The 57671-nt window shown below is 65.2% G+C and carries 52 protein-coding genes (2 of these 52 cut by a window edge); 33 read left to right on the forward strand and 19 right to left on the reverse strand.

The window, feature by feature from the left end:
* The 3 genes from AC1D3B_RS22935 to ppc form a co-directional block, all read right to left on the reverse strand.
* Positions 1–4041, reverse strand: partial view of a glycoside hydrolase family 94 protein gene (locus AC1D3B_RS22935; RefSeq protein ID WP_478192978.1) — the 5' portion only. Its footprint begins 4125 nt before the window's first position; the window shows 4041 of its 8166 coding nt (coding positions 1–4041); the start codon lies at positions 4039–4041; the stop codon falls past the left edge of the window.
* On the reverse strand, positions 4038–4256 hold the full coding sequence (locus tag AC1D3B_RS22940) for a hypothetical protein (RefSeq protein WP_478192979.1): 219 nt from the start codon (positions 4254–4256) through the stop codon (positions 4038–4040). Before AC1D3B_RS22940 ends, AC1D3B_RS22935 begins: the two co-directional genes overlap by 4 nt.
* Positions 4257–4410: 154 nt before the next feature.
* Positions 4411–7257, reverse strand: a complete 2847-nt coding sequence (gene ppc / locus AC1D3B_RS22945; RefSeq protein ID WP_478192980.1) for a phosphoenolpyruvate carboxylase — start codon at positions 7255–7257, stop codon at positions 4411–4413.
* Positions 7258–7352: 95 nt separating this feature from the next.
* Here ppc and hemC point away from each other — a divergent pair, with 95 nt between their 5' ends.
* The 7 genes from hemC (at position 7353) to AC1D3B_RS22980 (ending at position 15495) form a co-directional block, all read left to right on the forward strand.
* Complete coding sequence (gene hemC / locus AC1D3B_RS22950; RefSeq protein ID WP_478192981.1) at positions 7353–8258, forward strand: hydroxymethylbilane synthase; 906 nt, start codon at positions 7353–7355, stop codon at positions 8256–8258.
* Position 8259: 1 nt separating this feature from the next.
* A complete protein-coding gene (locus tag AC1D3B_RS22955) occupies positions 8260–9030 on the forward strand; it encodes a uroporphyrinogen-III synthase (RefSeq protein ID WP_478192982.1) in 771 nt (256 codons plus the stop codon).
* Positions 9027–10106: a uroporphyrinogen-III C-methyltransferase gene (locus tag AC1D3B_RS22960; protein ID WP_478192983.1), complete on the forward strand. Its 1080-nt coding sequence runs from the start codon at positions 9027–9029 to the stop codon at positions 10104–10106. The genes AC1D3B_RS22955 and AC1D3B_RS22960 overlap by 4 nt, the downstream gene beginning before the upstream one ends.
* A 7-nt stretch (positions 10107–10113) precedes the next feature.
* A complete protein-coding gene (locus AC1D3B_RS22965; protein WP_478192984.1) occupies positions 10114–11397 on the forward strand; it encodes a heme biosynthesis HemY N-terminal domain-containing protein in 1284 nt (427 codons plus the stop codon).
* A 237-nt stretch (positions 11398–11634) separates the two neighbouring features.
* Positions 11635–12789 carry a polysaccharide biosynthesis/export family protein gene (locus tag AC1D3B_RS22970; protein WP_478192985.1) on the forward strand — a complete coding sequence of 385 codons (1155 nt, stop codon included), beginning with the start codon at positions 11635–11637 and terminating at the stop codon, positions 12787–12789.
* A 16-nt stretch (positions 12790–12805) separates the two neighbouring features.
* Positions 12806–13246 (forward strand): low molecular weight protein-tyrosine-phosphatase, encoded by a 441-nt coding sequence (locus AC1D3B_RS22975; RefSeq protein WP_478193036.1) that lies wholly within the window; start codon positions 12806–12808, stop codon positions 13244–13246.
* Positions 13243–15495, forward strand: a complete 2253-nt coding sequence (locus AC1D3B_RS22980) for a polysaccharide biosynthesis tyrosine autokinase (RefSeq protein WP_478192986.1) — start codon at positions 13243–13245, stop codon at positions 15493–15495. Before AC1D3B_RS22975 ends, AC1D3B_RS22980 begins: the two co-directional genes overlap by 4 nt.
* A 142-nt stretch (positions 15496–15637) precedes the next feature.
* Here the strand turns inward: AC1D3B_RS22980 and AC1D3B_RS22985 are convergent, their stop codons facing one another.
* From AC1D3B_RS22985 to AC1D3B_RS23030, 10 genes are all read right to left on the reverse strand, one after another.
* The gene (locus tag AC1D3B_RS22985; RefSeq protein ID WP_478192987.1) at positions 15638–16894 is read right to left on the reverse strand and encodes a WcaI family glycosyltransferase; all 1257 of its coding nucleotides are present in this window, start codon (positions 16892–16894) and stop codon (positions 15638–15640) included.
* A gap of 7 nt (positions 16895–16901) precedes the next feature.
* Positions 16902–18122 carry a glycosyltransferase gene (locus AC1D3B_RS22990; protein ID WP_478192988.1) on the reverse strand — a complete coding sequence of 407 codons (1221 nt, stop codon included), beginning with the start codon at positions 18120–18122 and terminating at the stop codon, positions 16902–16904.
* Complete coding sequence (locus AC1D3B_RS22995) at positions 18119–19468, reverse strand: hypothetical protein (RefSeq protein ID WP_478192989.1); 1350 nt, start codon at positions 19466–19468, stop codon at positions 18119–18121. The genes AC1D3B_RS22990 and AC1D3B_RS22995 overlap by 4 nt, the downstream gene beginning before the upstream one ends.
* A complete protein-coding gene (locus tag AC1D3B_RS23000) occupies positions 19465–20133 on the reverse strand; it encodes a glycosyltransferase family 4 protein (protein ID WP_478193037.1) in 669 nt (222 codons plus the stop codon). Before AC1D3B_RS23000 ends, AC1D3B_RS22995 begins: the two co-directional genes overlap by 4 nt.
* Before the next feature lie 509 nt (positions 20134–20642).
* Positions 20643–21308 carry an acyltransferase gene (locus tag AC1D3B_RS23005; protein ID WP_478192990.1) on the reverse strand — a complete coding sequence of 222 codons (666 nt, stop codon included), beginning with the start codon at positions 21306–21308 and terminating at the stop codon, positions 20643–20645.
* A complete protein-coding gene (locus AC1D3B_RS23010) occupies positions 21305–22285 on the reverse strand; it encodes a hypothetical protein (RefSeq protein ID WP_478192991.1) in 981 nt (326 codons plus the stop codon). Before AC1D3B_RS23010 ends, AC1D3B_RS23005 begins: the two co-directional genes overlap by 4 nt.
* Positions 22286–22310: 25 nt before the next feature.
* Positions 22311–23276: a GDP-L-fucose synthase gene (fcl, locus tag AC1D3B_RS23015; RefSeq protein WP_478192992.1), complete on the reverse strand. Its 966-nt coding sequence runs from the start codon at positions 23274–23276 to the stop codon at positions 22311–22313.
* 44 nt (positions 23277–23320) lie between these two features.
* A complete protein-coding gene (locus tag AC1D3B_RS23020; protein ID WP_478192993.1) occupies positions 23321–24760 on the reverse strand; it encodes a mannose-1-phosphate guanylyltransferase/mannose-6-phosphate isomerase in 1440 nt (479 codons plus the stop codon).
* The gene (locus tag AC1D3B_RS23025; protein WP_478192994.1) at positions 24757–25479 is read right to left on the reverse strand and encodes a sugar transferase; all 723 of its coding nucleotides are present in this window, start codon (positions 25477–25479) and stop codon (positions 24757–24759) included. Before AC1D3B_RS23025 ends, AC1D3B_RS23020 begins: the two co-directional genes overlap by 4 nt.
* A gap of 506 nt (positions 25480–25985) precedes the next feature.
* On the reverse strand, positions 25986–28994 hold the full coding sequence (locus tag AC1D3B_RS23030) for an Rne/Rng family ribonuclease (protein WP_478192995.1): 3009 nt from the start codon (positions 28992–28994) through the stop codon (positions 25986–25988).
* A 538-nt stretch (positions 28995–29532) separates the two neighbouring features.
* Here AC1D3B_RS23030 and AC1D3B_RS23035 point away from each other — a divergent pair.
* Genes AC1D3B_RS23035 through AC1D3B_RS23050 form a run of 4 tightly spaced genes read left to right on the forward strand, consistent with a single transcriptional unit; the run spans position 29533 to position 32661 of the window.
* Positions 29533–30582 carry an RluA family pseudouridine synthase gene (locus AC1D3B_RS23035; protein WP_478192996.1) on the forward strand — a complete coding sequence of 350 codons (1050 nt, stop codon included), beginning with the start codon at positions 29533–29535 and terminating at the stop codon, positions 30580–30582.
* Positions 30575–31243 (forward strand): HAD-IIIA family hydrolase, encoded by a 669-nt coding sequence (locus AC1D3B_RS23040; RefSeq protein ID WP_478193038.1) that lies wholly within the window; start codon positions 30575–30577, stop codon positions 31241–31243. The genes AC1D3B_RS23035 and AC1D3B_RS23040 overlap by 8 nt, the downstream gene beginning before the upstream one ends.
* 10 nt (positions 31244–31253) lie before the next feature.
* Positions 31254–31619 (forward strand): Rieske (2Fe-2S) protein, encoded by a 366-nt coding sequence (locus tag AC1D3B_RS23045; RefSeq protein WP_478192997.1) that lies wholly within the window; start codon positions 31254–31256, stop codon positions 31617–31619.
* 1 nt (position 31620) lies between these two features.
* Positions 31621–32661: a S49 family peptidase gene (locus AC1D3B_RS23050; protein ID WP_478192998.1), complete on the forward strand. Its 1041-nt coding sequence runs from the start codon at positions 31621–31623 to the stop codon at positions 32659–32661.
* A 1-nt stretch (position 32662) separates the two neighbouring features.
* Here AC1D3B_RS23050 and AC1D3B_RS23055 read toward each other — a convergent pair whose 3' ends face one another.
* The 3 genes from AC1D3B_RS23055 to AC1D3B_RS23065 are packed head-to-tail and all read right to left on the reverse strand — an operon-like array spanning position 32663 to position 35163.
* A complete protein-coding gene (locus tag AC1D3B_RS23055; protein ID WP_478192999.1) occupies positions 32663–33802 on the reverse strand; it encodes an MFS transporter in 1140 nt (379 codons plus the stop codon).
* A gap of 15 nt (positions 33803–33817) precedes the next feature.
* Positions 33818–34585 carry an SAM-dependent methyltransferase gene (locus AC1D3B_RS23060; protein ID WP_478193000.1) on the reverse strand — a complete coding sequence of 256 codons (768 nt, stop codon included), beginning with the start codon at positions 34583–34585 and terminating at the stop codon, positions 33818–33820.
* Positions 34582–35163, reverse strand: a complete 582-nt coding sequence (locus AC1D3B_RS23065) for a Maf family nucleotide pyrophosphatase (protein ID WP_478193001.1) — start codon at positions 35161–35163, stop codon at positions 34582–34584. The genes AC1D3B_RS23060 and AC1D3B_RS23065 overlap by 4 nt, the downstream gene beginning before the upstream one ends.
* A gap of 37 nt (positions 35164–35200) precedes the next feature.
* On the opposite strand from AC1D3B_RS23065, the gene AC1D3B_RS23070 reads away from it, so the two are divergent.
* From AC1D3B_RS23070 to nagZ, 22 genes are all read left to right on the forward strand, one after another.
* The gene (locus AC1D3B_RS23070; protein WP_478193039.1) at positions 35201–35749 is read left to right on the forward strand and encodes a YceD family protein; all 549 of its coding nucleotides are present in this window, start codon (positions 35201–35203) and stop codon (positions 35747–35749) included.
* A gap of 139 nt (positions 35750–35888) precedes the next feature.
* The gene (gene rpmF, locus AC1D3B_RS23075) at positions 35889–36071 is read left to right on the forward strand and encodes a 50S ribosomal protein L32 (RefSeq protein WP_028248601.1); all 183 of its coding nucleotides are present in this window, start codon (positions 35889–35891) and stop codon (positions 36069–36071) included.
* A 97-nt stretch (positions 36072–36168) separates the two neighbouring features.
* Positions 36169–37221 carry a phosphate acyltransferase PlsX gene (gene plsX, locus AC1D3B_RS23080; RefSeq protein ID WP_478193002.1) on the forward strand — a complete coding sequence of 351 codons (1053 nt, stop codon included), beginning with the start codon at positions 36169–36171 and terminating at the stop codon, positions 37219–37221.
* Positions 37221–38198, forward strand: a complete 978-nt coding sequence (locus AC1D3B_RS23085; RefSeq protein WP_478193003.1) for a beta-ketoacyl-ACP synthase III — start codon at positions 37221–37223, stop codon at positions 38196–38198. The genes plsX and AC1D3B_RS23085 overlap by 1 nt, the downstream gene beginning before the upstream one ends.
* Positions 38199–38244: 46 nt before the next feature.
* A complete protein-coding gene (gene fabD, locus AC1D3B_RS23090) occupies positions 38245–39198 on the forward strand; it encodes an ACP S-malonyltransferase (RefSeq protein WP_478193004.1) in 954 nt (317 codons plus the stop codon).
* A gap of 23 nt (positions 39199–39221) precedes the next feature.
* A complete protein-coding gene (fabG, locus tag AC1D3B_RS23095) occupies positions 39222–39965 on the forward strand; it encodes a 3-oxoacyl-ACP reductase FabG (RefSeq protein WP_478193005.1) in 744 nt (247 codons plus the stop codon).
* Between the two features lie 99 nt (positions 39966–40064).
* On the forward strand, positions 40065–40304 hold the full coding sequence (acpP, locus tag AC1D3B_RS23100; protein WP_007830471.1) for an acyl carrier protein: 240 nt from the start codon (positions 40065–40067) through the stop codon (positions 40302–40304).
* Between the two features lie 93 nt (positions 40305–40397).
* Positions 40398–41642: a beta-ketoacyl-ACP synthase II gene (gene fabF / locus AC1D3B_RS23105; RefSeq protein WP_478193006.1), complete on the forward strand. Its 1245-nt coding sequence runs from the start codon at positions 40398–40400 to the stop codon at positions 41640–41642.
* A gap of 13 nt (positions 41643–41655) precedes the next feature.
* Positions 41656–42141, forward strand: coding sequence for a hypothetical protein (locus tag AC1D3B_RS23110; protein WP_478193007.1), 486 nt, complete (start codon positions 41656–41658; stop codon positions 42139–42141).
* On the forward strand, positions 42138–42812 hold the full coding sequence (gene rpoE, locus AC1D3B_RS23115) for an RNA polymerase sigma factor RpoE (RefSeq protein WP_478193008.1): 675 nt from the start codon (positions 42138–42140) through the stop codon (positions 42810–42812). Before AC1D3B_RS23110 ends, rpoE begins: the two co-directional genes overlap by 4 nt.
* Before the next feature lie 13 nt (positions 42813–42825).
* Positions 42826–43467, forward strand: a complete 642-nt coding sequence (locus AC1D3B_RS23120; RefSeq protein ID WP_478193009.1) for a sigma-E factor negative regulatory protein — start codon at positions 42826–42828, stop codon at positions 43465–43467.
* Between the two features lie 22 nt (positions 43468–43489).
* Positions 43490–44554: a MucB/RseB C-terminal domain-containing protein gene (locus AC1D3B_RS23125; RefSeq protein ID WP_478193010.1), complete on the forward strand. Its 1065-nt coding sequence runs from the start codon at positions 43490–43492 to the stop codon at positions 44552–44554.
* Positions 44555–44645: 91 nt separating this feature from the next.
* A complete protein-coding gene (locus AC1D3B_RS23130; protein ID WP_478193011.1) occupies positions 44646–46124 on the forward strand; it encodes a DegQ family serine endoprotease in 1479 nt (492 codons plus the stop codon).
* A gap of 523 nt (positions 46125–46647) precedes the next feature.
* Complete coding sequence (gene lepA, locus AC1D3B_RS23135; protein WP_478193012.1) at positions 46648–48459, forward strand: translation elongation factor 4; 1812 nt, start codon at positions 46648–46650, stop codon at positions 48457–48459.
* Positions 48460–48462: 3 nt separating this feature from the next.
* Entirely contained in the window at positions 48463–49434 is a 972-nt protein-coding gene (gene lepB, locus AC1D3B_RS23140; RefSeq protein ID WP_478193013.1) for a signal peptidase I, read from the forward strand.
* A 33-nt stretch (positions 49435–49467) separates the two neighbouring features.
* Entirely contained in the window at positions 49468–49824 is a 357-nt protein-coding gene (locus AC1D3B_RS23145; protein ID WP_478193014.1) for a DUF4845 domain-containing protein, read from the forward strand.
* 128 nt (positions 49825–49952) lie between these two features.
* Positions 49953–50651, forward strand: coding sequence for a ribonuclease III (gene rnc / locus AC1D3B_RS23150; RefSeq protein ID WP_478193015.1), 699 nt, complete (start codon positions 49953–49955; stop codon positions 50649–50651).
* Complete coding sequence (gene era, locus AC1D3B_RS23155; protein ID WP_478193016.1) at positions 50648–51616, forward strand: GTPase Era; 969 nt, start codon at positions 50648–50650, stop codon at positions 51614–51616. Before rnc ends, era begins: the two co-directional genes overlap by 4 nt.
* 15 nt (positions 51617–51631) lie before the next feature.
* A complete protein-coding gene (gene recO / locus AC1D3B_RS23160; RefSeq protein ID WP_478193017.1) occupies positions 51632–52390 on the forward strand; it encodes a DNA repair protein RecO in 759 nt (252 codons plus the stop codon).
* Positions 52387–53142, forward strand: a complete 756-nt coding sequence (locus AC1D3B_RS23165) for a pyridoxine 5'-phosphate synthase (protein WP_478193018.1) — start codon at positions 52387–52389, stop codon at positions 53140–53142. The genes recO and AC1D3B_RS23165 overlap by 4 nt, the downstream gene beginning before the upstream one ends.
* Positions 53139–53537 carry a holo-ACP synthase gene (acpS, locus tag AC1D3B_RS23170; protein WP_478193019.1) on the forward strand — a complete coding sequence of 133 codons (399 nt, stop codon included), beginning with the start codon at positions 53139–53141 and terminating at the stop codon, positions 53535–53537. Before AC1D3B_RS23165 ends, acpS begins: the two co-directional genes overlap by 4 nt.
* Positions 53534–54607, forward strand: coding sequence for a beta-N-acetylhexosaminidase (gene nagZ, locus AC1D3B_RS23175; protein WP_478193020.1), 1074 nt, complete (start codon positions 53534–53536; stop codon positions 54605–54607). The genes acpS and nagZ overlap by 4 nt, the downstream gene beginning before the upstream one ends.
* 7 nt (positions 54608–54614) lie before the next feature.
* On the opposite strand, the gene AC1D3B_RS23180 is transcribed toward nagZ, so the two are convergent.
* The 3 genes in view from AC1D3B_RS23180 to lysS are tightly spaced (each overlapping or abutting the next) and all read right to left on the reverse strand, a layout consistent with a single transcriptional unit that may run on beyond the window.
* Positions 54615–55124: a M48 metallopeptidase family protein gene (locus tag AC1D3B_RS23180; protein ID WP_478193021.1), complete on the reverse strand. Its 510-nt coding sequence runs from the start codon at positions 55122–55124 to the stop codon at positions 54615–54617.
* Complete coding sequence (locus AC1D3B_RS23185) at positions 55121–56398, reverse strand: Hsp70 family protein (RefSeq protein ID WP_478193040.1); 1278 nt, start codon at positions 56396–56398, stop codon at positions 55121–55123. The genes AC1D3B_RS23180 and AC1D3B_RS23185 overlap by 4 nt, the downstream gene beginning before the upstream one ends.
* On the reverse strand, positions 56392–57671 hold the 3' portion of the coding sequence (lysS, locus tag AC1D3B_RS23190) for a lysine--tRNA ligase (RefSeq protein WP_478193022.1). 277 nt of this gene lie beyond the right edge of the window; 1280 of the gene's 1557 nt are visible here — the last part of the coding sequence; the start codon falls outside the window, past its right edge — the gene reads right to left on this strand; the stop codon is at positions 56392–56394. The genes AC1D3B_RS23185 and lysS overlap by 7 nt, the downstream gene beginning before the upstream one ends.

A 57671-nucleotide genomic window follows, 5' to 3' on the forward strand; every position in this document is an offset into this window, starting at 1 on the left:
CGATTCGAGCAGCTGCAGGTTGATGACCGCATCGGCCGGCCTGAGCAGCGCCGCCATGGCGGTCGCGTAGGGCGCAACCACGCGATCGGTCGGCGGTGTGCGGCGCAATGCGAGCCGCGGCACGCCGAAGGGCGAGTACTGGTAGGCGAGCGAGTGGTCCCGCGCGAAGTAGGCGGATTCGGAAACGCCCCACGGCAGGTTCTGCGCCGAGCCGAAGCTCTGCTGTTCCCCGATCGCGGCCAGGTTCGCCACTTGCAGCAGGCCGCCGACCGGCTCGGCCATGACGAGCGTCGGCATCAGGTACTCGAACATCGAGCCCGACCAGGACTTGAGCCCGGGCTTGACGCCCACGGAGAGAAAAGGCCGGCCGAGCGCCATCCAGTGCCGGCGCGGCACGTCGCCCTTGGCAATGGCGAGGAAGCTCAGCAGCCGCGACTCGGACGCCAGCAAATCGTAGTAGCTCGCATCGAGCATGTTCTCTTCCACGCGCAGGCCGATGTGGAAGAGGTGGCGCTTGGTGTCGTAGAGGCCGCGGAAGTCCATGCCGGCGCACAGGGTCTCGCAGCGCTGCGCGAGCACTTCCATTTCAGCGGCTTCGGCGCTCGACGCGACGAAGGCTCGGCAGGCCTGTGCCACCGCCATCAGATGCCCCGCGAGATTGCCGCTGTCGACGCTGGACACATACGCCGGCGGCAGCATCCGCAGCGACTGCGTGTCGTACCAGTTGTAGAGATGGCCCTGGTGCTTGTCGAGCCGGTCGACGGTGTCGAGGGTGGCGGTGAGGCGCGCGGCCAGCGCCTTCGTCTCGATCCAGCCGAACTCGCGCGCACAGCAGCAGGCGAGCAGGTACATGCCAATGTTCGTGGGCGAGGTGCGGTGCGCGATGGTGAGCTCGGGTTCGAGCTGGAGGTTGTCCGGCGGGAGGTGGTTGTCCCCGGGCCCGACGACATGCTCGAAGAAGTGCCACGTGTCGCGCGCCACCTGCTCGAGATAGGTACGCCGCTCGATGCTGAGCTCGCCTCCGGTTTCGGCCGGGGTTCGGCTGCACCACCACGCGGCAACCGGGGCGAGCGCCCACAGCACGAAGAGAACAGGACCCATCCATGGATGAGGACTCCACAGCGCCGCCGCGGCGATTGCGATGCAGATGCCGCTGGTGAGCGCAGCTCCGCGCACGAACGCCGACAGCTCGTAGCGTGCCTGCGCCTGCGCCTGCGCAGCGGTCGTCCATTCGAGCAGGTGCCGACGGCTCACCACCAGGCGCCATCCGACGCGCAGGGAGGCGTCGATCAGCAGCCGCGTCTGCGCCGCCAGTTGCACGAACTGCCACGCGGCGCTTGCCATCGCACGCAGCAGCTCGGTCGCGCCCACGTCGAAGAAATGGGGCAGCTCGATCGAGCGCCGCGTCGGCACCAACCCGGCGAGTGCGCCCAGCAAGGGGCCGAGCACGAGGGCGGAGGCCACGGCAGCCAGCGCCCAGGTCAACGGAAACGAATCCGTGAATACCACCCAGCCCAACAGCGCCGTCGACGCCGGCACCACCATCGCCCGGCGCAGGTTGTCGCTCATCTTCCAGAGTCCCAGCGCATCGATGCCGAAGCGCCGCGCGCGCAACATGAGCGGCAGCAGCTGCCAATCGCCTCGGGCCCATCGATGCCAGCGGGAGGCGGCGACGCCTACGTGATGGGGATGGTCCTCGATCAGGACCAGGTCGCTCACCACGGCGCAGCGCGCGACTGTGCCTTCGAGCAGGTCATGGCTGAGCACGGCCCCTTCGGGAACGCGCCGGTCCAGCGTTGCATGGACGGCGTGCACGTTGAGCAGGCCTTTTCCCGTGAAAGAGCCGGTGCCGAAGACATCCTGGTAGAGGTCGGACGCGCTGTTGCTGTAGGGGTCGAGCCCGCACTGGCCCGCGAACATCCAGTGAAAGAGCGAGCGTTCGTCGCGCTCGGGAAAAGGCGTGACGATGCGCGGCTGGAGGATGCCGAAGCCTGCCACCACGCGCGCTTCGGCTTCCGCGATCTGCGGTGTGTTCAACGGATGCGCCGCCACCGCGACCAGCTCGCGCAGCGTGCCGGGCGGCAGGCCCGTATCGCTGTCGAGTGTCATCACATAGGGGATGCGTGCGGCGAGTTGCGATCCCGCTGCCGTCGGCACGAAGCCGCTCGCATCGCCGGCGGCCAGCAGGCGCAGCAGCATCTCGAGCTTGCCGCGCTTGCGCTCCCAACCCATCCAGCGCTGCTCGGTGTCGGACCAGGTCCGCGGGCGATGCAGCAGCGTGAAGCGTGCCGGCGCACCTGCCGGCGCGGGGTAGGTTTCGTTGAGCGCCACGATGCGCCGCATCGCATCGTCGAGCAGGCCCGCGTCGTCCGGCATCGAGGCTTGCGGGGCATCCACCCAGTCGGTCAGCAGCGCGAACTGGGCGTGGTCCTCTCGATTCGCGAGCCAATGCAGCTCCAGGCGATGAGCGAGCTGGGCGTTGGCCGCCGGCGAACTCAACATAGACGGGATGACCACCAGCACACGATGGGCCTCGGGGATGCCGGTCGGGAAATCCAGGCGAGGCAACGCGCGCACGCGGGTCGACTCGGCCACGATGCGGTGCACCAGCGCGATCACGGATTCGGACAGCGGCCATGCCAGCAGCACCAGCGCCACCACCGAGGTCCAGGCTGCATCGGCCCAGCCGAAACGGCTCAGCCCATGGACCGATGCGGCCAGCAGCAGCGCCGTGCCGATGACCACCGTCAGTGCGTAGAGAGGCAGGCGCCAGCTGCGATGGGAAATCCGGCGCAGCGAAAACGGGACTGCCCCGGCGCCATCCGCGTGCGCAAGCGCTGCGATCAACGCCGGGCGGCCTTCGCCGAAGAGGTAGTAGCCAGCGGTCCGCTCGGCCAGGGACCAGCGCGTCTCTTCGTCCTCCTGCGCGTGCAGGTCGCCGGCGGCTTCCAGGGCCAGGCCCACCACCGCTTCCGCGACTTCGCGCTCGGGCCTGCGCAGGGCGCGCGCGACCTGTTCCATCGCGTGCGTGATCTGCTGGCGCGTGAGTTCGCTTTCGCGGCCGTAGCTGGGCAGCTCCCGCAGCACGCGCAGTGACCGGCTGACGGGTTCGATCAGGTCGGCCCATTCGACCTGCCCGATCATCCGCAGCGTGGTGATGATGTTGCCGACCGTCAAATTGGCGGCGGCTTGCGCGGACTGTGCGCCGGCGATCAGCGCGGGGCCGTTCGGGCAATGATGCTCGGTCCATTTGACGAGCGCGGGCGCATCGTCGCCATGCTCGACGGGCAGGCGTTGCCAAAGCTGGGTGAGATAGCTTTCCTGCATGCCACGGCTTTGCAGCGCGCGGTAGAGCACGTCCAGGTCCTGCATGGAAAGGCGCGAGGCCGAATCCCACGCCGCATGCGCGACCTCGCGGGCCACCTTGCTTTCGGCAATGCTCTCCGCGACGCGGCGCAGGTTCTCCAGGAGCACCACGCGAAGCGTGGTGGGCAGGGCCCACAGCTCGCCAAGTGTCAGTTCGTCGATGTCCTGGTAGGCGTTGAGAAAGGCGGTGAAGAGGTCCTTGTTCAACACGCTGTCGGTGTGTGCGACATAGGCCCAGGCGATGCCGTAGACGCGTGGCAGGCCGGCCAGCGGCGCCGCCGCGAGCTTGGGCAGGCGTGCGTAATAGCTGCGCGGGACGCCTTCGCGGATCTGCTGGAGCTGCGCCTCGACAAGGTGGAAGTTGTCGAGCAGCCACTCGGCGGCCGGCGTGACGTAGCGGCCGCTTTGCGAGATCAGCGCGATGTAGTCGAAGGCGCTGCGTAGCGATTCGAGGTTCTTGTCGACGCGCGGAAAGAAGGGCGTCGCGTTGCCGCGAGAGCGCTCGCCCTGCACGACCTGTGCGCGCGCCAGGCTGTGGCCGTGCTGCTCGAAGCGTTGGGCGCCGAACAGCTCGGCCCGGATCGGCGGTTCGACCGGTTCGTGCGGACCCAGGAGGAGGTTGCGGGCGTACTGGCTCAGCGCATCGAGCCGGTCGACGACCGCCGCGGCGCTCAAGCGACCGCGAACAGGCCGATGGCGAGCACCACGGCCACGCAGGCCATCGTCACGATGCGGCCAGCGGCGACTGAACGCACCCGCTGCAAATGGCTCCGTACTGCAAACCATCGCCCTTGTGCCAACGCGCAATGTCGCATGTGCGATGCCAGCGCATCGAAGTCGCCGCTGACGAAGTCGATCTGGGAACGGGCAAGCGATTGCGGGGTAGACATGACGAAGACTTCCTGTGAACGGCCCTTGAGCCGCCGCGCGATTGCGAGAGCTGTGAACTTGGGTACAGGGTACTCGTCATTGAATACCCTTCCTTTTCGCCTTCGCCGGAAGCTCGCGTAGGAGACGGAGCACAAGCCGCGTTCGCGCGCTTCCCTAGCCGGTGTTTCGCAGGCCTGCCGCCACGCCGTTGATGGACATGTGGATGCCCCGCTGCAGGCGCTCGTCGTCCTGCCCGGCGCGGTAGCGTCGCATCAGTTCCACCTGCAGGTGATGCAGCGGATCGATGTACGGAAAGCGATGGCGAATAGAGCGCTGCATGTCGGCGTTGCCTGCCAGCCGTTGCTTCGCGCCCGTGATCAGCGTCAGCGCATCCGAGGTGCGATGCCACTCGGCGTCGATCATCGAGAACACCTTTTGCCGCAGCTTCTTCTCGGCCACCAGTTCCGAGTAGCGCGAAGCCAGCGCGAGGTCACTCTTGGCGAGGACCATGTCCATGTTCGACAGCAGCGTGCGGAAGAAGGGCCATTGCGCATACATGCGTTGCAGCAATGCCTGCCGTTCCTTGTGCGCCGACGGGTTGGCCGCCTGCGCAAGGAAGCGCTCGATGGCCGAGCCGAAGCCGTACCAGCCGGGCAGCGTGAGCCGGCATTGCCCCCAGCTGAAGCTCCAGGGGACGGCACGCAAGTCCTCGATGCTGCGGCTCGGATTGCGCGAGGCGGGCCGCGAGCCGATGTTGAGTTCGGCGATCTCGCGGATCGGCGTGGCGCTGAAGAAGTAGTCGCCGAAGCCCGGGGTTTCGTACACCAGCGCACGGTAGGCGGCCATGCTGGCGGCCGACAGTTCGGCCGCCGCGTCGACGAAAGCCGCGGGCGCGGGCTTGGCGGTCGGCAGCAGCGTGGCTTCGAGCGTCGCGGCCACGAGGGTCTCGAGGTTGCGCCGGCCGATCTCGTGGTTGGCGTACTTCGAGCCGATGACCTCCCCCTGCTCGGTCAGCCGGATCTGCCCGCGCACCGTGCCCGGTGGCTGGGCGAGGATGGCCTGGTAGCTCGGGCCGCCGCCTCGACCCACCGTGCCACCGCGGCCGTGGAACATGCGCAGCCGGATCGGCACGCTGCTCCCCGCGTTCAGTTCGTCAAAGAGCGCCACCAGCGCGAGTCCGGCGCGGTAGAGCTCCCAGTTGCTGGTGAAGATGCCTCCGTCCTTGTTGCTGTCGCTGTAGCCCAGCATCACGTCCTGCTCGGCGCCCGAGCGCTGGATCAGCGCGTGGATGCCGGGGAGGGCGTAGAAGGCCCGCACGATCGGCGCGGCGTTTCGCAGGTCCTCGATTGTCTCGAACAGCGGGACGACGATGAGGTCGCAGGTCGCGTTCTCGGCGAGGGTTCCGCGCAGCAGGCCGACTTCCTTCTGGAGCAGGAAGGCTTCTAGCAGGTCGCTCACCGTCTCGGTATGGCTGATGATGTAGTGGCGAATGGCTGCGACGCCGAAGCGCGCACGCGCCGTGCGGGCAGCCGCAAAGATCGCGATCTCGCTCTTTGCCAGGGGCGAATAGTCGGCGTCGGGCACGCGCAGTGGCCGGGCGTCGTCGAGCAGCCGCAGCAGCAGCGTCTGCTTGTCCTCTTCGGCCAGGGCGGCGTAGTCAGGCTCGATGCGCGCGGTGGCAAGCAACTCGGCGACCACTGCCTCGTGCTTGTCCGAGCTTTGCCGCAGGTCGACCGTCGCGAGATGAAAGCCGAACACTTCCACCGCACGGATCAGCGGATGCAGGCGCTGAGCGGCCAACACCGCGCCGTGCTTGTCGCCGAGCGACTCCTCGATGATGCGCAGGTCGGCGAGAAACTCTTCGGCGTTGGAGTAGGGGTTCTGCGGCGGCACGGCGTGTCGCGCCGCCTGGCCGCCGGTGAGGTCGCGCAGCGTGGCCGCGAGGCGCGAATAGATGCCGGTCAACGCGCGACGATAGGGTTCATCGACGCGGTGTTCGTTCTTGTCGGGCGAGCGCTCCGCCAGGGCGTTCATCTCCACCGACACATCCACCAGCGTGGCCGACAGCGACAGCTCGCCGCCCAGGAAGTGCACCTCCGTCAGGTAGTGGCGCAGGGCGAGTTCGGCCTGGCGACGCAGTGCGTATTCGAGCGTTTCGGCGGTCACGTTGGGATTGCCGTCGCGATCCCCGCCGATCCACTGGCCCATGCGCAGGAAGGGGGCCACCGAGGGCACGTTGCCGCCGTGGGCGAGCGCCTTTTCCAGATCGGCGTACACGCGCGGGATCTCGCGCAGGAAGGTCGCTTCGTAGTAGCTCAGCGCGTTCTCTATCTCGTCGGCGACCGTGAGCTTGGAGAAACGCAGGAGCCGCGTCTGCCACAACTGCGTGACGCGGGTGCGCATCTGGCTTTCGTTGTCGGCGTACTCGATGGGCGTCAGCGCATCCTTCTTTCCGGCGAAGGCTTGCTGCCGCAGGGCGATCTCGTCGCGCGCGGTGAGCAACTGCGCGATGGCGCGCTCGGCGTCCAGGATGCTCTTGCGCTGCACCTCCGTCGGGTGCGCGGTGAGCACCGGCGACACATAGCTGTGCGCAAGCGATTCCACCACCGCCTCGGGCTTGATGCCGGCCTTGCGGATGCGCGTGAGCGCGATCTCCAGGCTGCCTTCGGCGCTTTCGCCGGCCCGGTCGGCTTCCGTGCGACGTCGGATCTGGTGGCGGTCCTCCGCCAGGTTCGCGAGATGGCTGAAGTAGGTGAAGGCGCGGATGACCCGCACCGTCTCGGCCGCGCTCAGGGCCTTGAGCAAGTTCTTGAGCGCGCGGTCCGCCGCATGGTCCGCGTCGCGCCGGAATGCGACCGACAGGGTGCGGATCTTCTCCACCAGTGCATAGCTCTCCGCACCCTCCTGTTCGCGGATCACATCGCCGAGGATGCGGCCCAGGAGCCGGATGTCGTTGATGAGGGGCAGGTCTTCGTCACTGTGCCGGCGCTTGGCGGCAGCCGGGGCGGGGCTCTTCTTCATTCGGATCATCTCCTCGTCGGATGGGCCTGCGGCGACGTTGCTGCGGCGCAACATGCTAGCATCTCGCGGGTCTCTTTCTCATTGGAAAAACGGTCTTGACCAACATCGTCATCGCCACGCGCGAAAGCCGGCTGGCCATGTGGCAAGCCGAGCACGTCCAGGCACTCCTGCAAGAACAAGGCCATACCGTCGCGCTGCTCGGCATGACCACCCGTGGCGACCAGATCCTCGACCGCTCCCTCAGCAAGGTCGGCGGCAAGGGCCTCTTCGTCAAGGAACTGGAACTCGCACTCGAAGAAGGGCGTGCCGACATCGCGGTGCATTCGCTCAAGGATGTGCCGATGGACCTGCCCGACGGCTTCGCGCTGGCCTGCGTGCTGGAGCGCGAGGACCCGCGTGACGCGCTGGTGTCGCCGCGCCATGCCTCGCTCGACGAACTTCCGCGGGGGGCCGTGGTCGGCACTTCCAGTCTCCGGCGCGTGGTGCTGTTGCGCGCGCTGCGGCCCGATCTGCGCATCGAACCCCTGCGCGGCAACCTCGACACGCGGTTGCGCAAGCTGGATGAAGGCCAGTACGACGCGATCGTGCTCGCCGCAGCCGGCCTCAAGCGGCTCGGCCTGGAAAGCCGCATCCGGCAGACCTTCGAGCCCGACGCCATGCTGCCCGCAGCGGGGCAGGGCGCCCTCGGCATCGAGGTGCGCGCGGATCGACAGGACCTGATCGACCTGCTCGCGCCGCTGTCAAGCCGCAACGACTGGCTCGCGACGGCCGCGGAGCGCGCGGTCAGCCGGGCGATGGGCGGCAGTTGCTCGATGCCGCTGGCGGCCCATGCGCGATGGCAGGCCGACGGCGGTCTACGCATCGATGCCGCCTGGGGCGATCCCGAAGGCAGCGAGCCGCTGGTGCGCGTGCACACGGTGGCCGAAGCGACGGATTTCGCGCAGGCCGGCGCGCTCGGAGACGACGCCGCGAGGATGCTCCGCGCGGCCGGCGCGCATTGAGATGGCGCCGGCAAGAGTGATCGTCACGCGGCCCGCCCGCGAGGCCGCGCGCTGGGTCGACGACTTGCGTGCGGCAGGACTCGATGCGGTCGCGTTGCCCCTGATCGCCATCGAGCCGCTGCAAGATTCAACGGCGCTGGATGCCGCGCGACAGCGGCTGTCCGACTATGACGCGCTGATGTTCGTGAGCGCCGCCGCCGCCGAGCATTTTTTTCGCGGCACCGGCATTGCCGCGCCGCTGCGGCCCCGTTTCTGGGGCACAGGACCCGGCACCACGCGTGCCATCAGGGAGGCCGGCGTGCCCGAATCCTCGATCGACGCGCCGACCCCGGATGCGCCGCAGTTCGATTCCGAAGCGCTGTGGGCGGTGGTGCGGCCGCAGGTCGGGCCGGGTGCGCGTGTCCTGATCGTCCGCGGCGGCGATGCCTCCGGCCAGGCTGCCGGACGCGACTGGCTCGCGCGCGAGATCGCGGCCGCTGGGGGCACTTGCGACGAGGTGGTCGCCTACCGTCGTCTGCTGCCGTCCTTCGGCGACGTCGAACGCCATCTCGCGGCCGAAGGCGCGTCGGGTGCCGCGGTGTGGCTGTTCAGCAGTTCCGAGGCCATCGCCAATCTCTGCCGGTCGATGCCCGACACGCCCTGGCATGCGGCGCGCGCGATCGCCACGCACGAGCGCATCGTCGATGCCGCGCGTACCGCGGGTTTCGGTCGTGTGCAAGTGTCTCGGCCTGATCTGCCGGTGCTGGTCGCGTCGATAGAATCGCTCGCATGAGCGACGCTTCCGTCTTGAATGAGCCCCTGCAGGAACCCATGGCGCGCGCTCCGGTGCCGGCCACCCTGCAGGCCAGCCATGCGGCGGCCGTGGCGCTGCTCTCGCGCATCCTGTTCGGATTGCTGGCCATCGTCGCCGTGGCGGCGCTGGTGACTTCGCTGGCACTTTGGCAAAAGGTCAGCGGCATGCAGGAACAGCTTGCGCGCCAGAGCGCCGACGCGCTGGCCCAATCGCTGGAGGCCCGCACCCTGGCGCGCCAGGCCCATGAAGTCGTGCGCGACACGGCGGCCCGGCTCGCCCTTGCCGAGACGCGTGTCGGCGAAGTGGCCTTGCAACGCACCCAACTCGAGGAGCTGATGCAGAGCCTGTCGCGATCGCGTGACGAGAACCTCGTCGTCGATATCGAGGCGGCCGTCCGCCTGGCGCTGCAACAGGCGCAGGTCACGGGCAACGTCCAGCCTCTGCTCGCGGCCCTCAAGGCCGGCGACCTGCGCATCTCGCGCGCATCGCAGCCGCGCCTGGCGCCGCTGCAGCGTGCGATGCAGCACGACGCCGACCGTCTGCGCGCCAGCGCGAGCGCCGACAACGGCGAGGCGCTCCAGAAGCTCGACGACCTCATCCGCAGCGTGGACGACCTGCCGGTGCTCAACGCCGTGGGCATGCGCGGCACGGGCGCGAACGCGCTGCAGGTCGAGCCGGTTCCGGCCGACGCCCCGTGGTGGGAGCGTTTCCTGGTGCAGGTGCGCAACGAGGCGCGCTCGCTGCTGCGGGTCGGTCGCATCGAGCGCCCCGAAGCCGTGCTCCTGACGCCGGACCAGACCTTCTTCCTGCGCGAGAACCTCAAGCTCAAGCTGCTCAATGCGCGACTGGCACTGCTGTCGCGCCAGGTCGATACGGCCCGCGGAGAGCTCGCCACGGTCTCGGCTTCGATCAACCGCTATTTCGACCCGTCGTCGCGTCGCGTGCAGGCCGCCGCAACGCTGGTGCAGCAGTTGCAGGCCCAGGTGAAGGCCACGGAGCCGCCACGCATCGACGAAACCCTGGCGGCGCTTGCCACGGCCGCATCCGGTCGCTAGTCGGGTCATGCGCGCAGTTCTCTGGTTTCTCGCCCTGTTCGGCATCGCGGCTGCGGTGGCGCTGTTCGCGGGCAACAACCAGGGCACGATCACCGTTTTCTGGCCGCCGTGGCGGGTCGACCTGTCGCTGAATCTCGTGCTGCTGCTGTTGTTCGGCGCTTTCGTGCTCCTGCACCTCGCGCTGCGGGGCCTCTCCGCGCTGTTCTCGCTGCCGAAGCAGGCGCGCCAATGGCGCCTGCAGCAGAAGGAACGCGCGTTGCATGCGGCCCTGCTCGATGCGGCTGTGCAGTTGCTGGCGGGTCGGTTTTCCCGTGCGCGCAAGGCCGCGCTGGCTGCCCTCACACAGGAAAGAACGCTGGCGGCACTGGACGCCCGGCTTCCCCAGGCCTTGCAGGTGCGCGTCATGGCGCATCTGCTGGCGGCGGAGAGCGCGCAGTCGCTGCAGGACCGTCCGGCGCGCGACGCGCACCTGCAGCAAGCGCTCAACGAGAGCGCGGAACGCGGTGCCTTGTCCTCGCCCGAAACACGCGAAGGCGTGCAATTGCGTGCCGCCCGCTGGGTGCTGGACGACAGCGACGCCCCGGCAGCACTGGCGCGGCTGGAGGAACTGCCGCAGGGCGCGCAACGGCGCACGCTCGCCTTGCGCCTGCGGCTGAAGGCCGCCCGGCAGGATCGGCGGACGCTCGAAGCGCTCGAGACGGCGCGGCTCCTGGCCAAGCACCGCGCCTTCTCGGACGCCGCGGCGCAGAGCATCGTGCGCGGGCTGGCGACCGAACTGCTGTCGGGCGCCCACGATCCGGCCCAACTGCTGCGGGCCTGGAACGAGTTCGAAGCCTGGGAGCGCGAGATGCCCGAGGTCGCGATCCACGCGGCCCAGCGCATGGTGGCGCTGCGCGGCGACCTGACGCTGGCGCGGTCCTGGCTGCTGCCGGTCTGGGAGCGCATGATCGAGCAGCCCCAGAGCCTGGGCGAGTCCCTGCGCGTGAAGCTCGTGCGGGCGCTCGAGGCGGGTCTCGATTCGGTCGATGCCGAATGGCTGGCCCGGATCGAGTCGGCACAAAGAAACAACCCGCGCGACCCGAATCTGCAGTACCTTGCGGGCATGGCCTGCATGCGGCGGCAGCTCTGGGGCAAGGCGCAACAGTTGCTCACACAGGCGGGGCTTGGCTTACAGGACGCCAACCTCCATCGACGCGCCTGGCAGGCGCTTGCGCAACTCGCGGAAGCGCGCGACGACAACGACCAGGCCTCCGCCGCGTGGAAACGCGCGGCCCAGACAGAGAATCCCTGATAAACACCCGCTACATGCGGGGTGATTGCTATCGGAATAGTAGCAATCCGAGATCATCGAAAGATGCAATCCAAGGCCGTGGCCTACATCTTCCGTATTCGTTTCGGGTCATAAAACACTGGTTTGCTCTAGCTAACGACCTACGCCAAGAAAGGGTTGAGAAGCCCAATTTCCTGATGTACAGTCGTAACTGTTTGCAAAAGTATTCATTTCAGGGTCACGACGCGGAGTTTGGTTTTGAAACGTCTTCCATTACATGCCGCTTTGTTGGTCGCCGTGGGCCTCTTGGTCCAGGGCTGCGCGCCCCTGGCACCGGGCTTCCGATCCGCCAGCAACGACGCTTCGAATTCTGTCTCGCCTGCGGGCTTCTCGTCGGCCACTATCGATCCGCCGCCCCCGGGCGCCCTGATCGAGATCACGCCTGACCTGATCAAGGCGCAGCGTGCCGCCACGCTCGAGACCAAGCTCGGGCCCGACGTCATGTCGTTGCTTGGCCAGCCCGGGCCTTACCGCATCGGCATCGGCGATGTCGTGGGCATCGTGGTCTTCGACCACCCCGAGATGGTGTTCAGTTCGGTGCCCGCGACCACGGTGGCTGATCCCGCCAGCGTTTCGCCGGCACCTGGCTACATCGTCTCGAACACCGGGCAGTTGAGCTTTCCGTATGTGGGCAAGCTGAATGTGGTCGGAATGACCATCCAGGAGCTCGAGGAAGCGGTCGTTCAGCGGCTTTCGAGGGTATTCAAGAATCCGCAGCTCAGCGTGCGGGTCGAGGCCTTCCGGAGCAAGCGCGCCTACATGGAGGGCGAGGTGCGCACGCCGGGCCTCCAGGTGTTCACCGACATTCCGATGACGCTCTCCGAAGCCCTCAACCGCGCCGGCGGCGTTGCGCCCACCGGTGACCGGACCTCGGTGAACCTCACGCGCGATGGCAAGACCACGCGCATCGACCTGATCGCCATGGCCGATGCCGGCATCGACCCGAGCCGCATCCCGCTGAAGAACGGCGACATGATCTACGTGCGCAACCGGGACGAGAGCAAGATCACCGTGATGGGCGAGGTGACGCAGCAGATGGGCGTCATGCTGCGCAGCGGCCGGCTGAGCCTGAACGACGCGCTGATCGAGGTCGGCGGCCTCAACCTGACCACCGCCAATCCGCTGCAGATCTACGTGATCCGCAACGAGTCGAAGGGCCAGTCGATCTTCCACCTCGACGCGCGCACGCCGACGGCCATTGCGATGGCGGATGGTTTCGCGCTGAAGCCCAAGGACGTGGTGTATGTCGATCCGGTTCCGCTGGTCCAGTGGAACCGTGTGCTGAACCTCATTCTTCCGACCGCCACGACCGCGATCACCTATCGCGATCTGGGTACGCCGGTGGGCCGCTAGCGGACCGATCGTGACCATCCGGAACGTCCTCGTGGTGTGCCTCGGAAACATCTGCCGCAGCCCGATGGCCGAAGGCCTGCTCGCCTCCGCCTTGCCGGACGCGGAGATCGGGTCCGCGGGGCTGGAGGCGCTCGTGGGACATCCGGCCGATCCGATCGCCTGCGAACTGATGAACGAGCGCGGCGTCAACCTCGCCGACCATCGCGCACGCCAGATCAGCCACGAACTGTGCCAGCAGGCGGATCTGATCCTCGTGATGGATCGCGAACAACGGCGCAGGGTCGAGGAGCGCTATCCCTTTGCTGTAGGCAAGGTGTTTCGACTTGGCGAGTTCAGTGATCGCGACGTGCCCGACCCGTATCGCGCAGGCCGCGACGTGTTCGGCCAGTCTCTTTCGCTCATAGAAGACGGTGCCCAGGAATGGGTCAAACGCATATCAAGAGTATCCAGTCGATGACATCCACTCTCACCCCCAAAGCCAATCCCAGTTCGCACGGCACGACGGACGAGGAGGATCTCAACCTCGGGCATTACCTCGAAGTGTTGACGGCGAACAAGTGGCTGATCGCCGCGGTCACGCTGGTGGTTTTCGGGATCGGCGTCGCCTACGCGCTGCTCGAGCGGCCGATCTACGAGGGCAACCTCGTCATCCAGGTCGAGGACCCGGATACCAGCAGCAAGGGCATCCTGAGCGAAGCGGGCGGGCTGTTCGACGTCAAGACGCCTGCGAGCGGCGAGATCGAAATCCTTCGCTCGCGCATGATCGCGGGCCAGGCGGTGGAAGCGACCAAGATCTACATCGCGGCCGTTCCACGCTACGTTCCCTACATCGGCGGCTGGATGGCGCGGCGCGCGACCACGCTGTCGGACCCCGGCTTCCTGTGGCTCGACGGCTATGTGTCGGGCACCGAGCAGATCGCGGTGTCGGATTTCAACGTGCCCGTCAACATGGAGGGATCGCTCTTCATCGTGACGGCCAAGGGGGGTGGCCAGTACCAGCTCTCGAACCCGGGGCTGGCCGAACCGCTGACCGGAACCGTCGGCACGATGCTGAAGGCCAACGTCGGCAAGGAAAGCATCGAGCTCCTGGTGACCGAGCTCGCCGGCAAGCCCGGCGCGCAGTTCAACCTTGTGCGCACCGCCAAGCTGCCGACCATCGTCGGATTGCAGAGCAGCCTCAGCCTCATCGAGCGGGGCAAGTCGTCCGGCATCATCAATGTGTCGCTGCAGGACGGCGATCCCTACAAGCTCACGCGCGTGCTGAACGCGGTGGGCGAGCAATACGTCAAGCAGAACATCGAGCGCAAGGCTGCCGAGGCGCAGAAGACGCTGTCGTTCCTGGACGTGCAGTTGCCGCAATTCAAGCGCCAACTGGAGGCTTCCGAAGAAGCCTACAACCGCTTCCGCGTGCAGAAGGGCACGGTCACCATCGGCGAGGAAGCCACGCTGATCCTGACCCAGGCGGTCGATCGCCAGACGAAGCTTCTGGACGCCCAGCAGCGCCGGCGCGAACTCGAGAGCCGGTTCACGGCGAATCACCCCACCGTCCAGACGCTGGATTCGCAGATCGCCGCGCTGAAAACGGACATTGGCGAGATCCAGGGCCGCATCAAGAACCTGCCGACCGTCCAGCAGGATGCCGTGCGCCTGGAGCGCGACGTGAAGGTGAACACGGAGCTCTACCAGTCGCTGCTCAACAATGCGCTGCAATTGCGGCTGGTGAAGGAGGGCAAGGTCGGCAACGTGCGCGTGCTCGACGAGGCGATCCTGCCGATGTATCCGGTGAAGCCGAATCGCAAGGTCATCATGGCCGCCGCGCTGGCCCTGGGGCTGTTCCTGGGCGTCATCGCCGCATTCCTGCGCAACGCCTTCGTCGAGCGCAGCATCCGCGACCCGCATGAAGTCGAGGCCGAAAGCGGCCTGCCGGTGTTCTCCTCTATTCCGCTGAGTGCGGCGCAGGAAACGATTTCCAAGCGACGACTCAGCGGGGCCACCGGCGTCAGGCTGCTGGCGATCGAGCATCCGGACGACCCTGCGGTGGAAAGCCTCCGGAGCCTGCGTACCGCGATGCAGTTCGCGATGCTGGAAGCGCCGAACAACCGCGTGCTGATCACCGGACCCACACCCGGCGTCGGCAAGAGCTTCGTGACGGCGAACTTCGCCGCGCTGATGGCGGCAGCGGGCCGGAAGACGCTGCTGATCGATGCGGACCTTCGACGCGGCCACACGCACCAGTATTTCGGACTGCAACGCCATGGGGGCCTGTCGGAACTGATCGCCGGCAGCCTGACCATCCAGCAGACCGTGCACCGCCAGGTGGTGCCAAGCCTGGACTTCCTCGCCACTGGCCAACTGCCCCCCAATCCCGCCGAACTGCTGGTGTCCGACTCGTTCAAGTCGACGCTGGAGAAGCTCTCCGAGCAGTACGACCTCGTTGTCATCGACACGCCACCGGTGCTGGTCGCCGCCGATACGAGCACGGTTGCCATGCATGCAGGCACGGTGCTGCTGGTGGCGCGCGCCGACCTGTCGACCATGGGCGAGCTGAAGGAAAGCACGCGCCGGCTCGTGATGGGCGGCAAGACGGCGACCGGCGTGCTGCTCAATGCGATGAACGTCGGACGCCGCCAGTACGCGGCCTACAAGTACGGGCGGTATCGCTACACCAGCTACAACTACGAGAGCATCCTTCCAGAGGAACAGTAGCTCGCCCCCCAGGCTTACTCACTTCGTGTAGGCGCCCACCCCCTGACCGGGGGCAACACCGGCGGCCCGGCGGAGCCGGTTCCGCGGTGTTCCTGAACTCGCCCCAACCCCCATTGGCCCGGCATAGCCGGGCCTCGCTGTTTCAGGAAGGGGCCTGGCTTTGACGGCCTTGGGGTTCGGGGGTGATGCAGTCCTGCAGGTCGCGTTCGAATTGCGCCAGTACCGCGTTGCGGTCGAAGCGTTCTTCAGCGAAGGCGCGGGCGCGGATGCCTAGGTCGCGGCGCAACTCAGGTTGCGTTGCCAATCTCACGACGGCGTCAGCGAACGCTCTTGCGTCGTCTGGTGGTACTGCCATTCCGCACTGTGCAGCGACCTTGCCCAGTTCCGTTTCGGGCCGTGCGCCGGCGACGACGGGGCGGCCGCTGCTGAGCATGCCGGTGAGCTTGGAAGGCATCACGAGGTCGGCGGCGTCGGCGCGCTGGGGCAAGAGGTGAATGTCCGCGAGGCCGAGCAGGTCGCCCAGGCGTTCGACGGGTTGGAGGTCGAGGAAGCGCACGTTGGCCGAGCCTTCGCAGCGCTTCATCAGGTCGGCGCGGCCGGCGCCGTTGCCGCAGAACACGAACTGCAGCTTCGGCTCGTCGCGGAGCATGACGGCGGTTTCCGCCAGCAACTCGAGGCCCTGCTTGGCACCCATGTTCCCGGAGTACAGCGCGACCACGGCGTCGGAGGGGATGCCGAGTTCGGCCCGGTAGGGACTGTCGGCGCGCAACGGCTGGATGGCGGATACGTCGGCCCAGTTGGGCAGTGAGACCAGCCGCGCATCCTCGGTGCCCTTGGTGCTGGCGCGCTCCATCATGCGCAGCGAGATGGTCGAGATGCGGTCGAAGCGTCGCATCAGGCCACGCTCGATCGACGCGACGAGGGAACGCAGGCGCGCACCCTTGAGCAGGCCGAGTTCGAACGCGGCGTCCACTTCGTAGTCCTGGATGTGGAGCCAGGCCTTGGCCGAGCGCAGGCGCGCGAACGCGAGGGCGGCCGGCGAGCAGAACAGGGGCGGTTCGGTCACCCACACCACGTCGGGCTTCCAACGCCACTGCGCGAGCAGCGCGGGCACGCTGGTCAGCGCGAAACTGGCCAGGTGCAGGAGGCGGCGAAGGCCCGTCACCTTGCGCGGGACCCACAGCGGCGTTCGGATGACGGTGGCGCCGTGCCATGTCTCGGTGGCATAGCGCGAGGCGCTGTAGCCGGGCCAGACGGCCCAGTCGGGGTAGTAGGGCGGCGCGGTGACGACGCGCACCTCATGGCCCTGCGCGGCCAGCCAGGCGACCATCTCGCCCGTGTACTTGCCGATGCCGGTGAGTTCCGGCGCGAAGTTGATTCCGTAGACGAGCAGCTTCATGGGGCCTTCAGACTGCGTTGCGGCGCGGGCTCGGCGCACCTTGCGTACCTTGGAGAGGACCGAAGCGCGACGCCCCGGGCGAGTGGTCGCCGATGATCTGGACGAGCGTTTCGGCGACCTGCCCGACCTGGAAACGGAACTGGAAGCAGCGCAACGCCGCGACACGCATGGTCGCCACTTCCGACCGCGGCAGCGCCAGCCAGCGCCGCAGCGTCTCGACGGTCGATTCGAGCGTGTCGTCGCCGACGAGGCCCGCCCCGTCCTCCTCGATTTCGCGCCAGATGTTCACCTTGTTGCTGATGAGCACGGGCTTGCCGCAGGCGAGCGCTTCCACGACGGCGATGCCGAAGTTCTCCTGGTGCGACGGCAGGCAGAAGGCATCGGCAGCATAGAAGGCGCCCCATTTCATGTCGCCGGACACCATGCCCGTCCAGGTGATGCGCGATGCGATGCCGAGTTGCTCGGCGCGATTCTTCAGTTGCTGGACGAGGGTCTCCTCGCCGGGGCCGGCCATCACCAGGCGCAGGTCCTGGGCATCGGCCAGCACGCGGGCGAATGCCTCGACGAGCAGATCGCCGCCCTTCTTCTCATGGACGCGGCCGAGATAGAGCAGCAGCCGCTTGTCTTTGAGTTCCGGGAACGCCGCAAGAAAGGTGGCCGAGAGCTCCCGCGCGTGCGAAGGCGGTGAAGACGTGCCGTAGGAGCCGACCACTTCCCGCGCGCGGTAGAGCCAGAAGGATTGCCGAGCCAGCACGCGCTCTTCCTCGCAGGTGAAGATCACCGCGGCCGCATCGCGCAGCACCCGGTACTCGCCCCAGGGCCAGTAGAGCCACTTCTTCAGGTGCTTGAGTGGATAGCGGCGCTTGAACCATGGATCCAGCATGCCGTGCGTGTAGACGAAGTAGGGCGTGACGGACCGCCTCAGTGCCCGCCATGCCGCGAACCCGGTGTATTGCCAGAGGCCGTTGACGATCACGGCGTCGTAGGCCGCCGCGTGCTCGCGCAGCCAGGGGACCACTTTCGCGTTGTAGTGATAGCTGCCGCTCGACGGGCCCAGTGCGTGGACCGGCGCGGGGCAGTCGCGCACGATCTGCTCGGTCGGTCCGTCCAGCGACAGCAGTTCGCTCGTGTGTCCGAGGGCGACGAGCGCCTGGTGGATTTTCAGCACGCCCTCGATCGGTCCGCCTCCTCGGGGGTCGACCGACGTGATCAGGTGAAGGAGCCTCACGACGACGCGCTTCGAGGAGGGAAGAATTCCATGTTCGGGAACCTGAAGACCAGCAGCCCGAACGCCAGCATCGGCCCCAGCAGGCCATGCGCGGAGATCTGGCCCACCGCTGGCCAGGTGAGGACGGCCAGGGCCACGGTCATCCAGAGAAGGATCGGGTACACGGAGCGCTGTCGGTAGGCGAGGCGCACGCTCTTGCCGATCCCGATGGCCAGCACCACGAGCTTGAGCGCGGTGAATGCGTAGCCGATCAGGCCACCTTCCAGCAGGATCCGGCTGGCCTCGACTTCGGCCAGCGCGAAGACGGTGGAGTCGCCGGTGCGCACATAGGTGGCCAGGTTCGAGCCCAGCCCCAGCCCGTAGCCGAGCCAGGTGATCTTCTCGTAGGTGTAGGGCTCGCCGATGAAGATGTGGAGCATGCGCTCCCAGAAATCCTCGACTTCCGAAGCCTGCTCGAAACGCTGTCCGGTAACCTCAATGGCCCCGCTGAATGCAAAGAGGAGCACGCCCACCAGCATCATGCCGAACACGATGGCAATGGCTGCCCTGACTTTCCCCTTGCCCTTGGCCAGCCAGAGCCTTCCTGCAAAGTAGGTTGCCAGCATCACGCCCGAGTAGATGACGGCGGCGCGCGATCCGCTGACCACGCTGGCGATGACAAAGCCTCCCAGCACCGCCGTCACGAACAGGAACTGCAGCTTGGTTCTCTTCCTTGCGCCGACGAGCGCAAAGACGAGCGGCGCCACGAGCGCGATGAAGGTGGAATAGCCGAGCGTGAAACTGAAGGTCCCTGTCGTGCGGACCACGCCGGCCACCGCGACGAAAATCCCTTCCTCGTCGCCACCTTCCAGTTGGGCATTGATGCGCGCGCCGGGCGGCGAAAAGTGTTGCACCACCGAGAGCGGCGCCATGATGAAGAGAACGGTGGCGGCCACCAGGACGGCGGCGCGGTAGTCGGCTTCATTCATCGCCGCGGCCGCGGCAACGCCAAACCAGATATAGAGCAGCCAGAAGCGCAAGCCGATGAGCAGCACGGTCGGGGAACTCTCCCCGCCGACGAGTTGCAGCAGTCCCCACGCCACGACCAGGCACGACCACGCCAGCAGCACCGACGTGACGCGCTTCTGCCTGCGCAGGGCACCGCTGCTCCAGGCGTGGGCGATCAGGTAGATCGCGATCAGGTCGCGCACCAGGATGAGCGGCAGCGTGGCACCCGATGCGACCCACTTGCGGACTGCGCCTTCTAGCACGACGATCAGGAAGACCGCGATGAACGCATAGCCGGCACGGCTCAGCGAAGCGCGCCGACTCAACGCGTGCGGGAGCTGCGCTGCCGCCGTGCTCATTGCACGAACTCCTCCAGGAGCCGGCCCGCGCGGGAGCGGTAGCTGGCCCATGAGAAGGCTTGGCCGGAGCGCATGGCGGCCGGGCGGGCGGCCTGCAGCAGGTCAGGGTTCTCGATGAGTTTGCGCACAGTGATGTAGAGCGCGTCGGCGTCGGGTTCGACGATCCAGCCGCTGCCCGGGTAGTCCTCGACCATGGCCTTGGCGCCGGTCTGCGTCGACACGATGGCCGGCGTGCCGCAGGCCATGGCTTCGGCGACGACCATGCCGAAGGAGTCCGACCGGGAGGGCAGGAGCAGGCAGTCCGCCTGGGCCAGTACCGCGTAGAGCTCCTTCTGGGGCGCATTGGCCGTGTGTCGGGCATTGGGCGTTGCCTCGACCGCGCTCAGCAGGCTCTGATCGCCGACGCCGCCCATGAACTCCAGGTCGTACGTCAGGCCATCCGCATGCAGGCGCCTGAAGGCATCGACGATCAGGTCGACCGACTTGCGATGGCACAGCGTGCCCGCGAAGACGAACCTCGGGCTTCCCTGCGGCGGCTGCCAGGTCGGGATCTGGGCCGGCGGCTCGGCGCCCAGCAGCAGCGGGCGAAGCTTGTCGCGGGAGACGCCGTTGGACACGTAGCTCTCGGCGGCCAGCGGCGAGCAGGTGAGGATCAGGTCGGCCATCTGCACCTCCGCGTCTTTCCGCCGATTGATCTCGGGAGTGTAGGGCGTGGCGCCCTGGCCGATCAGGTCGGCTGCCGCCTTGTGGTGGAACGCAGCCGCATCCAGAACGCAGCGCGCGCCGACCGCCTTGGCAGCCTTGAAGGTGTGGTACGCCGCATTCTCGTAGGCGACGACGACCTCCGGCTTGAACTGGAGGATCTGTCGCGCGGCCCAGGCATCGAACCAGTGGAAGATGCGATGGGTCGTGTCGGAGGAGTTCCGGTTCTGGCTCAACGAACTCACCACGCGCAATGCGAACTGGAAACGCGCCGGATGACGGCGCAGCGTCCCCGGGATGTCGACGTGGCGAACCTTCTGACGATATCTTGCCGGCAGCCACCACGGTGGCGCCTCGCCCTCCGCGGTCACCGGCACGCCGGACCAGAACGACTGGAGCAGCGACCGCTCATGAAGCGCCAGCGCGAGCTGGTGCGAGTGCTGCAGCCCGGGATGGGTGACGAGGACGGATCTCATGGTCGCGGCTCCGCGCCCGCCCCGCCGTGCAGCGGTTGTGGCGTCGCCGCAGCGGGAATTGCCTTGTCGTGGCCCGTCCATGCCTCATAGGCGGGCAGCAGCGACACAGGGTCGTAGCAGAGGTCGGGTGGCCTCGCGTTGAGGCGGATCGTTGCGGGATTGCCCGTGGCCACTGCCAGCGGGGGAACATCCTTCGCAACCACCGCGCCCGCCCCCACGACGGCGCCATAGCCGATCCTCACACCGGGGAGGATCGTCGCGCCGACGGCGATCCACGCGTAGTCTTCGATGTGGACCGGCTTCTGGAAGAGCCTCCAGCCCGGGTCGCCCACGTGATGGCTGGCGGTGAGGATGGTGACCCTGTCGTTGATGACCACGCGCGATCCGATGGTGACGGTGTCCAGCACGACGATTTCTGCCGAACCCGAAATGAAGGTGTGCTCGCCGACACGCAGGTTCGAGGCTGGCCCCTTCAGGTCGAAGCGGTCGAGGATCGACAACGCGCCGACTTCGACGCCCCGCCGCCGAAAGCTGCGTCGCCGCCACAGGATCTTGAGCAGCGCGCGGAAGTTCAGTGCGCGCTTGGCCCACACCACGAGCCAGCGCTTCGAGCCCAGCGCGGGCCGTTCACGGGACGTCCAGAGAAAGCGGATGTCGCTCACTTTCGTGCCTCGGTGATCAGCGCCCGGAGGGCCGAGACATGGGCGCTCACGCAATGCGGTTCATACCATTGGCGCGCCGCGCGGCCGACGGCGCGCGAATCGATGATCGACGAATCCAGCGCGTTGAACCCGGCCGCATAGTGCACGTTGGCGGTGAGGCCGTCGTGCGATCCGTAGTCGTGCCAGAGCAATATCGGGCAGATGCCGTGCGCGCTGTATGCGGAAAAGACACTGCTTTTCGACACATAGTCCGGCGGGTAGGACAAGGCACCGTACGCACCGGTGGACAGGGCGCGACTCACGTCCTCCGCCGACAGCTTCCCGTGCATGACGACGCCTTCCTGCGCGAGACGTTGCGCCAGCGCGCTGTCCTGCATCGTCGGTCCGATGTCGTGGATCTCGAGGCCCGATCGCTTCGCGCAGCGGAATATCTCGCCGTCCGACCAGTTGTACACATTGGCCCGCACGGCGGAACTGCCGAAGACGATCAGGTGGGGTTCCCTGTCCGTGTTGATCGAAGGCGGCTCCCCGACCGTCGAGAACACCGGCAGCACGCGATACGGCGCGGCCTGCCCTTGGTCCTGCAGCCAGCGGCCGGACTCCTCGCGATTGGTGAGCCAGAAGTCCGAGAGCGTGAGCAGTTGCCTGGCAATCCGCTTCTGATACCTGTTGAGCCAGAACGCCGATCCCAAGGGCGAACCGGCCGGGGCGAACAACTCGTGAAACACGATGCCGAAGGCGTTGAACTGCGTGCGCAGGCTGCGAATCTTCCGCACCAGCCACACCGGAACGCCCCGTTTCTGGAAGCCGTAGCCGCTGAAATGAAGCAGCAGGAAATCGCCCGACAGCGACGAGGTATCGGTCGTGGGCGTCAGCTCCAGCAAGGGTGTCTGAAGCTGGCCACCGACGGCGGTCGCATAGTCGCGCACCCCGCCGGTTCCGGGCGGAATGATGGAGATGGAGGCTGCTGCGTGCATGCTGAAATCCCGGCCGGGATGCCCCTCAAGCGACGAGTTCTTCGCTGCAGAAATCTTCGTACGCGCGCGCAATTCCTGCGCGCAGCGAAACCCTCGGCTTCCAGCCGAGTTCGCGAATGCAGGAGATGTCGAGCAGCTTGCGTGGCGCGCCGTCCGGTTTGCTGGTGTCGTAGTGGATCGCGCCGCGGTAGCCCACCACGTCGCTCACTGTCTGCGCGAGTTCGGCGATCGACTGGTCTTCACCGCTGCCGACGTTGATATGGCTGGCCATGACGTCGGTGTGGGCCGCATAGGTCTCGCGTGGGAGGTCCATCACGTGCACGCAGGCGCTCGCCATGTCGTCGACATAGAGGAACTCCCGCTTCGGCGAACCCGTGCCCCAGATGACCACGGAGGGTGCATCGTTCAGCTTCGCCTCGTGGAAGCGGCGGATCATCGCCGGCAGCACATGGCTGTTCTCGGGGTGGTAGTTGTCGCCCGGGCCATAGAGATTGGTCGGCATCACGCTGCGGAAGTCGCAGCCGTATTGCCGGTTGTAGCTCTCGCAGAGCTTGATGCCTGCGATCTTCGCCACCGCATAGGGCTCGTTGGTGGGTTCGAGTTTGCCGGTCAGCAGGGCGTCTTCGGCCATCGGCTGCGGGGCGAGTCGCGGATAGATGCAACTCGATCCGAGGAAGAGCAGCTTGCTCACGCCCGTGCGCCAGGACTCGTGGATCAGGTTCGCCTCGACCATCAGGTTCGAATAGATGAATTCGGCCGGATAACTGTTGTTGGCATGGATGCCGCCTACTTTCGCGGCAGCGACATAGACCTCCTGCGGCCGTTCCGCAGCGAAGAAGGCGCGCACCTGCGCCTGGTCGGTCAGGTCCAGCTCCGAGCGGCTCCGGGCGATGATGTGGGTGTAGCCTTTCTCGGTCAGGCTCCGCACGATCGCGCTCCCCACCATGCCGCGGTGGCCCGCCACGAAGATTCGCTTCTGAAACTCGTTCATTGAGATACCGTGTCGGCCAGATGTTGACGGAATTGGCGGATCGATCAGGCGAGTTTTCTCTCGCCCTCGGAGCTCGCGGCGGCATCGTCGAAACGCACGATGTCGTCTTCGCCGAGGTAGCCGCCGGTCTGCACTTCGATCACTTCGAGCGTGGTCTTGCCGGCGTTTTCCAGCCTGTAGACCGCGCCCACCGGGATGTAGATCGACTCGTTTTCCTTGACGAGTCGCGCCTTGTCGTCGCAAACCACCCGTGCCGTTCCCTTGACGACGACCCAGTGTTCGGCGCGATGGTGATGCATGCGCAGCGCGAGGCGTGCGCCCGGCTTGACCGTCAGGCGCTTGACCGCGAAGCGTTCGCCGTCGTCGATGCTGTCGTAGGCACCCCATGGCCGCGGAATGCGCCGATGCCGCGTTGCCTGGCTGTGGCCGTGCGTGGTCAGCAGGGCGACCACGTCCTTGACCTGTTCGGCGAATTCGTTGTGCACGACCAGCAATGCATCGGGCGTGTCGATCACCAGCAGGTCCTTGGTGCCCAGCGCCACCACGGGCCTGCCGGGCGCGTGGATGAAGGTATTGCTGGCATTCATCGCGAAGCCGTGGCCGCTGATGCGGTTGCCATTGGCGTCTGTATCGTGCAGGTCGGCGACCGCATTCCAGCTCCCCACGTCGCTCCAGCGGCCCTGGAAGGGGATGACCGCGACACGGTCGCATTTCTCGAGCACCGCATAGTCGATGCTCTGGCTGCGGCAACGCCCGAAGGCAGCGCCGTCCATCCGGAGGAAGTCGCCGTCGACATCCACTTCTGTCGTCGCAACCCTGCAGACGTCGAGGATGTCGCTCGCATGCTCCTGGAGCGCGGCAATCAGCACCTTGGCCTGCACGAGAAGAATCCCGGCGTTCCAGAGGTTGCCGCCTTCGAGCAGCAGTTGCTCGGCGCGGACAGCGTCCGGCTTTTCGATGAAGGCTGCGACCGCATGGCCTGCTTCGGCGCCCAGGGAGGCTTCGAGGGGGGCGCCTTGCCGGATATAGCCGTAGGCCGTGCTTGGGAAGGTCGGCTCCACGCCGAAGGTCACCAGGTATCCCGCGAGTGCCGCAGGGATGCCCTTCTGGATCGTCGCGACGAAGCGCTCCGAGTCGGGAATGTGATGGTCCGCGGGAGCGAAGAGCAGCAGGCGTTCCGGGTCGGCCAGTAGAGCCGTCGCTGCCATCGCTGCGGCCGTGTTGCGTGCCACTGGCTCGAGCAACTGCTTGCCGGTCACATGGGCCGCATCGATCCCTTCCTGGACGAGAAAGCGATGTTCTTCCGCCGCAACGCAGGTGACTTCGTCGTTGAGCAGCCGAAGGCGTTCGAGTGTGAGCAGGAGCAGGCTCTTGTTGCCGACCAGCGGCACGAATTGCTTGGGAAGCGTCTTGCGCGACAGCGGCCACAGTCGAGTGCCGCTGCCTCCGCAAAGGACGACCGGCTGGATCTGTGCCTGTGTCACCGCGAGCCCTCCCCCGTGATGACGGCGCGAACCGTCCGCACCAGGATCTTGACGTCGAGCCATAGCGACCAGTTGCTCACGTATTCCACGTCGAGTTCCACGCGGCGCGCGTAGGACAGCCGGTTGCGTCCGCTGACCTGCCACAGCCCAGTGATGCCGGGTCGCATGGCGCAGTAGTGCTCCCAGCCCTTGCCATAGAGACTGCGCTGGCGCTCCATGCAGGGACGGGGGCCGACGATGCTCATGTCGCCCTTCAGGACGTTCCAGAACTGCGGAAGTTCGTCGAGGCTCAGCTTGCGGATGAACTGGCCGATCGGCGTAATCCGCGGGTCCTTTTCCAGCTTCTGGAAAGTGTCCCATTCAGTCCGGGCCATGTCGTTGCGGCTGAGGAACTCGTCCAGCACGTCCTCCGAATTGCGAACCATCGACCGGAATTTGTAAAAACGGAAGCGCTGTCCGCGTTCGCCCAGGCGGTTCTGCCAGAAGTGGACCGGACGCCCCATGCTCACCGCAACGCCCAACGCGACGAGCAAATAGAGGGGGCCGAGGATGATGAAGAAGGTCAGCGCGCCGACGATGTCGAAGGTCCGCTTCACGGTGCGTTCGACGAAGCTGAGCTTGCGCGGCTGTGCGTAGACCGAGGGCGAGGGAGGCCCACCACCGTCGGGGGAAAAACGTCTGACCACGTTGCCATGTGCGGTCGAGTCTGAACGAAACATTTGAAAATCCCCCGTAACGGGTGCTGCCTCAATCAAGGAGCGCGGCAGTGTAACGCTTTACTACTATTAGCAAGAATTTGAACATATGCTGCGGCTGCTGTGATGTCAACTAAAGCCGTACATCTTCCGCCAAACGGCCTAGTCTCCCCACTCTGTAGAGAAGCTCGGAACCGGCATTGGTGCAGCGCAACATATGAAACCGAAGTGTAGTCCTTTTGTATGACAAGATGTTAACGTGAAATCGATCCGAGCTGTTGTTTACATACGCCGTTCGGCGCTTTGTGACTTAGTACGGCCGGTTTCGTTTGTGCGGCGCAGCAAAACATCTGGCCTGTGACATGGCTGGAAGCACGAGTGAGCCGATCCTGCTCTCTCTGAATGTGGGGGAGGGACTCCGCTGGCGCTGGCGGCGGTCTTCCCAAGTGCTTGTGCGGGAATTCCTATCACCGCGCAGGCAAAAAAAAGGGAGGCCATCGGCCTCCCCTTGGTACTGGAGTCTCGGTGACTCAGTGATGGGCGCTTGCGTCCTGTGCAGGTTGCTGCTCGAACGGCAGCACCATCGAGCCCAGGTCGCGACGCGTTTCGACCAGGACCAGGGGGCCTTCGTCGATCACGATCGCGGGCGGCCGCTCGCGAGGCACGTGCACCGGCTTGGGTTCGGCAGCGATGGCAGCGCGAACCTGCGCGACGCGTTCGGCGTCCGAATTGACCCAGTGCAGCCCGGAGCCTTCCGCCACTTGGGCGAGCTCGTGCAGGGGCAACTCGAATGGCTGAACCTTCGGGAGTGTGCGCGAGGAAGGTGCGCTCGCCTCCACGATGATCGGCTGCGCCACAGGTGCCGCAACTCGCTCGGTGCGAACGGGGGCCGGAGGCGCCTCGACCTGCGCATCGCCGCTCGCCGCAGCGGGAACGGCGATGGCGGGCTGGCCCACGTCACCTTCTTCGCGGGGGCCGCGCTCGCGGCGATCACGCCCGTAGCGGTCGCGCGAACGGCCGCGACGCTCTTCGCCTTCGCGGCGCGGTGCGACATCTACCTGTTGGCCTTCGCCGTGTGCATCCGCGTCCATGGGCGCGCCGGCATCGATAGCCTGGGTTGCCGGTGCAGCCTCGTCGGGTCGTGCGGCACCGTCGTTGCGACGCTCGCGGCGGCCGTCGTTGCGGTCGCCTCGGGGGGCACGCTCTTCGCGGCCATTGCGCGGTGCGCGCTCCGTCGGAGCGCTTTCTTGCGACGCTTCGACATTCGCGTCGCGGGCGACGTCGCCGTTGCGTTCGCGCTGGGCGTCGGCGTTGCGGTCACCACGCTCGCCGCGTTCACGACGTTCGCCGCGACCGCGAGGCGCGCGTTCCGAGGGCGCAGCCACCTCTTCGATGCCCGCGCCGTTCTGGGCAATCGCCTGTGCGTCGAACTGGATGTCGGCGGCCTCAGCTGGCAACTGGCGCGTTTCGCCATCGCGACGCTCGCCGCGCCCTCGGCGCTCTCCATCACGGGGAGGACGGGCCTCACGCTGCTCGCGTGGCTCTCGGACCTGGCTCTCGTTGCGTGCCTCGTTGCGACCTTCACGTCCTTCGCGGCGTTGCTCACCGTCACGACGCTCGCCGGAGCGTCCCCCACGGCGATCGCCGTCGCGACCGCCACGACCTTCGCCGCGTCCGCCGCGGCGCTGTTCGCCTTCGCGGGCAGTGCGTGCTTCGCCGTCACGGCCGCCACGGCCGCCTTCGCGGCGCGGCTTCGGTGCTTCGACGGGAATGACGGCGGGCGCGGGCGCCGGTGCTGCGCCGAACAGGCTCTTGATCCATCCGATGAAGCCGGTTTCCGCGGACTTGCTCGCGGCGGGCGCCGTCGCAGCCACAGGCGCTGGCGCAGCCACCGGCGGACGCACCGCTTCGGGCTTCGGCACGGCGACCGGCGCTGGTGCGTCAGGCAGCACGCCCTTGATCACCGGCGTTTGCCTGTTGGTCGGCTCCTGCGAACGGCGCGTCACGGAGGTCGGATCCTCTATCTCGTCCGCCATCTTGTAGCTGGCCTCGATGTGATCGAGCCGCGGATCGTCGTGCTTGAGGCGTTCCAGCTTGTAGTTGGGGGTTTCGAGCGTCTTGTTGGGCACCATCAGCACGGTCACGCGCTGCTTGAGTTCGATCTTGGCGATCTCCGGACGCTTTTCGTTCAGCAGGAACGAGGCCACTTCCACCGGCACCTGAACATGCACGGCGGCCGTGTTGTCCTTCATCGACTCTTCCTGAATGATGCGCAGGATCTGCAGTGCGCTCGATTCGGTGTCGCGGATGTGGCCCGAGCCGCCGCAGCGGGGGCAGGGGATGGACGAGCCTTCGCTGAGCGCAGGCTTCAGGCGCTGGCGGCTCATTTCCATCAGGCCGAACTTGCTGATCGAACCGAACTGGACGCGTGCCCGGTCCTGGCGCAGGGCATCACGCAGGCGGCTTTCGACTTCGCGGCGGTTCTTCGACTCGTCCATGTCGATGAAGTCGATGACGATCAGGCCGCCCAGGTCGCGTAGGCGCATCTGGCGTGCCACTTCGTCGGCGGCTTCGAGGTTGGTGCGGGTCGCGGTTTCCTCGATGTCGCCGCCCTTGATGGCGCGCGCCGAGTTCACGTCGACGGAAACCAGCGCTTCGGTATGGTCGATCACGATGGCGCCGCCGCTGGGCAACTGCACCGTGCGGGCGTAGGCCGATTCGATCTGGTGCTCGATCTGGAAGCGGCTGAACAGTGCCGCGTCGTCGCGGTAGCGCTTCACGCGGGCGGCGTGTTCCGGCATCACGTGCGCCATGAACTGCTGCGCCTGATCGTAGATGTCGTCGGTGTCGATGAGGATGTCGCCGATGTCGTGATTGAAGTAGTCGCGGATCGCGCGGATCACCAGCGAGGACTCCTGGTAGATCAGAAAGGCGCCCTTGCCGCCCTTGGCCGCGCCGTCGATGGCGGTCCAGAGCTTGAGCAGGTAGTTCAGGTCCCACTGCAGCTCGGGTGCCGAACGGCCGATACCTGCGGTGCGGGCGATGATGCTCATACCCTTGGGGTATTCGAGCTGGTCCATCGCCTCCTTGAGTTCGGCGCGGTCGTCGCCCTCGATACGCCGGCTGACGCCGCCGCCGCGCGGGTTGTTGGGCATCAGCACGACATAGCGGCCGGCCAGCGAGATGAAGGTGGTGAGCGCTGCGCCCTTGTTGCCGCGTTCTTCCTTCTCGACCTGGACGACGAGTTCCTGGCCTTCCCTGATCGCCTCCTGGATCCGGGCCTGGCTGGCCGAAACGCCCTCCGCAAAATACTGCTTGGAGATTTCCTTGAACGGCAGGAAGCCGTGGCGGTCTTCGCCGTAGTCGACGAAACAGGCCTCGAGCGACGGCTCGACGCGGGTCACGACGGCCTTGTAGATGTTGCCTTTGCGCTGTTCGCGCCCTTCGATCTCGATTTCGTAGTCGAGGAGCTTCTGCCCGTCGACGATGGCCAGGCGGCGTTCTTCAGCCTGCGTGGCGTTAATCAGCATCCGCTTCATGATGCGTTGTCCTTTGTTTCGTATCGTTCTACCGGTCCATGACGGACCTAACGATGCACGGACGACGTCGCGCGAAACGAAGGAATTGCCGCTGTGCCCTGTCTGCCTTGGCCACCGCGCGAGCGCGAACAGCCGCATCGAGTGTCAAGTCGATGGCAGTCGGGGTGGGGGCGCGTGGATGGGCGCGAGCCCGATGTGGTGTTGACTTGCTATATTTTTTATAGCGATCGGCGCAATGGTGGCGCGCTCTACTGGCGACTCAATACCTGCGGTCGCTGGTGGCAGCCAGCGCAGGAACAGTTGAATCAGTAGCATCAACACAAGGTACTCGCTTCGATCCGCCGGCAGCTTGTAGCCTGCCGGCTGGGGTATTCCGTATCGGTGTTTCGTGGGCGTCGGCTTGACTTGGATGAAATGCTCGCCGCCTTGCGCTCTTGCGCGTGGCTTGCGGACTCGACATCAAAGCGGCATCGACCTCACAGCGCTCCTTGCGGTGCTCTAAACTTCTGATTAATCAAGCACTTACAAGACCGCGCTGGTGAAAAACATTATAGGTGCGAAGCCAAGCCCTGCGGCAGCAGAAGTTCGCTTTCTGACGGTCGACGGGGAATCCGCTGGCCAACGGCTGGACAACTTCCTTTTCCGACATCTCAAGGGCGTGCCGAAGACCCATGTCTACCGGATCATTCGCTCGGGAGAGGTGCGCATCAACAAGGGGCGCGTCCAGGCGGAGACGCGCCTTGCCGAGGGCGATGTGCTGCGGCTGCCTCCCGTGCGCGTGTCGGCCCGGTCGGAAGAGGGCGCGTCACCGCCCGCGCCGCCGCGCGAGTTCCCGCTGCTGCACGAAGACGATGCGCTTCTTGCCGTCAACAAGCCGGCCGGCGTCGCGGTTCACGGCGGCAGCGGCGTGAGCTTTGGCGTCATCGAGCAGCTGCGAACGGCCCGGCCCGCTGCCCGATTTCTCGAACTGGTGCATCGCCTCGATCGCGAGACCTCGGGCATCCTGCTCGTCGCCAAGAAACGCAGTGCGCTGACGGCGTTGCAGGACCAGTTTCGCGAGCGGGAAACCGGCAAGACGTATCTGGCACTGGTGGAGGGCGACTGGCCCGCGAACCGAAAGGTGCTCGACGCTCCGCTTGCCAAATACCTGCTGCCGAGTCAGGCGGGCGCGTTGGAAGGCGAACGGCGCGTGCGCGTCGTTGCCAAGGACCATCCCGATGCGATGCGCGCCGTCACGCTCGTGAAAGTCCTGGCGCGCTTCACGCTTCCCGGGGACACCGCCTCGTTCTCGCTGCTGGCAGTCACCATCAAGACTGGCCGCACCCACCAGATTCGCGTCCACCTCGCTTCGGCCGACCACGCGATAGCCGGCGACGACAAGTACGGCGATTTCGAGCGCAACCGCGCGCTGCAGAAAATCGGATTGAAGCGCATGTTCCTGCACGCCTGGCGCCTGCAATTCACCCATCCCGTGAGCGGGGAACGCATGGCGCTCCAGGCGGATCTCCCTCCGGAACTGAATGCCTTGATGCCCCATGCAGCGCTCGAAGCGCTGGCGGCCCATCCATTACCCACATCTCATGACTGATCTGCACCCGCGCCGCTTCGACCTGATCGCCTTCGATTGGGACGGAACCCTCTACGACTCGACGCGACTCATCGTCCGCTGCATCCAGGCCGCCGTGGTCGACGTCGGCGGCGCAAAGCCCAGCGAGACCGACGCCGCATGGGTCATTGGCCTCGGACTGGCCGAGGCGCTCGCCCGCGCCGCGCCCGACGTGCCCAGGGAGAAATATGCAGAACTCGGCGCCCGCTACCGCTACCACTACCTGCAACATCAGGATGATCTCGTGCTGTTCGACGGCGTCCTCCCCATGCTCGATGCGCTCCGTGCGCGCGGGCACAAGCTGGCGGTTGCTACCGGCAAGTCGCGGCGCGGCTTGAACGAGGCGTTGGCCTCGAGCGCGCTGCGCGACCGTTTCGATGCTTCCCGAACTGCCGATGAAACATTTGGCAAGCCACACCCGCGCATGTTGCTCGAATTGATGGATGAACTCGAAGTTCCGGCGGAACGAACCCTGATGATCGGCGACACCACGCACGATCTCCAACTCGCGATCAACGCCGGATGCGCAAGCGTCGGCGTGTCGTACGGCGCGCATGAACCGGACACCTTCGATGAACTCACCCCTTTGTACGTGGCGCATTCGGTTTCAGGATTGAAGGATTGGCTTCTGGCGAACGCGTGAGAATCCGTCCATGAGCGAATGCATACCGCTTTGCAATGCGTCCGACCTAGTGGAGGGTGGTCGAGCGGTTCCGTTCGACGTCGTGCATTCGGGGCAGACCTGCCGGGCGTTCGCGGTTCGCTTCGAGGGCGTGGCGCATGCCTATCTCAACCGCTGCAGCCACGTGGCGATGGAACTGGACTTCCAACCCGACCGCTTCTTCGACGACAGCGGCCAATGGCTCTTGTGCGCCACACACGGTGCCGTCTACAAGCCGGACACCGGTGAATGTGCTGGCGGCCCCTGTCGCGGCGGCCTGGTGAAGATCGCCCTGAGTGAACGCGACGGCGTTGTGCACTGGCATACTGCCTGGAACCTCCAACCCCTCGCCTTTTGAGATGACCGATTCCAACCGCACGGAGCCCGAAGGTTTCGAGCCTTTCGAGCGCTCCGCGCCCATTCCCTCCGCGCAAGGCGGACCCCGAAGCATGAAGAACGACCCGACGCAACAGCCCGGCTGGGAGCGCGCAACGCTGGAGAAACTGGCTTTCGCCTCCCTTCGCGAACAGCGGGCCACGCGCCGCTGGAAGACCTTCGTGCGCCTCAGTTGGCTTGCGTTCTTCATCTTCCTGGCATGGCTGGCCATGTCGCGCGGCACCCCGGCGACAGCCAAGACCACGGCCCACACCGCAGTCATCGAAATCAAGGGCGAAATCGCCAGCGGCGCGGACGCGAGTGCGGAATTCGTGGTTGCCGCCATGAAAACCGCGTTCGAGGACGAAGGTGCCAAGGGCGTCGTGCTGTTGATCAATTCGCCCGGCGGCAGTCCGGTGCAGGCCGGCATCATCAATGATGAAATCAAGCGCCTGCGGGCGAAGTACAACAAGCCTGTCTACGCGGTGGTCGAGGAAACCTGCGCTTCGGCCGCGTACTACATCGCCGCGGCGACGGACAAGGTTTTCGTCGACAAGGCGAGCATCGTCGGAAGCATCGGCGTCCTGATGGATGGCTTCGGGTTCACCGGTCTCATGGACAAGGTCGGCGTGGAGCGCAGGCTTCTGACCGCCGGGGAGAACAAGGGCTTCCTGGACCCGTTCAGTCCGATGAGCGACACGCAGCGCGCCCACGCGCAGCAGATGCTCGACCAGATCCATGCGCAGTTCATCGAGGTGGTCAAGACGGGTCGCGGCGATCGGCTCAAGACCAGCACGCCTGGGCTGTTCAGCGGCCTCTTCTGGAGTGGCCAGCAGGCGGTGGAGTTGGGTCTGGCCGACCAGCTTGGAAATGTGGATTTCGTTGCGCGCGAAGTGATCAAGGCGGAGGAAGTCATCGACTACACGCGGCGCGACAACGTGGCCGAGAAGCTCGCGAAGAAGTTCGGCGCGGCGCTGGGTGACGCATCGGTGCGCGCGATGCACACCGCGCCCGCGCTACGTTGATTCAGGCGACGTCGGTGTAGCGCGCCGACGCGGCGAGGGCCGCCGCGAACACCACCACGACGTACAGCGCAGCGGTCAGCGAACTGGCTTGGGCGATAAAGCCGATCACTGGTGGGCCCGCCATGAAGCCAAGATAGGCTGCCGCCGATACCGCGGCGATCCCGCGAGCAGGCTCGACGCCGGGTACACGCGCTGACGCGGCAAAGAGGATGGGCACCACGTTGGCGAATCCGATACCCACACCTGCAAATCCGATCAATGCAAGCCATGTTGCGTTGGTGACCAGCACCAGTGTCATGGAGACCGCTGCCAGCAGCGCGCTCCCACGGAGCAGAACCGAAGGCGCGAAGCGTGCCCGCATCGCATCGCCACCGAAGCGCGCCATCGCCATGGCCGCCGAAAAGCTGGCATATGCCAGCGCCGCCCGCTGCTGGGGGCTGCCCAGTTCCTGGTGAAGGTAGAGCACGCTCCAGTCATAGATGGCGCCCTCGGCAATCAACCCCAGCGCGGCCAGCAGGCCGAGCACCGCCAGAGCGCCGCGCGGCAATCGGAAGCCACTGTCGTCGGAGGCGAACGCGGTCGATTCCCGGGGGAGCATCCATCGGGCGGAAACGGCGATCGATAGTGCCATGACGGCGGCGACCAGCCACAGATGACGCTGCGGCGCCATCCCGGCCGCGATGGCCGCACCGCCGGTCATGGCGCCAACCATGCCGCCCAGGCTGAACATGCCGTGCATCCCGCTCATCAGTGGCTTGCCGCCGCGAATCTCGAGTTGGGCGGCTTCAGTGTTGATGGCGACGTCGAACACGCTCGTCGTGACGCCGAACACGACCAGCAAGCCGAGCAAGGCTACGTACGCCGGCATGACCAGAAGGCCCGCCAGCAGCATGGCATAGATCGCGCCGCAGACGCCGGCCATGGCGCGAGCGCCGTGACGACCGATCCAGCGGCTGGCCTGCGTCAGTCCGAGCAGGGCGCCGACGCCCGCCGCCAGCATGGCCAGCCCCAATTGGGCTTCGTTGACGCCGTAGTGGGACTTGACGGTGGGTATGTGCACACCCCAGGTCGCAAAAACGAAGCCGGACCCGAAGAACTGCGTGCGCGAGGCCCAGCGCATGCGTGCGGAGACATCCAGCATCGGGTCGAGCTGCGCCTAGCGACCGATCGCGAACACGGCAGGCGCTCGTTCGTCCGACGGCGACGGCCTGGCGCGCCAAGCCTTCACTGTTTCGCTTCTCACATGGGAAGACGACAGCGTGAGGCCGCGAGCCACCGCAAGGCGAGTGTTGTGTTGCAGCGTCTGCGTGAGTGCCTGAAGCAAGGCCGCGTTGCGGTAGGGCGTCTCGATGAACAACTGCGTCTGGCCGGTCTTGAGGGCGAGCGCCTCAAGCTCGCGGATGCGCTGGATGCGCGCGTCGGCATCCTGCGGCAGATAGCCGACGAATGCAAAGTTCTGGCCGTTGAGTCCGCTTGCCGCCAGCGCGAGCAGGAGTGACACGGGCCCGGTGAGCGGGACCACCGTAACGCCGAGTTCGTGCGCGGCCTTGGCCACGGACGAGCCGGGATCCGCCACGGCAGGCATGCCCGCCTCGCTGAGCAAGCCGACGTCCCGGCCTTCCAGGGCAGGAGCGAGGAGGGGGCGCGCATCGAACTGCCCCGCGTGATCGCCTTTCTTGTGGACTTCGCGCGGCAATTCCTGGATCTGTTGGGCCTGAATCGGTGCGGCAAGTGGCACGACGGCGTCGATGCGCTTGAGATAGGCGCGCGCCGACTTCGCGTTCTCGCAGATCCAGTGCGTGATTCGTGCCGCCGCCTGGAGCGTGCCGAGCGGCAATGCGTCCTGGAGCGGCGCCTGCTCGTCACATCCGAAATCGAGCGGGGCGGGGACAAGGTAGAGCTTGCCTGGGTTCTGTGCAGTCACAGCAGATCGACTCCTGCCGCTCGCAGCATCCTTGCGGTGCGAATCAGCGGAAGTCCGACCAGGGCCGTCGGATCATCGCTGTCGATGGCTTCGAGCAGGGCAATGCCCAGGCCCTCGCTCTTCGCGCTGCCGGCGCAGTCATAGGGCTGCTCGGCGACCAGATAGGTCTCGATCGCCGCATCGCTCAGGTCGCGAAACACGACGCGCACGGGCGCCAGATCGCGCTGGACGAAGCCCGTGGCATGGCAGACCACGGCAACTGCTGTCTGGAAAATGAGCGTCTGCCCGCGCATGCGCCGTAGCTGGGCCGTCGCGCGCACGTGGTCGCCGGGCTTGCCCAGCGGCTCGCCAGCCAGGTCAGCCACCTGATCGGAACCAATCACGACGGCCTCGGGAAAACGACGGGCAACTGCGTTCGCCTTTTCCAGCGCGAGGCGCGCGGCGAGCGAGTGGGGTGTTTCGCTGTCGAGGGGGGCCTCATCGACTTCAGGTGGATGCACGTCGAAGGGCAAACGCAGGCGCGCTAGAAGCTCGCGGCGGTAACGTGAGGTGGAAGCGAGGATCACAGTGCGTTGCATGGACACGATTGTGCGCGAGCGGTTTAGACTGGCACGAATGACGAGAGAATTTGCCCCCCGGCGGCTTGATGTGCCCGGCTTTGCCGACGCCTCGGCCTTCCTTTCCGGAAGTGATCCACTTCAGGCGTACGAGCGCCTGAGTGCGGAATTGGCGAGTCCGGCGCCCGACTTGACGGTCAAATGGGAAGCTGTCGGCCAGCGCCACAGCGGTGCTGACGGCTCCCCGGTGTCTTGGTTGCACCTGAATGCGGAGACCAGCGTCCCGTTGGTTTGCCAGCGTTGCCTTGCGCCCGTCAACGTCGATCTCATCGTCGATCGCTGGTTTCGGTTCGCTCCCGACGAGGCCGCAGCGGCCACAGAGGACGAGGACGCCGAGGAAGATGTCTTGGTTTCGAGCCGCGAATTCGACCTTCAGGCGCTCATCGAGGACGAGTTGCTCATGGAGATTCCCGTGACTCCGCGGCATGAAGTCTGCCCCGAGCCCATGAAGCTGTCCGCCGTCGACCCCGATTTCGAGTCGGCTGAGGACGCTCGGCCGAACCCCTTCGCGGTCCTTGGCGCCTTGCGTTCGGACAAGTCCAAATAGGCGACGATCTCCGATCTGGCGTCAGAAGCCATGCATAGGCTATAATCATGGGCTTAGCGCGCGCTGCCGTTGATGCTTCCGAAGCGTTTTCGCCGCCCCGCATGCACACCAACCCACCCGAATACTTCCAGGAGCCAGCATGGCCGTCCAGCAAAACAAGAAGTCGCCGTCGAAGCGCGGCATGCACCGTTCGCACAATGCCCTGGGCGTGCCCGGCATTGCCGTTGAGCCGACCACAGGCGAAACGCATCTGCGCCACCACATCAGCCCGAACGGTTTTTACCGCGGCCGCAAGGTGCTCAAGACCAAGTCTGAAGCCTGATCTTTCGTTTCAAGGCCAAGGCCCGAAGCTACTTTTTTCGTAGCGTCGGGCCTTTGTTTTGATGGTCACGCCTTCCTCAACCGATTCACCGCTCTCTGTGATCACGCTTGCCGTTGATTGCATGGGTGGCGACCATGGGCCTCGCGTCACGCTCGAGGCCTGCCGCGCCTTCCTCGATCGCCACGTAGAGGCCTCGCTTCTTCTCGTCGGCGCGCCGGCCGCCTTGTCTGGCTTTGTTCATCCGCGCGCCACGATCGTTGCGGCCAGTGAGGTCGTGGGCATGGACGATCCTATTGAAGTTGCGCTCCGGAAAAAGAAGGACTCGTCGATGCGCGTCGCCATCCAGCAGATCAAGGATGGCGCAGCTCAGGCAGCCGTGTCGGCTGGCAATACGGGCGCACTCATGGCCATCGCGCGGTACTTGCTGAAAACGCTCGACGGAATTGATCGACCGGCCATCGCACCTCAATTGCCCAACAGCAAGGGCGGCGCAACGACGGTGCTTGATCTCGGTGCCAACGTAGATTGCGATGCCGAGGACCTTCTTCAGTTTGCCGTTCTGGGATCCGCCTTGGTGTCCGCCCTTACGGGGAACGAATCCCCTACCGTCGGCCTGCTCAATGTCGGCGAGGAAGCCATCAAAGGCAGCGAAACAATCAAGAAAGCGAGTCAACTGCTTCGAAAAGCGGCCAACTCGCAGGACTTGAACTTCTACGGAAATGTCGAGGGCAACGACATTTTCAAGGGAACGACGGACATCGTTGTTTGTGACGGTTTCGTCGGCAATGTCACCTTGAAGGCAACCGAGGGCGTCGCGGCGATGATCGTTGATTTCCTCCGGATTGAATATTCGAATGGAATTTTCAGCAAATTTGCGGCTATCGTCTCCTATCCGGTGCTAAAAGCTCTTAAACGCCGCCTGGATCATCGGCGGTACAACGGCGCGGCATTGCTGGGGCTTCGAGGTCTTGTCTTCAAAAGCCACGGCTCCGCAGACGAAGTAGCGTTCGGGTACGCTCTGGATCGCGCTTATGATGCCGCTCGCAACAACCTGCTCGAACGCGTGCGGGCCCGCATCGCCCACGCCGCGCCTCTGCTCGCGCGGCAAGAATCGGCGGCATCGGCCGACGCGCCAGCGCTCCACGTTTGATGACTCCTTTTTCTCGCATCACAGGCACCGGCAGTTACTTGCCCCCGCGCCGTGTGACCAATGACGACCTCGCCCTGGATCTGGCTGCGCGTGGCATCGAGACCTCCGATCAATGGATCATCGAGCGCACAGGAATTCGCGCTCGCCATTTCGCAGCGCCCGAGGTGGCAAGCAGCGACCTCGGCCTCGAAGCAGCGAAGCATGCTCTGGAGTCCGCTGGCCGAAGCGCGTCGGACATCGACCTGATCATCGTCGCGACCTCGACGCCTGACATGGTGTTTCCGTCGTCAGCAGCCATCCTTCAGAACAAGCTCGGGATTGCCGGCTGCCCTGCGTTCGACGTGCAGGCTGTCTGCAGCGGCTTCGTGTATGCGCTGACGGTAGCCGACGCCATGATTCGCACGGGCGGTGCCAAATGCGCACTGGTCGTGGGCGCCGAGGTGTTTTCGCGCATTCTGGACTTCAACGACCGCACCACCTGCGTCCTCTTCGGTGATGGAGCGGGTGCGGTCATTCTCGAGGCCAGTGACGAGCCGGGGATTCTTGCCAGCGATCTGCACGCCGACGGCAAGCACGTCGGCATCCTCTGCGTGCCTGGCCATGTGTCCGGCGGTTCCGTGCTTGGAACACCCCTGCTTCACATGGATGGACAGGCAGTCTTCAAGTTGGCGGTCCGCGTGCTGGAAGAAGCTGCGCGTGCCACGCTTCAAAAGGCTGGCAAGACGGAAGCGGACATCGACTGGCTGATCCCGCATCAGGCCAACATCCGCATCATGGAAGGCACGGCGAAGAAGCTGAAGCTTGCGCGTGAAAAGCTGATCGTGACCGTCGACGAGCACGGCAATACATCGGCAGCCTCCATTCCCCTGGCGCTCGACGAAGCGGTGCGCTCGGGCAAGGTGAAAAAGGGCGACACGCTGATGCTCGAAGGTGTTGGCGGCGGTTTCACCTGGGGTGCGGTGCTGCTCACCTACTAGTACTGTGCGCTGCTCGAAGTGGCAGCGGCGCGATTGGAGACACACAATGAAGTCCTTCGCTTTCGTCTTTCCGGGTCAAGGCTCGCAGGCGGTCGGCATGCTCGATGCATGGGCCGATCACCCTGCGGTGCTCGAGACGTTGCGCGAGGCATCAGACGCCCTCGATGAAGATGTCGCGCGACTCATTCGCGAAGGTCCGAAGGAGGCGCTGGCCCTCACGACCAACACGCAACCCGTGATGCTCGTCGCGGGCGTCGCCGCCTGGCGCGCCTGGCTGGCCGAAGGCGGTGGGGTGCCCTCGGTCGTCGCTGGGCATTCGCTGGGAGAGTATTCGGCGCTGGTCGCCTCCGGCGTCCTGACGCTGGCTCAAGCCGCGCCGCTCGTGCGCTTCCGCGCCCAGGCCATGCAGCAGGCCGTACCCGTCGGAGTGGGCGCCATGGCGGCCATCCTGGGCATGGATGCCGACAAGGTGAAGGTTGGTTGCGCAGAGGTAACTGCCGGATTCGGTCTGGGCAGCGCCGAGGTCGTGGAGGCGGTGAACTTCAACGACCCGATGCAAACGGTGATCGCTGGCAGCAAGGCCGCTGTCGACAAGGCGTGCGACGTGTTGAAGGCAAGCGGAGCCAAACGCGCGCTCCCCCTGCCTGTCTCGGCGCCGTTCCATTCGAGCCTCATGAAGCCAGCGGCCGAAGCCCTGCTCGAACGGCTTGCGTCCGTCAGCCTCGCCGCACCTCGGATTCCCGTCATCAACAATATCGACGTGACCGTCGAAACCGATCCAGACCGTATCCGCGATGCCTTGGTGCGCCAGGCTGCGGGACCCGTCCGCTGGGTCGAAACCGTGCAGGCGCTCAAGGCGCGCGAGATCGCTGCTGTGATCGAATGCGGTCCGGGCAAGGTGCTGGCCGGCATGGCCAAGCGCATCGCGCCGGAGCTTGCAGTGGCTTCGGTCTACGACCCGGCCACTCTTGCCGAAGCCAGACAACTGCTCGCTGCCTGAGCATCGAGCCTCAAGGTTCTTTCATGAGTACTCCAAAATTCGAAGGCCAGGTCGCGCTGATCACGGGCGCTTCCCGCGGCATTGGTGCCGCCATTGCCCTGGAACTGGCCCATCGAGGGCTGACGGTGATCGGGACCGGTACCACGGAAGAAGGCGCCGCCAAGATCACTGCCGCCCTGGGCTCCCACGGCGGCCGCGGCTGTGCGCTGGACGTCAATGACGGCGCGGCCGTCGAAGCGTTGATCGACGAGATCGTCAAGGTCTACGGCGCCGTTCACGTCCTGGTCAACAATGCCGGTATCACCCGGGATACCCTGGCGATGCGTCTCAAGGATGCCGACTGGGACGCGGTGCTCGACACCAATCTGAAAGCGGTCTTCCGACTTTCCCGCGCCGTGATCCGCCCGATGATGAAGCAGCGCTATGGCCGCATCATCAACATCACGAGCGTGGTCGGCGCCTCCGGCAACGCAGGCCAGGCCAACTACGCCGCCGCAAAGGCCGGGGTGGCCGGCATGACGCGTGCGCTGGCGCGCGAGCTTGGCAGCCGCAGCATCACCGTCAACTGCGTCGCGCCGGGTTTCATCGAAACCGACATGACAGCCAGTTTGCCCGAAGCGCAGCAGCAGGCCCTACTGGCCCAGATTCCACTCGGCCATCTCGGCAAGCCCGCCGATATCGCTCACGCAGTGGCCTTCCTCGCCTCTCCGCAGGCCGCCTATGTCACGGGGCAGGAACTGCACGTGAACGGCGGCATGCACATGTAGACGCACGGCGCAATACCTTTCACCTACGGCCGTGCGGCAAATGCCACAATGCGGCCGGCTAAAATCCACCGATTACCTACAACCCTCAGAGGGAACCAAATGAGCGATATCGAAGCACGTGTCAAGAAAATCATTGCCGAACAACTCGGCGTGGAAGAGTCCCAAGTCACCAATGAAAAGGCCTTCGTGGCCGACCTCGGCGCGGACTCGCTCGACACGGTCGAACTCGTGATGGCGCTCGAAGACGAGTTCGGCATCGAGATCCCGGACGAAGACGCCGAGAAGATCACGACGGTGCAGAACGCCGTCGACTACGCCACCAAGAATCAAAAGGCCTGATCGGCCACGCTGAGCCCCGTTCCTTCGGTCCGCAGCCTCCATGCTCGCGCGCACCGCACGACGGCCTCAGTGCTCCCAGAAAGGTTTGCCGGCATGACCAAACGCCGCGTCGTCGTGACCGGGCTCGGTTGCCTCGCTCCTGTCGGAAACACCGTTGCCGCATCCTGGACCAACTTGCTGGCCGGGAATTCGGGCATCGACACCATCACCAAGTTCGATGTGAGCGGCTTCTCCTGCAAGTTTGCGGGCGAAGTGAAGGGTTTCGACATCAAGGACTACATTCCCGAGAAGGAAGCGCGTCACATGGATCGCTTCATTCATCTCGGACTCGCTGCTGCGATGCAGGCGGTGCAGGACAGCGGGTTGCCCACGGGTGATGCGCTGTCGGAAGAAGAAGCGGTTCGCATCGGATGCAACATCGGCTCCGGTATCGGGGGTTTGCCCTTGATCGAGGATACGCATGCGGAACTGGTCGCCCGCGGCCCGCGGCGCGTCTCGCCGTTTTTCGTGCCGGCCTCGATCATCAACATGATTTCCGGTCACGTCTCCATCAAGTACGGCTTCAAGGGGCCGAACATTGCGGTCGTGACCGCGTGTACCACCGGCTTGCACGCCATCGGCACGTCTGCCCGGATGATCGAGTACGGCGACGCCGATGTGATGATCGCAGGCGGCTCGGAATCGACGGTGTCTCCGCTCGGCCTGGGTGGCTTTGCCGCGGCACGTGCGTTGTCGACCCGCAATGACGATCCGAAGACCGCCTCTCGCCCGTGGGACAAGGACCGCGACGGATTCGTGCTCGGCGAGGGCGCTGGTGTGCTGGTGCTGGAAGAGTACGAGCACGCCAAGGCCCGGGGCGCGAAGATCTATGCGGAGGTCTCGGGCTTCGGCATGAGCGGCGACGCGTACCACATGACGGCGCCGAACGTGGACGGCCCGCGCCGCTCCATGGCCATGGCGCTGGCAAATGCGGGCGTCAACGCCGACGAGGTCCAGTACGTCAATGCCCACGGTACCTCGACCCCGCTGGGCGACTTGAACGAAACCAATGCGATCAAGAATGCTTTTGGTGACCACGCCAGGAAACTGGTCGTGAACTCGACGAAGTCGATGACCGGTCACCTGCTCGGCGGCGCCGGCGGCATCGAATCGGTGTTCACCGTTCTGGCGTTGCATCATCAGAAGAGCCCGCCGACGATCAACATCTTCAATCAGGACCCGGAGTGCGATCTCGACTACTGCGCCAATGAGGCGCGCGATCTGAAGATCGATGTGGCAGTCAAGAACAATTTCGGATTTGGCGGCACCAACGGCACGCTGGTGTTCAAGCGCACTTGATTCTTCCCGTCTCATGCACAGCGCCCCATCGGTGAACTTTCCGGTGGGGCGTTCTCGCTATGCGGAGCGCCTTCTGCTGGTTCTTTGGGCTCTTGGCGTCTGCGGCGTTTCCGTTGCTTGCGTCCAAGTTGATCGTATCGACTGGCGCGACGGGATCCTGGCGCTCAGTACTGTTGTAGCGGCTATCGCCGCATGGGCAGGCGCCCTTCGACGCGCGGATCCCGCCGAGCTGAGCTTTGATGGTCAGGACTGGTCGCTCACTGGCAGCGTCGCACTTCGATCGGCCGGGGCTAGCGCGGCGCTTGACCTGCAATCCCTGCTGCTGGTTTGCCTGACACAGCCGGGCCGGCCTCGGCATTGGATCTGGGTCGAGCGGCAAGCCAAGCCGGAAACCTGGCGCGATTTGCGGCGTGCGCTATATTCGCGCGCGCCGCTGGCCGCGTCGACCGCCCGAAAGTCGAACTCGGACGCCGCCGACGTGCATCATTTCTCCTCATGACAACTTCGTTACCTCCGGTGCCACCGGACGCCGGTCTGACCGATGCGCCCGCAGCGGGAGCGAGGCCGGGCGAGGTCGATTTCCAACTCGTCCAGCGCACCGTCGCAGGCGACCAAAAGGCGTTCGAACTGCTAGTCATCAAGTACCAGCGCCGGATCGAACGGCTCATCGGCCGCATGGTTCGAGATGTGAACCTGGTCGAGGACATCGCCCAGGAGACCTTCATCCGTGCCTACCGGGCCCTGCACCAGTTTCGTGGCGAGGCCCAGTTCTACACCTGGCTCTATCGGATCGCCGTCAACACGGCCAAGAAGGCGTTGGTCGACATGAAACGCGACCCGACGGTTTCCGAGAGCGCCCTGCGTTCTTCTTCCGAAGACGAAGATGAAACTTACCGGCCCGGAAACGAACCAATCAGCGACGAGACCCCCGAATCCGTGATGGCTGCCAATGAAATAGCGGCGGCCGTCGAGGCAGCGATGGAAGCGCTACCTGCCGAACTGAGGCAGGCGGTGACCTTGCGCGAGATCGAGGGCATGAGCTACGAAGAGATTGCCGAGGTCATGAATTGTCCGATCGGCACGGTGCGGTCGCGGATTTTCCGTGCCCGCGAAGCCATTTCGGCCCGGGTCAAGCCCTTGCTGGACAACCAGTCAGGCAAGCGTTGGTAAGCAGGTGAATGAAATGAACAACACAAACACGGTCCACGAACAGGTCTCGGCGCTCGCCGACGGCCATTTACGAGACGACGAGTTCGCACAGGTCATCGGCAAGGTTTGTGCGGACGATGATCTGCGCGCGACATGGCATACCTATCATTTGGTGGGGGACGTGCTGCGTTCAGGCGTCCACGCGACGTGCAGCGACACGTCGCTCTTTGTTTCCCGGCTTCAGGGGCGGCTTGCCGCTGAGCCGATGGTGCCGTCCTTGACCCCGGTGCTTTCGGAGGCGACGCCGGTACAGCGGCGCGTCGAGGCCGCCAATGAACCCGTGTTTCGCTGGAAGCTGGTTGCCGGCGCTGCATCGCTGGCCGCGGCGGCGGCCATTGGCTGGAACTGGGTCGGCACGGGCGGCCCCGCAGCACCAAGCGCACAGCTGGCCGCCATTCAGCCGGCCGCTCCAACCGTCGTGGCCACCGCCGTGCAACCCCAGCCCCCCCAGGCGCTGACGCCGACCAGGGTCATCATCGGAAACGGCAACCCTCAGATCATGCTCCGTGACCCGCGCCTGGACCAGTTGCTCGAGGCGCACCAGCAAGCCGGTGGCGCGTCGCAGATGCCTTCGGGCTTCCTGCGCAACGCGACCTTCGAGAGGCCGTCGCGCTGATCGCGCATTTGCAGATGTTTTGATGATCGTTCCGATGCCGATCTCCGTGCGTGGATTCTTGACCCTGATGGTGGCCTTCTGCGTGGCTCAGGCCGCCATTGCTCAGAGTCGGACCGCTCCGTTGCCTCCAAAGACGCCCGGTCCTCCCAATGCGACGAGCGGCGAAGCGCCGACCTTGAGCGTGGTCGAATGGCTTCAGCGCATGCATGCGGCTTCCCGCCAGCGCAGTTACATCGGCACTTTCGTCGTCTCGGCTTCGACGGGCACGCTTTCCAGCGCCCGCATCTGGCATGTGTCCGAGGGCGATCTGCAGATGGAGCGCATCGAGGCCTTGTCGGGCCCACCTCGGTCGACTTTCAGGCGCAACGACAAGGTCGTGACCTTCTTGCCGGAATCGAAAGTCGTCAAGAGCGAGAAGCGTGAAAACCTGGAGTTGTTTCCCAACCTGCAGGGCAACCCCGACTCCTCCATTGGCGATCTCTACGGCGTTCGCGTCGTCGGCAAGGACAGGGTCGCGGGCTTCGACACCGACGTGGTGCAACTCGAACCTCGCGACAGCTTGCGATTCGGCTATCGAGTATGGAGCGAGCGTCGCTCGGGTCTGGTCGTCAAATTGCAGACCATCGACGGCGAAAACAAGGTGATCGAGCAGTCGGCCTTCTCGGAGCTTCAACTCGACGCACCCGTCCGGACGCATGCCCTCAGTCAGATGATGGGGAGCACTGCGGGCTATCGTGTCGAGAAGTCCGAGCTCGAGCGGACATCGGCTCAGCGCGAAGGTTGGTCGCTCAAGTCGCCCGTTGCGGGTTTCAAGCCCGTCAATTGCTATCGGCGCCCGCTGGGCAACGATGCGCAGGGCCATACCATGCAGTGGACGTTTTCTGACGGACTTGCCTCTGTCTCGCTTTTCGTCGAGCCTTACGACGCACAGCGCAAACCCCGTGAAGTCCTTCTTGCATTGGGCGCCACCTACACGCTAACCCGTCGCCTGGTCGACAAGGACGGGGATTGGTGGTTGACTGCGGTCGGCGAAGTTCCCCCGCAAACACTCGATGCGTTCGCCCAGAGTCTGGCGCGTGCACGGTGAGTCGGTAGTCCGAAGCTCCGTCGCCTGCGCGTCGCCGGGAGCGTTCTCAGAAGTGTCTTTGTCCTGGTTCAAGTCTCAACGAAAGAAGCTGATGATGTTCAAGATCGAGAGGAACACATTCCGTTCATGTCTCCTGGCCTGCGCCGTGGCGGTCGCTTCGACAGCCGCGCTCGTGCCTGCGACGCCTGCTTACGCGCAGGCGCGCGTATTGCCTGATTTCACCGATCTGGTCGACCAGGTCGGGCCTGCGGTGGTCAACATCCGTACGGTCGAGAAAGTGACGCAGGGGAGCAGCAACGGCGAGATGGACGAGGAGATGCAGGACTTCTTCCGTCGCTTCTTCGGTCAGCCGATGCCCGGCGTTCCCCGCCAGGGCCCGCGCCCGAACCGGCCCCAGCAACCACAGGAGGAAGAGCGTCCCCGCGGTGTCGGCTCCGGCTTCATTCTGTCGCCCGATGGCTTCGTCATGACCAATGCGCACGTGGTCGACGGGGCTTCCGAGGTGCTGGTGACCTTGCCTGACAAGCGCGAGTTCAAGGCGAAGATCATCGGCGCCGACAAGCGCACGGATGTCGCCGTCGTGAAGATCGACGCTACCGGCCTGCCGGCGGTGAAGGTGGGCGACGTGTCCAAGCTGCGCGTCGGCGAATGGGTGATGGCGATCGGCTCTCCGTTCGGGCTCGAAAACACGGTCACGGCCGGCATCGTGAGCGCCAAGCAGCGAGACACCGGCGATTACCTTCCCTTCATCCAGACCGACGTTGCCATCAACCCCGGGAACTCGGGCGGCCCGCTGATCAACATGCGTGGCGAGGTGGTCGGGATCAACAGCCAGATCTATTCGCGGTCCGGCGGCTTCATGGGCATCTCGTTCTCGATTCCGATCGACGAGGCCATTCGCGTGAGCGACCAACTGCGGCAGCTCGGGCGCGTGTCGCGCGGGCGCATCGGCGTGCAGATCGACCAGGTCACGAAGGACGTGGCCGAATCGATCGGCCTCGGCAAGGCCCAGGGCGCGCTCGTGCGCGGCGTCGAGACCGGGTCGCCGGGCGAGAAGGCGGGTATCGAGCCGGGCGACATCATCACCAAGTTCGATGGCAAGTCCATCGAGAAGCCTAGTGACTTGCCGCGCCTTGTCGGGAACACCAAGCCGGGTACAAAGAGCTCGGTTACGGTATTCCGGCGCGGCAATTCGCGCGATCTGAATGTGACCATCGCCGAGATCGAACCCGACAAGCCTGCCAAGCGCACGGCCGATCGGGAGGAGCCGGCCAGCAAGTCGCCATCGGCCGCTGCGAAGTCCATGGGGCTCGTGCTCAGCGACCTCACTGAACTGCAGAAGAAGGAGTTCAAGGTCAAGGGTGGCGTGAGGATCGACGCGGCCACGGATGCGGCTGCACGGGCTGGCCTGCGCGAGGGGGACGTCGTTCTGGCGGTCAGCAATACGGAGATCGCCAACGTCAAGGAGTTCGACGCCGCTCTTGCCAAGACCGACAAGAGCAAGCCTGTCAGCCTCCTGTTCCGGCGGGGGGACTGGGCGCAATACGCCCTGATCCGCCCCGCACGCTGAACGGGCGCGATGCGTCAAGTGGCCCCACCCGCCAGTCGGGTTTGGGGCCTATTTTTTGAGCATTTGTCGCGCCCGGACAGCAACGCGATGAAATTTTTTTGGAGTCGAAGTGCTGCGATTTTGGTTTGTGACTACTAACTTTCGGATCGCCTAATGATGGTTTTCGGTAGAATAGAGCTTCGCCGACCCGCACTACACGCATAAGCGGGTTCAGGGGCTTCACGATGCGAGATTCAAGTTATCCATCCACCGGCGCTCCACAGTTCGCCCACAAGTTGTTAAGGAATCGGTCCACCGTTCTTGTTGATAAGCTGTTCATAAGTGTCATGTTGCTGACCTGCAACGACCGTTCCAGGGCTCCGGCCCGGCTGTACGCGCCCCCCTTTTTGCCTACAATGAAGTTCCAACTACTGCAGTTGCCATTGCTTGTTGGTTCAGGGCGCGTCTCTTGTGGACGCGCCCTTTTTTCTTGCCTGTCGCCTTCTGCGTACGAGCCAATTCAAGTACTTAAGCGTTCCCGTTGATGAATCACATCAGAAATTTTTCGATCATTGCGCACATCGATCACGGCAAGTCGACGCTTGCGGATCGCTTGATTCAACGTTGCGGTGGCCTTGCCGAACGTGAGATGGAAGCGCAGGTGCTCGACTCGATGGAGATCGAGAAAGAGCGTGGGATAACCATCAAGGCACAGACCGCCGCGCTGCACTACAAGGCGCAAGATGGGCAGGTCTACAACCTCAATCTGATCGACACACCGGGCCACGTCGACTTCTCGTACGAAGTGAGTCGCTCTCTCTCTGCATGCGAAGGCGCATTGCTCGTTGTCGATGCAAGCCAGGGCGTCGAAGCGCAGACCGTTGCCAACTGCTATACGGCACTCGACCTCGGTGTCGAAGTGGTGCCGGTGCTCAACAAGATGGATCTGCCGCAAGCAGATCCCGAGAACGCGAAGGCAGAGATCGAAGATGTGATCGGCATCGATGCGGCCGATGCGATCCCTTGCTCTGCGAAGACGGGCATGGGCATCGACGAGATTCTCGAAGCCATCGTGGCGAAGGTGCCCGCTCCACGTGGCAATCCCGACGCGGCGCTGCGCGCGATGATCATCGACAGCTGGTTCGATGCCTACGTCGGCGTCGTGATGCTCGTGCGTGTGGTCGATGGCCGCCTCGCGAAGGGCGAGCGCATCAAGATGATGGCTTCGGGCGCCACCTACAACGCCGACAACCTCGGCGTCTTCACGCCGGCAACCGAGGTGCGCCAATCGCTCGAAGCCGGCGAAGTGGGCTTCATCATTGCCGGCATCAAGGAACTGCAGGCCGCGAAGGTCGGCGACACGGTCACCCTGATCAAGTCCGGAACCGGTGGTGCCGCTGCCACCGCGACCGAAGCCTTGCCCGGCTTCAAGGAAATCCAGCCGCAGGTCTTTGCCGGCCTCTATCCGACCGAGGCGAGCGAGTACGACTCGCTGCGCGACGCGCTTGAAAAGCTCAAGCTCAACGATTCGTCCCTGCACTACGAGCCGGAGGTGTCGCAGGCGCTGGGCTTCGGCTTCCGCTGCGGCTTCCTCGGCCTGCTGCACATGGAGATCGTGCAGGAGCGGCTCGAACGCGAGTTCGATCAGGACCTGATCACGACCGCGCCGAGCGTGGTCTACCAGGTCATGAAGAACGACGGCGAAGTGATCATGGTGGAGAACCCCTCCAAGATGCCCGACGTCGGCAAGATGGCCGAGATCCGCGAGCCGATCGTCACGGTGCATCTCTATATGCCGCAGGAATACGTCGGTGCCGTCATGACGCTCGCCAACCAGAAGCGTGGCGTGCAGATGAACATGGCCTACCACGGGCGGCAGGTCATGCTGACCTACGAGATGCCGCTCGGCGAGATCGTGCTCGACTTCTTCGACAAACTGAAGTCGGTCAGCCGCGGCTATGCCTCGATGGATTACGAATTCAAGGAATACCGCGCGTCGGACGTCGTCAAGGTCGATATCCTGCTCAACGGCGAGAAAGTCGATGCGCTGTCGATCATCGTGCACCGCAGCCAAAGCCAGTACCGCGGCCGGGCGGTGGTTTCCAAGATGCGCGAAATCATTTCCCGCCAGATGTTCGACGTCGCGATCCAGGCCGCGATCGGGGTCAACATCATTGCGCGTGAGACAATCAAGGCCCTCCGCAAGAACGTGCTCGCCAAGTGCTACGGCGGCGATATCACCCGCAAGAAGAAACTGCTCGAAAAGCAGAAGGCGGGCAAAAAAAGAATGAAGCAGATCGGCTCGGTCGAGGTCCCGCAAGAGGCCTTCCTCGCCATCCTGCAGGTCGAAGACTAAAAGATGGCATTCCTCACTTCACTCATCCTCGCGGCCTTTGTCGGCTACATCGGCGCCTGGTATTTCGGCGCAGTCGAAGGCAACTTCGCGCTGCTGTTGTTTCTCGCGACGGTCGTCACCGGCATCTATTGGGTGGCCGAACGCTTCTATTTCCTGCCGAAGCGTCGGCGCGCCGCCGAAGCGCTCGACGCCTCGCTGGCGCAACGCCGCGAGGAACTGGCCAGGCAGGGCATCACGCAGGTCGATACCGTGGACACCAAGGCGCGCGAACGCCTGGTCATGCAGCCCTGGTGGCTGGATTGGACCGCCGGCCTGTTCCCGGTCATCCTGGCCGTGTTCCTGCTGCGCTCGTTCCTGTTCGAGCCCTTCAAGATTCCGTCCGGCTCCATGATGCCGACCTTGCTCACCGGCGACCTGATCCTGGTGAACAAGTTCGTCTACGGTCTTCGCTTGCCGGTCATCAATACCAAGATCACTGAAGGCCGGCCGCCGGCAAGGGGCGATGTGATGGTCTTCCGCTATCCGCCCAAGCCGAGCATGGACTACATCAAGCGTGTGATCGGCGTGCCGGGTGACGAGGTGGCTTATCTCAACAAGAAGCTCACCATCAACGGCCAGCCGGTGAGCAAGGATGCAATCCCCGAGTATTTCGACGAGGAGGCGATGCGCTACCTCAAGCAATACACAGAAAACCTGGGCGGCAAGGAGCATAAATTGCTAAATGACGACAGCCGCCGTGCGGGGTTGTCCGAAGCGGAGATCATGCCCTTCCCGTTCCAGGAAAATTGCCGCTACAGTGTTGAAGGCGTGGTGTGCAAGGTGCCTGAAGGCCACTATTTCATGATGGGTGACAACCGGGACAATTCCCTGGACTCGCGCTATTGGGGATTCGTCCCCGACCAGAACATCGTCGGCAAAGCCTTCCTGGTCTGGATGAATTTCGGCAATTTCAAGCGCATCGGCGGATTCCAATAAGTATTCGGGATTTTCATTCGAGGGGTAGAGGGTATGAGAGCAAAGCAGACAAGACATAAACAGCGTGGCATCTCGTTCGTGGGACTGCTGTTCGTCGCCATCGTGCTGGCCTGTGTCGGCGTCGTCGTCGCCCAGGTGATTCCCACGTTGATTGAATACCAGGCGATCACCAAGGCAGCCAACAAGGCCAAGGAAGGCACGACGGTGCCTGAAGTCCGCGCCATCTTCGACCGTGCCCAGGCCATCGACGACTTCAAGTCCGTCACTGGCAAGGATCTCGACGTGAAGAAGGACGGCGACAAGGTCGTTGTGTCCTTTGCTTACGATCGAGAAATCCATCTCTTTGGGCCCGCCTTCCTGCTGCTGAAGTACCAGGGTCAATCCAAGTAGATGCACACCCCCAGGCTTGCCCACTTCGTGTGGCCGCCCACCCCCTTGCAGGGGGCAGCACCGGCGGACCGGCGGAGCCGGTTCCGCGGTGCTCCCGGAACGGGCCAGGCTTCGCCGGCCTGCGCGCTTTGAGCGAGGGTGGGCTTGGCGCGTTGCAGGCGCGCCTCCAGCATTCTTTCGCGGACGTGCGGCTGCTCCAGCTTGCGCTGACACACCGCAGTTTTTCGGCGGACCACAATGAGCGGCTTGAATTCCTCGGGGACTCGGTGCTCAACCTTGGCGTGTCCCATTTGCTCTACGCGCGCCTGTCGGCATTGCCCGAAGGCGACCTCTCGCGCGTTCGAGCCAATCTGGTCAAGCAGGACACGCTGCACCAGTTGGCTCTCAAGCTGGCGCTTTCGCCGCTGTTGCGCCTGGGAGAAGGCGAGTCGCGCTCGGGTGGCCAGAATCGACCGTCGATCCTCGCCGATGCGCTGGAAGCGGTGATCGGCGCGGTCTACCTCGATGCCGGCTACGGCGCGACCCAGGCGCTGGTGCACCGTCTCTATGAATCCGTCGAGATCAATCCGCGCATGGATGCGGTGGCCAAGGATCCGAAAACCGAATTGCAGGAATGGCTCCAGGGCCACAAAATGAAGTTGCCGGCCTACCGAGTGGTTGGAACGCTCGGCGCGGCCCACAAGCAGACTTTCGATGTCGAATGCGAGGTGTCCGAGCTGGGACTTCGCGAGCGCGGCATCGGCGGCTCGCGCCGCGCCGGTGAGCAGGCCGCCGCGGCGGCCATGTTGATCCGGCTCAAGGCGCGCGGCGCGAAGGCATCCCCATGAACGACCCCATCGAATCCAATCCCCTGGCGCCTGAAGAAGGGGCCGGAGACCCGGGCGCGCGACCGGCGCAGCGCTGCGGACTGGTCGCTATCGTCGGCAAGCCCAACGTAGGCAAGTCGACTTTGCTGAACGCCCTGGTCGGCCAGAAGATCAGCATCACTTCGCGCAAGGCGCAGACCACGCGGCACCGGATCACCGGCATGCGCACGCTGGGTGCCACGCAGTTCGTTTTCGTCGACACGCCGGGCTTCCAGACCCTGCATGCCAATGCGTTGAACCGGTCGCTCAACAAGACGGTGGTGGGCGCGGTGTCGGACGTGGACCTGATCCTGTTCGTGGTCGAGGCGGGCAGCTTCACGCCCGCGGACGAGCGGGTGCTGAAACTGCTGGGCTCCGGCATTCCAACGGTGCTGATCGCCAACAAGTTGGACAACGTTCATCGCCGTGGCGACATCGCCCCCTGGCTGCAGACCATGCAGCAGAAGCACGCCTTCGCCGAGTTCGTGCCGATGTCGGCCAAGAACTCGAAAGACATCGAGCGGCTGTTCGGCATCTGCGAGAAGTACTTGCCCGAGCAGGCCTGGTGGTACGCGGAGGACGAGCTCACCGACCGCAGCGAACAGTTCCTGGCCAGCGAGATGGTGCGCGAGAAACTGTTCCGCCTGACCGGCGACGAACTCCCCTACACCTCGACCGTCATCATCGACAAGTTCGAGGAAGAACCGCCTGCGCGCAAGGGCCAGAAGCGGCTGCTCAGGATCGCCGCGACCATCGTCGTCGAGCGCGACGGCCACAAGGCGATGGTCATCGGCGACAAGGGCGAGCGCATCAAGCGCATCGGCACCGAGACGCGGCAGGAACTCGAGAAGCTCATGGACGCCAAGGTTTTCATCGAGCTGTGGGTCAAGGTGCGTTCCGGATGGGCCGACGATGAAGCGAGGGTCCGCTCCTTCGGCTATGAATGAGCACGCCCCGGGCGTATGGCCATAAAGCGCGTTTCGCACGAGCCGGCCTATGTGCTGCACCGCTATGACTGGAGCGAATCGAGCCTGATTCTCGAAACCTTCACGCGCCACCACGGCCGCATTGCACTCGTGGCCAAGGGTGCGAAACGGCCCAGTTCCAATTTCCGCCCGGTGCTCCTGCCGCTGCAGCCGCTGCAGTTGAACTTCAGCGGTGACGCCGAAATCCGCACGCTCAAGGGCGCCGAATGGATGGGCGGCCATGTCATGCCGACCGGCGAGGCGCTGCTGTCGGGCTACTACGTCAACGAACTCCTGCTGCGCCTGCTGGCGCGCGACGATCCGCATGAAGCGCTGTTCGATGCCTACGCCGCGGTCGTGCAGGTGCTGGCCAGCGAGCATGCGGGCGCGCAGGCTGCGACGCAGTCGGCCGCGCTGCGCGCCTTCGAACTGTTGCTGCTGCGCGAGGCGGGGTTGCTGCCCACGCTCGACGCCCAGACGGCTACGCTGGCGCCGCTGGTGCCCGACGCGCGGTATGCGCTGGTGCCGGAGGCCGGATTGCGCGAAGCGCTCGCCGACGAAGCCGCGCTGAAAGGCGCCGACTGGCAGGCGTTGCAGGCCGCGATCGACGATCGCGCACCCTTTGCTGCCACCTTGCGTGCTTGCGCCGGCGTCAACGGCGCATTGCGTACCCAATTGCGCACCTTGCTCAACTACCATTGCGGCGTTGCAACGCTGCGTACGCGGCAGATGATGCGAGACCTGCAATCCCTATGAGCCTTCTGAATTCCACCGCGCTGTCGGTCAATCTCAACAAGGTCGCGCTCCTGCGCAATACCCGACCGCTCGGCATCCCCAGCGTGCTCTTTGCCGCCGCCCTGTGCCTGGATGCCGGGGCACATGGCATCACGGTGCATCCACGGCCCGACGAACGCCACATCCGGCCGCAGGACGTCCGTGACCTCTCCGTGCTGCTTCGCAAGGATTGGCCGGGGGCGGAGTTCAATATCGAGGGCAACCCTTTTCACAACCTGATGGAGTACGTGCGAGAGTTGCGGCCGCATCAGGCCACCTTCGTGCCTGACAGCGAAACGCAGTCGACCAGCGACCACGGGTGGAACTTCCCCGAGGACGCCGAGCGCCTGCGGCCGCTGATCGCCGAGACACGCGCGCTTGGCGTGCGGGTCAGCCTGTTCATGGACCCGAATCCCGACATGATGGCGGCGGCCAAGGCCGTCGGCGCCGACCGGGTCGAGCTCTATACCGAGGGCTATGCCGCGTCCCGTGACACCGCGAGGGCCGTTGCGGTCCTGCAGCTCTACGTCGACGCCGCACGCGCGGCGCACGCCGCCGGTCTCGAAGTCAACGCGGGGCACGACCTGAGCCGTGACAACCTGACGGAGTTCCTGCGTGCCGTGCCGGCCGTCCGAGAGGTGTCCATCGGCCATGCCTTCGTCGCCGACGCGCTGGAACTCGGCTACACCGCCGCGACGCGCGAATACCTGCAGCGCATCGCCGAAGCCAAGTGATCTACGGCATCGGCACCGACATCTGCGACGTGCGGCGCATTGCCGCGACCCTGGAGCGCCAGGGCGACCGCTTCGCACAGAAGGTACTGAGCGACGCCGAATACGCGATCTGGCAGGCCCGCAGTGCGCGCTGGCCCAAGCGCGGCCTGCGCTACCTGGCCACGCGTTTCTCGGCCAAGGAGGCCTTCAGCAAAGCCATCGGCATGGGCATGCGCATGCCGATGAGCTGGCGCCTGTGCGAGATCGCCAACCTGAAGAGCGGCAAGCCGGTGATCGTGCTGCACGGCGGCCTCAAGGAATGGTTTGACGCGCAGGGCCTGAGCGCCCATGTGACCGTGACTGACGAAACCGACTACGCGGCGAGCTTCGTCGTCGTCGAGCGCAAGGAACAATGACCGACAACGTCCTGAATGCCCCGCTGATCATCGACGTCGCGGGGACCGAACTGACCGCCGCCGATCGCCGGCGGATCGCCAATCCCCTGGTGGGCGGCGTGATCCATTTCGCGCGCAATTGGCGCGACCGTGTCCAGATGAGCGCCCTCAACGCCGAGATCAAGGCGCTGCGGTCCGACCTCCTCATCTGCGTGGATCATGAAGGCGGACGCGTGCAACGCTTTCGGACCGACAGCTTCACGCGCCTGCCGTCGATGCGCGCGCTCGGTGAACTCTGGATGAGCGATGCCCTGCGTGCGTCGCAGGTCGCTGTCGCCTGCGGCCACGTGCTGGCGGCCGAGCTTCGGGCGTGCGGTGTCGATTTCAGCTTCACGCCGGTGCTCGATCTGGACTACGGGGAAAGCAGCGTCATCGGTGACCGCAGCTTTCACCGCGATCCGCGCGTGGTCGCGATGCTCGCCAGGAGCCTGATGCATGGCCTGTTGCAGGCGGGCATGGCGAATTGCGGAAAGCATTTCCCGGGACACGGTTTCGTCAAGGCGGACTCGCACGTGGCCATTCCTGTGGACAGGCGGAGCCTCAAGGCGATCCTTGCCGACGACGCGCGCCCCTACGACTGGCTGGCCGGCACACTGGCTGCCGTGATGCCTGCCCACGTGATCTACCCGAAGGTCGACGACCGGCCGGCCGGCTTTTCATCGAAATGGCTGCAGCAGATCCTGCGGGGCAAGCTCGCATTCGGCGGCGCCGTGTTCAGTGATGACCTCAGCATGGAGGCCGCGCGCCGCGTGAAGGGTGAGTTGTTGAGCTTCACGGACGCCGCGCTCGCCGCCCTGGAAGCGGGCTGCGACCTCGCCCTGCTGTGCAACCAGAGCGTTGGCGAGGGCACCGCGCTCGACGAGCTGCTTGACGGGCTCGCCGCGGCGCAGCGCAACGGCCGGTGGACACCGAGCGAGGCCAGCGAACTGCGCAGGCGAAGTCTTCTGCCGCGGACACCCGCGTCGGACTGGGCGGCGTTGATGCAGTCGCCCGCGTATCGACGCGCTGTCGAGATGTTGCCCAGACCCTAGGCCTGTCTCAGGCGGCGGCCGACCAGAGCCGCTCGCCACCGCCGTCGAGGTGCGTCAGGTACAGGCGCAAATCGAACTCCAGCTGGAGGTAGTCCGGCTCCATGTGCGCGCAGAGTTGGTAAAAGGCCTTGTCATGCTCGCGCTCCTTCATGTGCGCGAGCTCATGCACGACGATCATGCGCAACCACTCGATCGGCACTTCCTTGAACAGGCTCGCCACGCGGATTTCGCACTTCGATTTCAGCTTGCTGCCTTGGACGCGCGAAACGGTCGTATGGGTGCCGAGGGCATTGCGGATCACGTGGAGCTTGTTGTCGAAGGCCACCTTGGAGAGCGGCTCGGCGTTCCGCATGAACTGTCCCTTGAGCTCGTTCACGTAGTCGTAGAGCGCGCGGTCGGTGCGGATGCCATGCATGCTGCCGTACCGCTTCTGCAGCCATTCGCCCAAGCGTCCCTGGACGACAAGCTGCTCGACCTGGGCGCGCAGCGCCGCGGGATACGCGGCGAGGTACTTCATGCGAGCTGTGGCGTCCGCGCGTTGGCGGCGTAGGCCAGGCCGGCCGCGACGCCACCGAACAGATCGCCTTCGACCAGATCCGTGCCGGGGAACGCGGCCCGCAAGGCGCTCTGGAATGGTCGCAATGCGGATGAGCCGCCGGTGAGGTAGATCGCGTCGAGCTTTCCGCCCGTGAGGTCCGCGCGTCGGACGCAGTCGCGTGCGCAGGCGATCACGCTGTCGAGCAATCCGGCGAGGTGTCGTGCGAGTTCATCGGCGCCGAGCGCCGCGCCCAGCCCAGTCTCGGCGAAGGACAGGTCGATCTCGACCGCGCCGTTCGTCATGGAAGTGCGGATCTTGGCCTCTTCGACCTCGCTGGCGATGCGGTGCCCCTGCCGTTCGACGAGCACGTTCATGAGGCGATCATGCAAACGCGTGTCGAGATAGTTCGTGCGCAACTCCTGCACCTGCCGGATCGCCTTCGGTGCATAGAGCCAGTTGATCAGGTGCCAGGACGACAGGTCGAAAAAGGTCCGACTGGGAACTTCGCGTCCCTGCGGCCCGATGTGCCGGAAGCCGAGATGCGGCATCACGCATTCCAGGCTGAGCCGTTGGTCGTAATCGGTGCCGCCGATGTGAACGCCCGTGGTTGCCAATACGTCGCTCGTGCGATCGGCACTCGCCGTGCGTTCGGGACCGAGGCGCACCACGGTGAAGTCGGAGGTGCCGCCGCCGATGTCGACGATCAGCACCAGCGATTCGCGCGTCACGCGACGCTCGTAGTCGAAGGCGGCCGCGATCGGTTCGTACTGGAATTCGACGTCGCCGAGCCCCGCATTCAGCGCGGCTCGGCGCAGGGTGTCCTGGGCCAGCCTGTCGCGTTGTTCGTCATCATCGACGAAGCGGACCGGGCGGCCGATGACCACCCGGCCCAGTTGCGCGCCCAGCTGCTTGCGGGCACGCGCACCGAGCTCCGACAGGAAGAGGGTGATGATGTCCTCGAAGCTGACCCGCTCGTTGAGGACTTCGGTCTGCTCCTGCATGAGCGAACTGCCGAGCAGGCTCTTGAGCGATCGCATGAGTCGGCCTTCGGTACCCGACAGGTACTGCGCGATCGCATCGCGTCCGTAGTGCGTGCTCCGATCCTCGGCATTGAAGAAGAGGGCCGTCGGGATCGCCGCGGCGGGGCCTTCCAGCGAAAGCGGCCGCGCGAGCCCGTCGTCGGCCACGAAGGCGACAGCGGAGTTCGAGGTGCCGAAGTCGATCCCGATCGCGGGCCTGCGCGTGTTCAAGATTCCTTGCGCAGCGCCGGGAACAGGATCACGTCGCGGATGCTTGGCGAGTCGGTCAACAGCATCATCAGGCGGTCGATGCCGATGCCGCAGCCGCCGGTCGGGGGCATGCCGTATTCCAGCGCGCGCACGAAGTCATGGTCGTAGTACATGGCCTCGTCGTCGCCACTGTCCTTGGCCGCGACCTGCGCGTTGAAGCGAGCGGCCTGGTCCTCGGCATCGTTGAGCTCGCTGAAACCGTTGCCGAACTCGCGGCCGGTGATGTAGAGCTCGAACCGCTCCGTCACTTCCGGGCGCTCGTCGTTCGCGCGTGCCAGGGGCGAGATCTCGGTCGGGTGCTCCATGATGAAGGTCGGCTGCCAGAGCTTCTCTTCGACCGTTTCCTCGAAATACATCACCTGCAGGCTCGCGAGGCTGCGCTGCGAGAGCTTGTCCTTTTCCTCGCTCAGACCGATCTTGCGCAGCGCGTTGACGAGCCAGGTGGCGTCATCGACGTTGGTGCCGGCATCGGTGTGCTTGACGATCGCCTCGCGGATCGTGAGCCGCTCGAAGGGCTGGCTCAGGTCGACGGCCTTGCCCTGGTAGCTCAGTTGCTGCGTGCCCACCGCCTTGTCGGCGATCGTGCGGATCAGCGTTTCGGTGAAGTCCATCAGGTCGCGGTAGTTCCAGTAGGCCGCGTAGAACTCCATCATCGTGAACTCGGGGTTGTGCCGCACCGAGATGCCTTCGTTGCGGTAGCTCCGGTTTATCTCGAAAACGCGTTCGAAGCCGCCGACGATCAGGCGCTTGAGATAAAGCTCGGGCGCGATCCGCAGGAACATTTCCTGGTCCAGCGCGTTGTGGTGTGTCTTGAACGGCTTGGCGTTCGCGCCGCCCGGGATGGGATGCAGCATGGGCGTCTCGACTTCGAGGAAGTCGTTCGCCACCATGAACTCGCGCAGGGCGCTCACGGCGCGGCTGCGCGCGGCGAATCGCTCGCGCGCGGCCGAGTCGGTGATCAGGTCGACATAACGCTGGCGGTACTTTTGCTCCTGGTCCGCCATGCCGTGGAACTTGTCCGGCAGCGGGCGCAGGCTCTTGGTCAGCAGCCGCAGCTTCGTGACCTTGACCGAAAGTTCTCCGGTCTTGGTCTTGAAGGCCGAGCCCTCGGCGCCGACGATGTCCCCGAGGTCCCAGTGCTTGAACTCGGCATACGCCTCCTCGCCGACCGCGTCGCGCGTGATGTAGAGCTGGATGCGCCCGGTGGCGTCCTGGAGGGTCGCGAAGCTGGCCTTGC

It is taken from the genome of Variovorax sp. P5_A3 (genome assembly GCF_056400665.1).

Excerpts from the sequence above, each read along its gene's own strand:
- AC1D3B_RS22940 (WP_478192979.1), bottom strand. The coding sequence starts at position 4,256 with ATGTCTACCCCGCAATCGCTTGCCCGTTCCCAGATCGACTTCGTCAGC.
- ppc (WP_478192980.1), bottom strand. The coding sequence starts at position 7,257 with ATGAAGAAGAGCCCCGCCCCGGCTGCCGCCAAGCGCCGGCACAGTGAC.
- AC1D3B_RS22955 (WP_478192982.1), top strand. The coding sequence starts at position 8,260 with ATGGCGCCGGCAAGAGTGATCGTCACGCGGCCCGCCCGCGAGGCCGCG.
- AC1D3B_RS22960 (WP_478192983.1), top strand. The coding sequence starts at position 9,027 with ATGAGCGACGCTTCCGTCTTGAATGAGCCCCTGCAGGAACCCATGGCG.
- AC1D3B_RS22965 (WP_478192984.1), top strand. The coding sequence starts at position 10,114 with ATGCGCGCAGTTCTCTGGTTTCTCGCCCTGTTCGGCATCGCGGCTGCG.
- AC1D3B_RS22980 (WP_478192986.1), top strand. The coding sequence starts at position 13,243 with ATGACATCCACTCTCACCCCCAAAGCCAATCCCAGTTCGCACGGCACG.
- AC1D3B_RS22985 (WP_478192987.1), bottom strand. The coding sequence starts at position 16,894 with ATGAAGCTGCTCGTCTACGGAATCAACTTCGCGCCGGAACTCACCGGC.
- AC1D3B_RS22995 (WP_478192989.1), bottom strand. The coding sequence starts at position 19,468 with ATGAGCACGGCGGCAGCGCAGCTCCCGCACGCGTTGAGTCGGCGCGCT.
- AC1D3B_RS23000 (WP_478193037.1), bottom strand. The coding sequence starts at position 20,133 with ATGGCCGACCTGATCCTCACCTGCTCGCCGCTGGCCGCCGAGAGCTAC.
- AC1D3B_RS23010 (WP_478192991.1), bottom strand. The coding sequence starts at position 22,285 with ATGCACGCAGCAGCCTCCATCTCCATCATTCCGCCCGGAACCGGCGGG.
- fcl (WP_478192992.1), bottom strand. The coding sequence starts at position 23,276 with ATGAACGAGTTTCAGAAGCGAATCTTCGTGGCGGGCCACCGCGGCATG.
- AC1D3B_RS23025 (WP_478192994.1), bottom strand. The coding sequence starts at position 25,479 with ATGTTTCGTTCAGACTCGACCGCACATGGCAACGTGGTCAGACGTTTT.
- AC1D3B_RS23030 (WP_478192995.1), bottom strand. The coding sequence starts at position 28,994 with ATGAAGCGGATGCTGATTAACGCCACGCAGGCTGAAGAACGCCGCCTG.
- AC1D3B_RS23040 (WP_478193038.1), top strand. The coding sequence starts at position 30,575 with ATGACTGATCTGCACCCGCGCCGCTTCGACCTGATCGCCTTCGATTGG.
- AC1D3B_RS23045 (WP_478192997.1), top strand. The coding sequence starts at position 31,254 with ATGAGCGAATGCATACCGCTTTGCAATGCGTCCGACCTAGTGGAGGGT.
- AC1D3B_RS23050 (WP_478192998.1), top strand. The coding sequence starts at position 31,621 with ATGACCGATTCCAACCGCACGGAGCCCGAAGGTTTCGAGCCTTTCGAG.
- AC1D3B_RS23055 (WP_478192999.1), bottom strand. The coding sequence starts at position 33,802 with ATGCTGGATGTCTCCGCACGCATGCGCTGGGCCTCGCGCACGCAGTTC.
- AC1D3B_RS23065 (WP_478193001.1), bottom strand. The coding sequence starts at position 35,163 with ATGCAACGCACTGTGATCCTCGCTTCCACCTCACGTTACCGCCGCGAG.
- AC1D3B_RS23070 (WP_478193039.1), top strand. The coding sequence starts at position 35,201 with ATGACGAGAGAATTTGCCCCCCGGCGGCTTGATGTGCCCGGCTTTGCC.
- rpmF (WP_028248601.1), top strand. The coding sequence starts at position 35,889 with ATGGCCGTCCAGCAAAACAAGAAGTCGCCGTCGAAGCGCGGCATGCAC.
- AC1D3B_RS23085 (WP_478193003.1), top strand. The coding sequence starts at position 37,221 with ATGACTCCTTTTTCTCGCATCACAGGCACCGGCAGTTACTTGCCCCCG.
- fabD (WP_478193004.1), top strand. The coding sequence starts at position 38,245 with ATGAAGTCCTTCGCTTTCGTCTTTCCGGGTCAAGGCTCGCAGGCGGTC.
- fabG (WP_478193005.1), top strand. The coding sequence starts at position 39,222 with ATGAGTACTCCAAAATTCGAAGGCCAGGTCGCGCTGATCACGGGCGCT.
- acpP (WP_007830471.1), top strand. The coding sequence starts at position 40,065 with ATGAGCGATATCGAAGCACGTGTCAAGAAAATCATTGCCGAACAACTC.
- fabF (WP_478193006.1), top strand. The coding sequence starts at position 40,398 with ATGACCAAACGCCGCGTCGTCGTGACCGGGCTCGGTTGCCTCGCTCCT.
- AC1D3B_RS23110 (WP_478193007.1), top strand. The coding sequence starts at position 41,656 with ATGCACAGCGCCCCATCGGTGAACTTTCCGGTGGGGCGTTCTCGCTAT.
- rpoE (WP_478193008.1), top strand. The coding sequence starts at position 42,138 with ATGACAACTTCGTTACCTCCGGTGCCACCGGACGCCGGTCTGACCGAT.
- AC1D3B_RS23120 (WP_478193009.1), top strand. The coding sequence starts at position 42,826 with ATGAACAACACAAACACGGTCCACGAACAGGTCTCGGCGCTCGCCGAC.
- AC1D3B_RS23125 (WP_478193010.1), top strand. The coding sequence starts at position 43,490 with ATGATCGTTCCGATGCCGATCTCCGTGCGTGGATTCTTGACCCTGATG.
- AC1D3B_RS23130 (WP_478193011.1), top strand. The coding sequence starts at position 44,646 with ATGATGTTCAAGATCGAGAGGAACACATTCCGTTCATGTCTCCTGGCC.
- lepA (WP_478193012.1), top strand. The coding sequence starts at position 46,648 with ATGAATCACATCAGAAATTTTTCGATCATTGCGCACATCGATCACGGC.
- lepB (WP_478193013.1), top strand. The coding sequence starts at position 48,463 with ATGGCATTCCTCACTTCACTCATCCTCGCGGCCTTTGTCGGCTACATC.
- AC1D3B_RS23145 (WP_478193014.1), top strand. The coding sequence starts at position 49,468 with ATGAGAGCAAAGCAGACAAGACATAAACAGCGTGGCATCTCGTTCGTG.
- era (WP_478193016.1), top strand. The coding sequence starts at position 50,648 with ATGAACGACCCCATCGAATCCAATCCCCTGGCGCCTGAAGAAGGGGCC.
- recO (WP_478193017.1), top strand. The coding sequence starts at position 51,632 with ATGGCCATAAAGCGCGTTTCGCACGAGCCGGCCTATGTGCTGCACCGC.
- AC1D3B_RS23165 (WP_478193018.1), top strand. The coding sequence starts at position 52,387 with ATGAGCCTTCTGAATTCCACCGCGCTGTCGGTCAATCTCAACAAGGTC.
- nagZ (WP_478193020.1), top strand. The coding sequence starts at position 53,534 with ATGACCGACAACGTCCTGAATGCCCCGCTGATCATCGACGTCGCGGGG.
- AC1D3B_RS23180 (WP_478193021.1), bottom strand. The coding sequence starts at position 55,124 with ATGAAGTACCTCGCCGCGTATCCCGCGGCGCTGCGCGCCCAGGTCGAG.